General features: G+C 49.8%; 58 protein-coding genes, 1 tRNA gene, 2 pseudogenes and 1 riboswitch. Of the genes and pseudogenes, 10 read left to right on the top strand and 51 right to left on the bottom strand.

What is annotated here, in order from left to right; genetic code table 11:
* From AC5M9B_RS08115 to tpiA, 4 genes and pseudogenes are all read right to left on the bottom strand, one after another.
* Positions 1-95, bottom strand: a pseudogene (locus AC5M9B_RS08115) (integrase); the annotation flags it as partial.
* A 220-nt stretch (positions 96-315) separates the two neighbouring features.
* A tRNA-Leu gene (locus AC5M9B_RS08110) sits at positions 316-401 on the bottom strand.
* Between the two features lie 13 nt (positions 402-414).
* Positions 415-777, bottom strand: coding sequence for a preprotein translocase subunit SecG (secG, locus tag AC5M9B_RS08105; RefSeq protein ID WP_003759305.1), 363 nt, complete (start codon positions 775-777; stop codon positions 415-417).
* Positions 778-784: 7 nt separating this feature from the next.
* Positions 785-1,558, bottom strand: a complete 774-nt coding sequence (gene tpiA, locus AC5M9B_RS08100) for a triose-phosphate isomerase (protein WP_049231428.1) — start codon at positions 1,556-1,558, stop codon at positions 785-787.
* A gap of 183 nt (positions 1,559-1,741) precedes the next feature.
* On the opposite strand from tpiA, the gene AC5M9B_RS08095 reads away from it, so the two are divergent.
* From AC5M9B_RS08095 to AC5M9B_RS08085, 3 genes are all read left to right on the top strand, one after another.
* Positions 1,742-2,245, top strand: a complete 504-nt coding sequence (locus AC5M9B_RS08095; RefSeq protein ID WP_146736708.1) for a free L-methionine (R)-S-oxide reductase MsrC — start codon at positions 1,742-1,744, stop codon at positions 2,243-2,245.
* 103 nt (positions 2,246-2,348) lie between these two features.
* Positions 2,349-3,005, top strand: a complete 657-nt coding sequence (locus AC5M9B_RS08090) for a protein-L-isoaspartate O-methyltransferase family protein (RefSeq protein WP_070656410.1) — start codon at positions 2,349-2,351, stop codon at positions 3,003-3,005.
* A gap of 101 nt (positions 3,006-3,106) precedes the next feature.
* Positions 3,107-3,433: a rhodanese-like domain-containing protein gene (locus AC5M9B_RS08085; RefSeq protein WP_146736709.1), complete on the top strand. Its 327-nt coding sequence runs from the start codon at positions 3,107-3,109 to the stop codon at positions 3,431-3,433.
* Between the two features lie 67 nt (positions 3,434-3,500).
* Here AC5M9B_RS08085 and AC5M9B_RS08080 read toward each other — a convergent pair whose 3' ends face one another.
* The 7 genes from AC5M9B_RS08080 to AC5M9B_RS08050 all read right to left on the bottom strand — a co-directional run bounded on the left by AC5M9B_RS08080 (position 3,501) and on the right by AC5M9B_RS08050 (position 12,422).
* Positions 3,501-3,728, bottom strand: a complete 228-nt coding sequence (locus AC5M9B_RS08080; RefSeq protein ID WP_003742919.1) for a SlyX family protein — start codon at positions 3,726-3,728, stop codon at positions 3,501-3,503.
* On the bottom strand, positions 3,729-5,102 hold the full coding sequence (locus AC5M9B_RS08075; RefSeq protein WP_487648482.1) for a Na+/H+ antiporter family protein: 1,374 nt from the start codon (positions 5,100-5,102) through the stop codon (positions 3,729-3,731). It lies immediately after the preceding gene.
* Positions 5,103-5,416: 314 nt separating this feature from the next.
* Positions 5,417-7,705, bottom strand: a complete 2,289-nt coding sequence (locus AC5M9B_RS08070) for a tetratricopeptide repeat protein (protein ID WP_487648481.1) — start codon at positions 7,703-7,705, stop codon at positions 5,417-5,419.
* Between the two features lie 44 nt (positions 7,706-7,749).
* Positions 7,750-10,539: a DNA polymerase I gene (polA, locus tag AC5M9B_RS08065; protein WP_487648480.1), complete on the bottom strand. Its 2,790-nt coding sequence runs from the start codon at positions 10,537-10,539 to the stop codon at positions 7,750-7,752.
* 207 nt (positions 10,540-10,746) lie between these two features.
* Positions 10,747-11,535: a thiazole synthase gene (locus AC5M9B_RS08060; RefSeq protein WP_070857358.1), complete on the bottom strand. Its 789-nt coding sequence runs from the start codon at positions 11,533-11,535 to the stop codon at positions 10,747-10,749.
* Positions 11,536-11,689: 154 nt separating this feature from the next.
* Positions 11,690-11,884: a sulfur carrier protein ThiS gene (thiS, locus tag AC5M9B_RS08055; protein ID WP_070539595.1), complete on the bottom strand. Its 195-nt coding sequence runs from the start codon at positions 11,882-11,884 to the stop codon at positions 11,690-11,692.
* A gap of 184 nt (positions 11,885-12,068) precedes the next feature.
* Positions 12,069-12,422 (bottom strand): winged helix-turn-helix transcriptional regulator, encoded by a 354-nt coding sequence (locus AC5M9B_RS08050; protein WP_014575618.1) that lies wholly within the window; start codon positions 12,420-12,422, stop codon positions 12,069-12,071.
* A gap of 104 nt (positions 12,423-12,526) precedes the next feature.
* Here AC5M9B_RS08050 and AC5M9B_RS08045 point away from each other — a divergent pair, with 104 nt between their 5' ends.
* On the top strand, positions 12,527-13,546 hold the full coding sequence (locus AC5M9B_RS08045; protein WP_014575617.1) for a zinc-binding alcohol dehydrogenase family protein: 1,020 nt from the start codon (positions 12,527-12,529) through the stop codon (positions 13,544-13,546).
* A gap of 116 nt (positions 13,547-13,662) precedes the next feature.
* Here the strand turns inward: AC5M9B_RS08045 and thiE are convergent, their stop codons facing one another.
* The 34 genes and pseudogenes from thiE to AC5M9B_RS07875 all read right to left on the bottom strand — a co-directional run bounded on the left by thiE (position 13,663) and on the right by AC5M9B_RS07875 (position 33,585).
* The gene (gene thiE / locus AC5M9B_RS08040; protein ID WP_014575616.1) at positions 13,663-14,280 is read right to left on the bottom strand and encodes a thiamine phosphate synthase; all 618 of its coding nucleotides are present in this window, start codon (positions 14,278-14,280) and stop codon (positions 13,663-13,665) included.
* A 16-nt stretch (positions 14,281-14,296) separates the two neighbouring features.
* Positions 14,297-14,944, bottom strand: a pseudogene (locus tag AC5M9B_RS08035) (nuclease-related domain-containing protein).
* Positions 14,945-15,087: 143 nt separating this feature from the next.
* Positions 15,088-15,546: a methyltransferase family protein gene (locus AC5M9B_RS08030; protein ID WP_070857359.1), complete on the bottom strand. Its 459-nt coding sequence runs from the start codon at positions 15,544-15,546 to the stop codon at positions 15,088-15,090.
* A 51-nt stretch (positions 15,547-15,597) separates the two neighbouring features.
* Positions 15,598-16,692 carry an FAD-dependent oxidoreductase gene (locus AC5M9B_RS08025; protein WP_070857360.1) on the bottom strand — a complete coding sequence of 365 codons (1,095 nt, stop codon included), beginning with the start codon at positions 16,690-16,692 and terminating at the stop codon, positions 15,598-15,600.
* Positions 16,693-16,799: 107 nt separating this feature from the next.
* Positions 16,800-16,909: riboswitch (TPP riboswitch) on the bottom strand.
* Between the two features lie 299 nt (positions 16,910-17,208).
* Complete coding sequence (gene rplQ, locus AC5M9B_RS08020) at positions 17,209-17,586, bottom strand: 50S ribosomal protein L17 (protein WP_019271041.1); 378 nt, start codon at positions 17,584-17,586, stop codon at positions 17,209-17,211.
* A gap of 24 nt (positions 17,587-17,610) precedes the next feature.
* Positions 17,611-18,597, bottom strand: coding sequence for a DNA-directed RNA polymerase subunit alpha (locus AC5M9B_RS08015; RefSeq protein ID WP_019271040.1), 987 nt, complete (start codon positions 18,595-18,597; stop codon positions 17,611-17,613).
* A gap of 25 nt (positions 18,598-18,622) precedes the next feature.
* Positions 18,623-19,243, bottom strand: coding sequence for a 30S ribosomal protein S4 (gene rpsD / locus AC5M9B_RS08010; RefSeq protein WP_070656381.1), 621 nt, complete (start codon positions 19,241-19,243; stop codon positions 18,623-18,625).
* A gap of 15 nt (positions 19,244-19,258) precedes the next feature.
* Positions 19,259-19,654, bottom strand: coding sequence for a 30S ribosomal protein S11 (gene rpsK / locus AC5M9B_RS08005; RefSeq protein ID WP_002216249.1), 396 nt, complete (start codon positions 19,652-19,654; stop codon positions 19,259-19,261).
* A gap of 19 nt (positions 19,655-19,673) precedes the next feature.
* The gene (gene rpsM, locus AC5M9B_RS08000) at positions 19,674-20,036 is read right to left on the bottom strand and encodes a 30S ribosomal protein S13 (RefSeq protein WP_003749295.1); all 363 of its coding nucleotides are present in this window, start codon (positions 20,034-20,036) and stop codon (positions 19,674-19,676) included.
* Between the two features lie 65 nt (positions 20,037-20,101).
* Positions 20,102-20,215: a 50S ribosomal protein L36 gene (gene rpmJ / locus AC5M9B_RS07995; protein ID WP_003697674.1), complete on the bottom strand. Its 114-nt coding sequence runs from the start codon at positions 20,213-20,215 to the stop codon at positions 20,102-20,104.
* Positions 20,216-20,234: 19 nt separating this feature from the next.
* Positions 20,235-20,453: a translation initiation factor IF-1 gene (gene infA / locus AC5M9B_RS07990; protein WP_003684714.1), complete on the bottom strand. Its 219-nt coding sequence runs from the start codon at positions 20,451-20,453 to the stop codon at positions 20,235-20,237.
* Between the two features lie 4 nt (positions 20,454-20,457).
* Positions 20,458-21,771: a preprotein translocase subunit SecY gene (gene secY / locus AC5M9B_RS07985; RefSeq protein WP_070774672.1), complete on the bottom strand. Its 1,314-nt coding sequence runs from the start codon at positions 21,769-21,771 to the stop codon at positions 20,458-20,460.
* A 13-nt stretch (positions 21,772-21,784) separates the two neighbouring features.
* Positions 21,785-22,219 (bottom strand): 50S ribosomal protein L15, encoded by a 435-nt coding sequence (rplO, locus tag AC5M9B_RS07980; protein ID WP_019271036.1) that lies wholly within the window; start codon positions 22,217-22,219, stop codon positions 21,785-21,787.
* 1 nt (position 22,220) lies between these two features.
* On the bottom strand, positions 22,221-22,406 hold the full coding sequence (gene rpmD / locus AC5M9B_RS07975) for a 50S ribosomal protein L30 (protein WP_003759717.1): 186 nt from the start codon (positions 22,404-22,406) through the stop codon (positions 22,221-22,223).
* Positions 22,399-22,917 carry a 30S ribosomal protein S5 gene (gene rpsE / locus AC5M9B_RS07970; protein WP_003742903.1) on the bottom strand — a complete coding sequence of 173 codons (519 nt, stop codon included), beginning with the start codon at positions 22,915-22,917 and terminating at the stop codon, positions 22,399-22,401. Before rpsE ends, rpmD begins: the two co-directional genes overlap by 8 nt.
* A 17-nt stretch (positions 22,918-22,934) precedes the next feature.
* On the bottom strand, positions 22,935-23,288 hold the full coding sequence (gene rplR / locus AC5M9B_RS07965) for a 50S ribosomal protein L18 (protein WP_009175230.1): 354 nt from the start codon (positions 23,286-23,288) through the stop codon (positions 22,935-22,937).
* Between the two features lie 13 nt (positions 23,289-23,301).
* Positions 23,302-23,835, bottom strand: a complete 534-nt coding sequence (gene rplF, locus AC5M9B_RS07960; protein WP_039408163.1) for a 50S ribosomal protein L6 — start codon at positions 23,833-23,835, stop codon at positions 23,302-23,304.
* 13 nt (positions 23,836-23,848) lie between these two features.
* On the bottom strand, positions 23,849-24,241 hold the full coding sequence (rpsH, locus tag AC5M9B_RS07955) for a 30S ribosomal protein S8 (RefSeq protein WP_003742898.1): 393 nt from the start codon (positions 24,239-24,241) through the stop codon (positions 23,849-23,851).
* A gap of 14 nt (positions 24,242-24,255) precedes the next feature.
* Complete coding sequence (gene rpsN, locus AC5M9B_RS07950) at positions 24,256-24,561, bottom strand: 30S ribosomal protein S14 (protein ID WP_003684736.1); 306 nt, start codon at positions 24,559-24,561, stop codon at positions 24,256-24,258.
* 2 nt (positions 24,562-24,563) lie between these two features.
* Positions 24,564-25,103, bottom strand: a complete 540-nt coding sequence (gene rplE, locus AC5M9B_RS07945) for a 50S ribosomal protein L5 (protein WP_003684750.1) — start codon at positions 25,101-25,103, stop codon at positions 24,564-24,566.
* A 9-nt stretch (positions 25,104-25,112) separates the two neighbouring features.
* Positions 25,113-25,436, bottom strand: coding sequence for a 50S ribosomal protein L24 (rplX, locus tag AC5M9B_RS07940; RefSeq protein ID WP_101809910.1), 324 nt, complete (start codon positions 25,434-25,436; stop codon positions 25,113-25,115).
* 11 nt (positions 25,437-25,447) lie between these two features.
* A complete protein-coding gene (gene rplN / locus AC5M9B_RS07935) occupies positions 25,448-25,816 on the bottom strand; it encodes a 50S ribosomal protein L14 (protein WP_002215434.1) in 369 nt (122 codons plus the stop codon).
* Between the two features lie 225 nt (positions 25,817-26,041).
* A complete protein-coding gene (rpsQ, locus tag AC5M9B_RS07930; protein WP_070656372.1) occupies positions 26,042-26,305 on the bottom strand; it encodes a 30S ribosomal protein S17 in 264 nt (87 codons plus the stop codon).
* Positions 26,305-26,496 (bottom strand): 50S ribosomal protein L29, encoded by a 192-nt coding sequence (gene rpmC, locus AC5M9B_RS07925; protein WP_003675882.1) that lies wholly within the window; start codon positions 26,494-26,496, stop codon positions 26,305-26,307. Before rpmC ends, rpsQ begins: the two co-directional genes overlap by 1 nt.
* Positions 26,496-26,912, bottom strand: a complete 417-nt coding sequence (rplP, locus tag AC5M9B_RS07920) for a 50S ribosomal protein L16 (protein WP_003675880.1) — start codon at positions 26,910-26,912, stop codon at positions 26,496-26,498. The genes rpmC and rplP overlap by 1 nt, the downstream gene beginning before the upstream one ends.
* Positions 26,896-27,591: a 30S ribosomal protein S3 gene (gene rpsC, locus AC5M9B_RS07915; RefSeq protein ID WP_003675878.1), complete on the bottom strand. Its 696-nt coding sequence runs from the start codon at positions 27,589-27,591 to the stop codon at positions 26,896-26,898. The genes rplP and rpsC overlap by 17 nt, the downstream gene beginning before the upstream one ends.
* A gap of 9 nt (positions 27,592-27,600) precedes the next feature.
* Positions 27,601-27,930, bottom strand: a complete 330-nt coding sequence (rplV, locus tag AC5M9B_RS07910) for a 50S ribosomal protein L22 (protein WP_003675877.1) — start codon at positions 27,928-27,930, stop codon at positions 27,601-27,603.
* A gap of 8 nt (positions 27,931-27,938) precedes the next feature.
* Positions 27,939-28,217, bottom strand: coding sequence for a 30S ribosomal protein S19 (gene rpsS, locus AC5M9B_RS07905; RefSeq protein ID WP_002215422.1), 279 nt, complete (start codon positions 28,215-28,217; stop codon positions 27,939-27,941).
* Positions 28,218-28,222: 5 nt separating this feature from the next.
* Complete coding sequence (rplB, locus tag AC5M9B_RS07900) at positions 28,223-29,056, bottom strand: 50S ribosomal protein L2 (RefSeq protein ID WP_003742892.1); 834 nt, start codon at positions 29,054-29,056, stop codon at positions 28,223-28,225.
* A gap of 5 nt (positions 29,057-29,061) precedes the next feature.
* The gene (gene rplW / locus AC5M9B_RS07895; protein ID WP_002231529.1) at positions 29,062-29,376 is read right to left on the bottom strand and encodes a 50S ribosomal protein L23; all 315 of its coding nucleotides are present in this window, start codon (positions 29,374-29,376) and stop codon (positions 29,062-29,064) included.
* Complete coding sequence (gene rplD / locus AC5M9B_RS07890) at positions 29,373-29,993, bottom strand: 50S ribosomal protein L4 (protein WP_002218573.1); 621 nt, start codon at positions 29,991-29,993, stop codon at positions 29,373-29,375. Before rplD ends, rplW begins: the two co-directional genes overlap by 4 nt.
* Complete coding sequence (gene rplC / locus AC5M9B_RS07885) at positions 29,993-30,637, bottom strand: 50S ribosomal protein L3 (protein ID WP_002215400.1); 645 nt, start codon at positions 30,635-30,637, stop codon at positions 29,993-29,995. Before rplC ends, rplD begins: the two co-directional genes overlap by 1 nt.
* Positions 30,638-30,938: 301 nt before the next feature.
* Positions 30,939-32,222, bottom strand: a complete 1,284-nt coding sequence (locus AC5M9B_RS07880) for an AmpG family muropeptide MFS transporter (RefSeq protein ID WP_425326068.1) — start codon at positions 32,220-32,222, stop codon at positions 30,939-30,941.
* A gap of 148 nt (positions 32,223-32,370) precedes the next feature.
* Positions 32,371-33,585 (bottom strand): MFS transporter, encoded by a 1,215-nt coding sequence (locus AC5M9B_RS07875; protein WP_146736715.1) that lies wholly within the window; start codon positions 33,583-33,585, stop codon positions 32,371-32,373.
* Positions 33,586-33,907: 322 nt separating this feature from the next.
* On the opposite strand from AC5M9B_RS07875, the gene AC5M9B_RS07870 reads away from it, so the two are divergent.
* Positions 33,908-34,114 carry a hypothetical protein gene (locus AC5M9B_RS07870; protein ID WP_016686300.1) on the top strand — a complete coding sequence of 69 codons (207 nt, stop codon included), beginning with the start codon at positions 33,908-33,910 and terminating at the stop codon, positions 34,112-34,114.
* Positions 34,115-34,216: 102 nt separating this feature from the next.
* Here AC5M9B_RS07870 and AC5M9B_RS07865 read toward each other — a convergent pair whose 3' ends face one another.
* Positions 34,217-37,195 carry an Rne/Rng family ribonuclease gene (locus tag AC5M9B_RS07865; protein ID WP_455007251.1) on the bottom strand — a complete coding sequence of 993 codons (2,979 nt, stop codon included), beginning with the start codon at positions 37,193-37,195 and terminating at the stop codon, positions 34,217-34,219.
* A gap of 568 nt (positions 37,196-37,763) precedes the next feature.
* Here AC5M9B_RS07865 and AC5M9B_RS07860 point away from each other — a divergent pair.
* Together AC5M9B_RS07860 and rsmG are read left to right on the top strand one after the other, a co-directional pair.
* Positions 37,764-38,762: an RluA family pseudouridine synthase gene (locus tag AC5M9B_RS07860; RefSeq protein WP_146736719.1), complete on the top strand. Its 999-nt coding sequence runs from the start codon at positions 37,764-37,766 to the stop codon at positions 38,760-38,762.
* 197 nt (positions 38,763-38,959) lie between these two features.
* Entirely contained in the window at positions 38,960-39,583 is a 624-nt protein-coding gene (gene rsmG / locus AC5M9B_RS07855) for a 16S rRNA (guanine(527)-N(7))-methyltransferase RsmG (protein ID WP_487648479.1), read from the top strand.
* A gap of 160 nt (positions 39,584-39,743) precedes the next feature.
* Here rsmG and AC5M9B_RS07850 read toward each other — a convergent pair whose 3' ends face one another.
* The 3 genes from AC5M9B_RS07850 to AC5M9B_RS07840 all read right to left on the bottom strand — a co-directional run bounded on the left by AC5M9B_RS07850 (position 39,744) and on the right by AC5M9B_RS07840 (position 42,395).
* Positions 39,744-41,168 (bottom strand): alanine/glycine:cation symporter family protein, encoded by a 1,425-nt coding sequence (locus AC5M9B_RS07850; RefSeq protein ID WP_487648478.1) that lies wholly within the window; start codon positions 41,166-41,168, stop codon positions 39,744-39,746.
* Between the two features lie 330 nt (positions 41,169-41,498).
* Positions 41,499-41,717, bottom strand: a complete 219-nt coding sequence (locus tag AC5M9B_RS07845; RefSeq protein ID WP_070859898.1) for a hypothetical protein — start codon at positions 41,715-41,717, stop codon at positions 41,499-41,501.
* An 18-nt stretch (positions 41,718-41,735) separates the two neighbouring features.
* Positions 41,736-42,395, bottom strand: a complete 660-nt coding sequence (locus AC5M9B_RS07840; RefSeq protein ID WP_060974856.1) for a C40 family peptidase — start codon at positions 42,393-42,395, stop codon at positions 41,736-41,738.
* 170 nt (positions 42,396-42,565) lie between these two features.
* On the opposite strand from AC5M9B_RS07840, the gene AC5M9B_RS07835 reads away from it, so the two are divergent.
* Both AC5M9B_RS07835 and hslO read left to right on the top strand, forming a co-directional pair.
* On the top strand, positions 42,566-44,209 hold the full coding sequence (locus AC5M9B_RS07835) for an ABC1 kinase family protein (RefSeq protein ID WP_455007248.1): 1,644 nt from the start codon (positions 42,566-42,568) through the stop codon (positions 44,207-44,209).
* A 159-nt stretch (positions 44,210-44,368) separates the two neighbouring features.
* The gene (hslO, locus tag AC5M9B_RS07830; protein ID WP_146736724.1) at positions 44,369-45,274 is read left to right on the top strand and encodes an Hsp33 family molecular chaperone HslO; all 906 of its coding nucleotides are present in this window, start codon (positions 44,369-44,371) and stop codon (positions 45,272-45,274) included.
* Between the two features lie 88 nt (positions 45,275-45,362).
* On the opposite strand, the gene mscL is transcribed toward hslO, so the two are convergent.
* Together mscL and fabI are read right to left on the bottom strand one after the other, a co-directional pair.
* On the bottom strand, positions 45,363-45,812 hold the full coding sequence (mscL, locus tag AC5M9B_RS07825; RefSeq protein WP_487648477.1) for a large conductance mechanosensitive channel protein MscL: 450 nt from the start codon (positions 45,810-45,812) through the stop codon (positions 45,363-45,365).
* A 282-nt stretch (positions 45,813-46,094) separates the two neighbouring features.
* Entirely contained in the window at positions 46,095-46,883 is a 789-nt protein-coding gene (fabI, locus tag AC5M9B_RS07820; RefSeq protein WP_487648476.1) for an enoyl-ACP reductase FabI, read from the bottom strand.
* Positions 46,884-47,084: 201 nt separating this feature from the next.
* Between fabI and orn the strand changes: the two genes are divergently transcribed.
* The gene (gene orn, locus AC5M9B_RS07815; RefSeq protein ID WP_101809900.1) at positions 47,085-47,633 is read left to right on the top strand and encodes an oligoribonuclease; all 549 of its coding nucleotides are present in this window, start codon (positions 47,085-47,087) and stop codon (positions 47,631-47,633) included.
* Positions 47,634-47,776: the final 143 nt, after the last annotated feature.

Raw genomic sequence — 47,776 nt, 5'->3', positions numbered from 1 at the left:
GTATTGATATACAGATACAAGCCCTTGCCGTCATTCAGCTTAAACGGTTTTTCGGCGGGCTTGGCGTTTTTGATTTGTCGGTCATTCAGCGGCATAGTGGGGGTATGTTTTAGGGGGTATTTCAGATACCCCGAATCATACCCCCTGATTTTGGTTGATTCAATTAAGCTGAATTAGACGGAATTATACAATCGGGAAGAAGATAATAGGATAGCAATCAGTCTGAAAGCCTTGTATTTATTGAGATTGGTTGATGGCATTAGACGGGATTAAACGAAAAAAAAACGCCTAGAATTTCTAAGCGTTTTTGTGTGTTGGTGCCGACAGCGAGATTTGAACTCGCACAGCCTACGGCCACTACCCCCTCAAGATAGCGTGTCTACCAATTTCACCATGTCGGCATTTGAAAAACTGTTATTTCTGCTGCTGAGGAGCGGGTGCAGCAGGTGCGGATTGGTTTTCAGCGGGAGCGGCAGGTTTCGGAGCCTGCTGGGTTTGTTTCACATTGCTGAAGTCCAAACCGTGTTTGTTTGTATGGGTATGGATATAAACCATTGCCATGCAGGTTGCGAAGAAGAAAGTCGCTGCGATGGCGGTTGCGCGGCTCAGGAAGTTTGCGTTGCCTGCGGAACCGAATACGCCCTGCGCGCTGCCGCTGCCTGACCCGAAGGTTGCGCCTGCGTCCGCGCCTTTGCCGTGTTGCAGCAATACTAACACAACCACCGACAAAGCGGAAATAATATTAATAATCCAGATAAGAGTTTTAAAGGCTTCCATATGTTTTCTACGAGGCTTGTGCTGCGTTGATGATGGCGGTAAATGAGTCATACGATAATGACGCGCCGCCAACCAATGCGCCGTCTACATGAGGTACTGCGAAGATGTCGGCTGCATTGTCTGCTTTCACACTTCCGCCGTAAAGAACGCGGATTTTAACATCGCTTCCGCACAAAGACAAGATTTCTTTGTAGATGAATGCGTGCATGTCGGCAATTTGTTCTACGGTGGCGACTTTGCCGGTGCCGATTGCCCATACCGGTTCGTAGGCGACGGCGATGTTTTTGGTGTTCAGTCCATGCAACACGGAGAGTTGGTGGGCGATGACTTCGTGTTCTTTGCCGGCTTCGCGCTCTTCGAGGCTTTCGCCGACGCACAATAGGGGAATGAGGCCTACGTTGAGGACGTTTTCCATTTTGCGGCGTTGTATTTCGTTTTTCTCGCCGAAATAGAGGCTTCGTTCGGAGTGTCCTATGAGGACGATGTCTGTGCCGATATCGGCGAGCATTTCTGCGGAAACTTCGCCTGTGTAGGCGCCGTTGTTGGGGAAGCGGCTGACGTCTTGGGCGCAGGTGAGGATGCGGTTGTTGAGGACAATCTGCATGGCGTTGTGCAGTTGCAACAGGTAAACGGTCGGGGCGGCGAGGCCGATTAGGACGCGTTCGGCGGTGGGCATGATGCGGAAGCGGTGCATGAGTGCGTTGTTGTTTTGGAGTCGGCCGTTCATTTTCCAGTTGCCGATGACCCATTTTTGATCCCACATTCCGATTTGGTGATGCATCTTTTTTGCTCCGTGTTGTGTTTCTTTGGCTGTACGCTGCGTGTAGCGTGATGTAACGTGAAGTTTAGTGGATATGCGACGGGTTCGCAACTTGAAACGGGATGTCCGGGGTCGTCTGAAATGCTGTTTCAGACGACCTGTTCTATAATAACTGCTTGATATACACATATATAGGACATGGCTATGCACGCGCTTCATTTTTCGGCTTCGGACAAGGCCGCGCTTTATCGGGAGATGTTGCCGCAGATTGAGTCTGTGGTGGCGGACGAGACAGATTGGGTGGCGAATTTGGCGAACACCGCGGCGGTTTTGAAGGAGGCGTTCGGCTGGTTTTGGGTGGGTTTTTATTTGGTTGATACGCGCACGGACGAATTGGTTTTGGCGCCGTTTCAGGGACCTTTGGCGTGTACGCGGATTCCGTTCGGGCGCGGGGTGTGCGGTCAGGCTTGGGCGAAGGGCGAGACGATGGTCGTTAAGGATGTCAATGCGCATCCCGACCATATTGCCTGCTCGTCTTTGTCGCGCTCGGAAATTGTGGTTCCGCTGTTTTCAGACGACCGCTGTATCGGCGTGTTGGATGTGGACAGCGAGCATTTGGCGCAGTTTGATGAGACGGATGCTTTGTATTTGGGCGAACTGGCGAAGATTTTAGAGAGGCGGTTTAAGGCTTCGCGTCAGGCGGCTTGAGACTGAAAAAAACAGGCAGGCTGTGCGCGCTGAAGTTGGCGCGGCGGGAGTGTGGTTTTATAATGTCTGCCATTGCTAAAACAATTATTTAACGGAGCACAAAATGGATTTTGAAAAAGCGCGGTTCAACATGGTCGAGCAGCAAATCCGTCCGTGGGATGTATTGGATTTTGACGTTTTGGACGCTTTGGAGGAGATTCCGCGCGAGCGTTTCGTGAACGAGTCTTTGCAGGGCTTGGCGTATGCCGATATGGAGCTGCCGCTTGCCAACGGTCATAAGATGCTCGAGCCGAAAGTTGTGGCGCGGTTGGCGCAGGGCTTGAAGCTAACCAAAACCGATACGGTTTTGGAAATCGGCACGGGTTCGGGCTATGCGACCGCACTCTTGGCGAAACTGGCGGGCAAAGTGGTTTCAGACGACCTCGATGCCGAACAGCAAGACCGCGCCAAAGCAGTGTTGGATAACTTGGCTTTGAATAATATCGATTATGTGCAAAACAACGGGCTGACCGAGCCTTCCGCGGGTGCGCCGTTTGATGCGGTTTACGTCGGCGGCGCGGTGGACCGCGTGCCTGACGTATTGAAAGAACAGTTGAAAGACGGCGGCCGCATGGCGGTCATCGTCGGCCGCCGGCCGGTACAGCGCGCGCTGCTGATTACGCGCAAGGGCGACGAATTTGAAGAAAAAGTCTTGTTCGATACACTGGTTGCGCATTTGGATGATAAAGAAAACCGTCCTTTCGGCGATTTCGATTTTTAATCTTTTTTGAACTCAAAGGTCGTCTGAAAACCAGCCGGACATGGCGAAACGTTTTCAGACGACCTTTCATCGTTTCCATCATTTCACACACACACAACATCATGACGATTCAACAAATCACCCCGCTGCAACTGCAACAATGGCGGCAAGAAGGTCGCGCGTTCCATCTGCTGGACGTGCGCACCGACGAAGAAACCGCCGTCTGCGCTCTGCCTGACGCCATCCATATCCCGATGAACCTGATTCCGCTGCGCCAAAACGAGCTGCCCGACGACGATTTGCCGATTGTGGTTTACTGCCACCACGGCATCCGCAGCCTGCATACGGCGATGTATCTGGCGGACGCGGGTTTTGAAAATCTGTTTAACCTGCAAGGCGGGATTGATGCTTGGGCTTTGCAGGTGGATGGAGCGATGGCGAGATATTGATAACGCCAAAAGGTCGTCTGAAAACCTTGATTCGGTTTTTCAGACGACCTTCTTTCATATTCCCGCTTCAATAATGCGGCGGAATTTCATCACGCAGGCTGTAAGGTTCGCGCTCTCCGTTTGCGCCTTTGTCTTGCATTTTCTGATAAAGCAGCCTCAACTGCGCCTGCTGCAAATCCAGCGTCTGCTGCATTTTCGCCACCGTATCGTTCAGGCTGCCGATTAAGTCTTCCTGAAGCGCGGTTTGGATTTCCAGCTCGGTGATGCGGTGTTCCAATTCGTCCATTTCGCTCATTTACAGCACCATCGCGGCAACCCAGCCGGCAATCATCAGCGGGATGTTGTAGTGGATAAAGGTTGGGATGACGGAGTCGCGGATGTGGTCGTGTTGTCCGTCGGCGTTCAAACCCATGGTCGGGCCGAGCGTCGAGTCGGACGCGGGCGAACCGGCATCGCCCAACGCGCCCGCCGTGCCGACGATGGCGACGGTTGCCAGCGGCGAGAAGCCGAGGCTGATACACAGCGGCACATAAATCGCGGTAATAATCGGCAAAGTGGAGAAAGAAGAGCCGATGCCCATGGTGACCAACAATCCGACCAACAACATGGTAAATGCCGCCATGCCTTTATTGCCGCCGAAAAGCTGCATACTGTGTTCAACCAGCGGTTTGATCTCGCCTGTCGCGGTCATGACTGCCGCAAAACCTTGCGCTGCAATCATGATGAAACCGACCATCGCCATCATTTTGATGCCTTCACCGAACACGTCGCTGGCGGCATTGCGGTTCATCACGCCAAGCATCATAAAGACGGCAAAACCCAACATCGCGCCCAACACCAACGAATCTTCATACATCAACTGAATCGCAAAACACACGCCGATTGCAATTGCCGCCACCAGACTGCGGTAAGCCGAAGGTTGCGGTTGTTCGGATGCTTCACGGTTGTCCTCGGCATCAATGGTATTGGTTTGGTAAGAACGCGGTTTGCGGTAATGGATAAACGCCAAAATCAGCCCCGAAACCATACCCAAAGCAGGAATCGCCATCGCGTGCATGACGCTGATGCCTTTGACGTCCATGCCCGCAGATTTGATATTGCCCAAGAGAATGTCGTTTAAGAAAATCGCGCCGAAGCCGAAGGGTAGGAACATATAAGTCGTAACCAATCCGAACGTAATCACGCAAGTAATCAATCGACGATCAACTTTCAAGCGGTTAAACACCAGCAAAAGCGGCGGAATAATCATCGGAATGAAGGCAATATGGATAGGCACGACGTTTTGACTCATGATGCCCATCGCCAGAATAATCAGCAGCAGCGTCCATTTCACCGAACTCTCGCCTTTTACTGCATCCTGACTGTTGTTGAGTTTGCGGATAATGCCACCCGCAAGCTGTTGCGGCAGCCCGGAATAGGTAATCGCCATCGCAAACGCACCGAGCATCGCGTAAGACAAAGAGATCCGCGCACCGCCCTTCAAGCCTTCGTTAAATACGGGAATAATCCCCGACTGCGTAACATTACCCGCCGTATCTACGACGTTTTCCAGCGGCATTCCCGCCACCAATCCGCCGACGAACGCACCGACAGTCAGGCTCAATACGACGTGTACTCGCGACAGCGACAACACGAGCATCACGATTACTGCAATCACTACGGCATTCATGCCCTTTCTCCATTTCAGACGACCTGTCAGCCATCTATTTATATGTTAAAAGAAACATCATAACCTAACATGATTTAACACGCTAGGGCAAACCGCCTTTCAGACGATCCACCCTACCCCGCTGCTCCAAATAAAGGTCGTCTGAAAACAAGTGAAACAAGTTTTCAGACGACCTTGGATGGGTTTTGGGTTTCAACTACCGCGTGCGTGCGGTACGCACGCGGTTTCGGTTTGGGGAGGTCAGGTTCTTGAATCCGACGGCTTCTGAGATGGTTGCGGCTTTTGTCGGATACAAGTATCCGACCTACAACTAACTAATCCTTCTTAATCGGCGGATTGGCATTAATCGGCAGCGATGAGCGGGAAACTTTGACATTTCTATAATGATTCCGCATCAAATGCTGAAACACTTCCGCCTTACGCTCTTTTCCGCTCTTTTCGTAATTCGTCCCCAAAATCACTTCATCCACAATATCGCGTATATCGGCATAAGGCAGATAGACGGATTTTGTGGCTTCGCAATATTCGATTTTGTCCGAACCGATTTGTTCGATTTTCAGCAGTCGGAACTCTTCTTCGTCACGGAAAGCAAAATCTTTAAACAGATAGCGGATATATTCTAAAGCCTTTCCGTCTTCATTTTTGATTTTATTAGAGTTTTTAATTAACTTCTTTAACGCTGCTCTAAGCTCCTTAATACGGAACTTATGCCATTTTAGATTTTTCCCAACAGGCTTTAATCGAATACCGAATTTTGGTCTTCTTGCATCGGGTAGCCATATTGTGCATTTTTCCTTAGCAATATATTCATCGGAATAAGCGATATAAGCTACCTGATAAAGCGGCAGGTTTTCATCTTCTAAACCCGCTACATCTGCCTCTATTGGCTCTTTGAAACCTTCATTCTGTTCATTTGTAAAACTTCTGAACGAAGAAGAAACATCGGGCTCTTTCAACCAATCCCCGTTTTGATTAAATACCAAGCAGCACCCCGATGCTTCCACGCCGTTTTCTTTGCCATACAAACGGAACTGGTTCAAATCGTTTACACGACTGGAGAAACAGGTAAAGAAAGCATTATGGACAGGGCAGTCAGCCTTGTTTTCCAATTCCAAATCCTGCAGATTCAGCAGCTCCAACAGCCCTTCTCCTTCAGTCGGGTCATTCATGTAGGTGGAGCTGCCGATTCTCATCGGACTAACCTTGTTACTGTCAACAGGATTGTTATCATCGGCTTTATCATTAGTTTTATCGCTGACAATACCGAATAATCTTTCGCATACTGAAGGCGAAGTGTAATGAGAAAGTGGAATCGCCCCCAATTCGATAGGTGGAATATTTAAAACTGCCAGAATGGTGGAGATAGCATCAGTTAATTTACCTTCTTCATTTATAAATAGTTTTTCCTTCATTTCCTGCTTTTTCTGATTAAAATAACTTTGCCATTCTTCTTGAAGAAAATGAATTTCTCTTAAATGTTGGTGAATAATCCTATCAGCTCTATTCCTTTCTAACTCATCCTTTAATTGCGGCAAGTTATTGAGGGAAAATAAAAAATATTTATCAGCTTTTTCAGTTAACTCTTTGACCTTAGAAGAATCTTCATCTTTAATCTTAACTGCCTGTTTGAGATAGATATAGCCGAGCCAAAATTGGGCATAGAATTGTTCTTGAAGGCTGTTTTGTTTATCTTCCAACTGTCCGGCAAGACTCAATTGCTGTTGGTGGTGTTCAACTGCCCGTCCAAATAACTGTTCCGCCTCCTTGTCTTTGGCTTTTAGCGCCTGCTCAAAATAGCAACGGCCAAGCCAAGATTGGGCATCGATTTGTTGTTGAAGGCTGTTCTGCTTATCTTCCAGCTGTTCGACAAGACTCAATTGTTGTTGGTGGTGTTCAACTGCCCGTCCAAATAACTGTTCCGACTCTTTGCCTTTGGCTTTCTTCGCCTGCTCTAAATAGCAACGACCAAGCCAATATTGGGCATTGTTTTGTTCTTGAAGGCTGTTTTGCTTGTCTTCCAGCTGTTTGGCAAATTCCAATGATTGTTGGAAATGCTCAACTGCCCGCTCAAACAACTTAGCCGCTTCCTTGCCTTCCGCTTTCATCGCCTGCTCCAAATAGCAATGACCAAGCCAAGATTGGGCATTGATTTGTTGTTGAAGGCTGTTTTGCTTGTCTTCCAGCTGTTCGGCAAGCCTCAATTGCTGTTGGTGGTGTTCAACTGCCCGCTCAAACAACTTAGCCGCTTCCTTACCTTCAGCTTTCATCGCCTGCTCGAAATAGCAGCGGCCAAGCCAAGATTGAGCATAGATTTGTTGTTGAAGGCTGTTTTGTTTATCTTCCAGCTGCTCGGCAAGCCTCAATTGTTGCTGTTGGTGTTCAACTGCATTTCCAAACAACTGTTCCGACTCCTTGCCTTTGGCTTTCATCGCCTGTTCAAAATAACAACGGCCTAGCCAAAACTGAATCTTGTTTTGCTCCTGAATTTGGCTATTTTTATCTTCAATTCCATCTAAAGCCTGATTCAGCTTCGCAATCGCTTCGTCAAATTTTTTGTTCTCAAATAACGCTACACCTTCGTTAATTAAACTCCAAACACTCATTACTTTATTCCTTTCTCAAAATAATCTGATAAACGCATACCATCTCAATGCGCCTCTTCCCAATTCATCCCCACACCCACCTCTGCCACCAGCGGCACGTTCAACATCCCTTCGTCCACTTTCGCCATAATCTGCGGCAGTTTTTCTTTAACCAAATCCAGTTCGGCTTCGGGTACTTCCAGCACCAGTTCGTCATGCACCTGCATAATCAGTTTGCTTTGCAAGAGGTCGTCTGAAAGCCAGCGGGACACGTCTATCATGGTGCGTTTGATGAGGTCGGAGGCGGTGCCTTGCATGGGGGCGTTGATGGCGGCGCGTTCAGCTCCGGCGCGGGCGTTGGCGTTTTTGTTGTGGATGTCGGGCAGGTAGAGGCGGCGGCCGAACAGGGTTTCGACAAAGCCTTGCGCGGCGGCTTGTTCTTTGGTGCGCTGCATGTATTCGGCGACGCCGGGGTAGCGGGCGAAGTAACGGTCGATGAAGGTTTTGGCGGACAGGTTGTCTATGCCCAGCGATTTGGCGAGGCCGTATTGGCCCATGCCGTAAATGAGGCCGAAGTTGATGGTTTTGGCGTAGCGGCGTTGTTCGGGCGAGACGTTTTCGGGGGCGATGCCGAATACTTCGGCGGCGGTGCGGCGGTGTACGTCTTCGCCGTTTTGGAACGCGGTAATCAGGGTTTTGTCGCCGGAGAGGTGCGCCATGATGCGCAGCTCGATTTGGGAATAGTCGGCGGAAACGATGACGCTGCCTTGCGGTGCGGTGAAGGCGCGGCGCACGCGGCGGCCTTCGGCGGTGCGGATGGGGATGTTTTGCAGGTTGGGGTTGTTGCTGGCGAGGCGGCCGGTAATGGCGACGGCTTGGGCGTAGGTGGTATGCACGCGGCCGTCTTTGGGGGAAATCATTTCGGGCAGTTTGTCGGTGTAGGTGGATTTGAGTTTCGCCAGGCTGCGGTTTTGCAGGATGATTTTGGGCAGGGGATAGTCGGGCGCGAGCTGTTCGAGCACGGCTTCGTTGGTGGAAATGCCGCCTTTGGCGGTTTTTTTCAGGCCTTTGGTGGGGATGCCCATTTTGTCGAACAGGATTTCTTGCAGCTGTTTGGGCGAGTTGAGGTTGAACGGCTGGCCTGCGGCGGCATAGGCTTCCTGTTCGAGCTTCATCAGCTCAGCGCCGAGTTCTGCGCTTTGGCGGGCGAGTTCGGCACGGTCGATTTGTACGCCGTTGCGTTCCATTTCAAACAATACCTGCGCGACGGGCAGCTCCATTTTTTCATACATTTCAAGCTGTTTTGCATCCATTTGCGCACGCAGGTGCGCTTCGAGGCGCAGGGCGAAATCTGCGTCTTGGGCGGCGTATTCGGTCGCCTGCTCAATGGCGACGTCGGCAAAACCGATTTGCTTCGCGCCTTTGCCACACAGCGATTCGTAGGTAATGGTTTCCAAGCCGAGCCAGCGTTCGGACAATTCGTCCAAGCCGTGTCCGAGATGGCTCTCGATGATGTAGGAAGCGAGCATAGCGTCGCCGGCAATGCCGTTCAGGGCGATGCCGTAGTTGGCGAAAACGTGTTGGTCGTATTTGAGGTTTTGCCCGATTTTTTTCAGGGCGGGGTTTTCCAAATGCGGTTTCAGACGACCTAATACATCCTGCAAATCAAGCTGTTCTGGCGCGGCGGTCAGGCTGTGTCCTACGGGGATGTAAACTGCTTCACCCGCTTGGAACGCGATGCTGATGCCGACCAGCGAGGCGTTCATCGCGTCTAGGGACGTGGTTTCCGTATCGATGCCGATTTTTTCCGCTTGCGACAGTTTGTCCAACAAGGCGGCAAACTGCGCTTCGGTAGTAACGGCTTGATAATCCAGCTTTTCGGGGGTCGGGGCATGTTCTATGATTTTTTCAGACGACGTTTCCATGTCCAACGCCGCCTGTTCGCCTATCGTATCGCTGCCAAACAAATCGCCGTCCGCCGCTTCGTGCATACGGCTTTCCGCTTCTTTTAGCCAAGTGCGGAAGCCCCAGCGTTTGAAATCGACCGCAAGCTGCGACCATTTCGGCGAAGTGCGGCGCAGGCTTTCGAGGCCGTCTGAAAGCTCCGAGTGCAAGTCCACATCGGTTTTAATCGTCACCAAATCATACGACAACGGCAGTTGGGGCAGCGCGGCTTGCAGGTTTTCGCCGACCTTACCCTTGATTTCCGCAGCGTGCTCCATCACACCGGCCAGTGAGCCGTAGGCTTCCAACCACTTCACCGCCGTTTTCGGGCCGCACTTCTCCACGCCCGGCACATTGTCCACCTTGTCGCCCATCAGCGCGAGATAATCGCGGATTTGGTCGGGGCGCACGCCGAATTTTTCCTTCACACCTTCAATGTCCAGCTTTTCGCCGCTCATCGTGTTCACCAGCGTTACGCGCTCGTTCACCAGCTGCGCCATGTCCTTATCGCCGGTGGACACCACCACATTCCAACCTGCTTCGCTACCCATCTTAGCCAGCGTGCCGATAACGTCGTCCGCTTCGACTTGCGGAATCACCAGCACCGGCCAGCCCATCAGCCGCACCAAATCCGGCAAGGCTTCCGCCTGCGGGCGCAAATCATCCGGCATCGGCGGGCGCGTCGCCTTATAGTCGGGGAACATCTCGTGGCGGAAATTCTTACCTTTCGCATCAAACACCACCGCGCAATAATCGTGCACATAATCCGCCCGCAGCCGGCGTAACATGTTCAATACGCCGTAAAGCGCACCTGTCGGCGCACCGTCAGGTGCGGTCAACTGCGCCATCGCGTGATACGCGCGGTAGAGATAAGAAGAGCCGTCAACGAGGAGGAGAGTGGGTTTGGACATGGTGAACCTGCTTGAAATAAGTGAAAAATAGATGGATGGATTATAAAGGAAAAGGCAAGAGGTCGTCTGAAAGCAAGTTTTCATGGCATAACACGTTCCACTCAAAACGCCCTTCCCTTTCCGCGACCAGGCCGTTAGACCTTGCCGTAAAAAGGTCGTCTGAACATTTTCAGACGACCCTTTCACATACCAGCAACACGCTATCCGTCAATATTCCGCCGAATGCCAAAACGGTTGTCCCACGGTCGGCGTACTGGCTTGAGCTTTGGTGCGCGCTTCGACCGGTTCGGCCTCAAATGCCAGCCGTCCGGATTCGACGGCGAGCGCGAAGGCGAGCGCCATGTTGACGGGGTCGCCGCTGCGGGAAACGGCGGTGTTCAGCAATACGCCGTCAAAACCCCATTCCATCACTTGCGCCGCCTGCGAGGGCAAACCCAAGCCCGCGTCGATAATCAGCGGCGTGTCGGGCAGGCGTTCGCGCAGGACTTTCAGCGCATAGGCGTGAACCGCGCCCAAGCCTGTGCCAATCGGCGCCGCCCACGGCATCAACGCCTGACAGCCTGCGTCAAGCAGGCGGCGGCCGGCAATCAGGTCTTCGGTGCAATAAGGCAGCACTTTGAAGCCGTCTTTAATCAGGATTTCCGCCGCTTCGACGAGCTGGAAGACGTCGGGCTGCAACGTGTCGTCGTCGCCGATGAGTTCGAGTTTGATCCAATCGGTTTCAAACACTTCCCGCGCCATCTGCGCCGTCGTTACCGCTTCCTGCACGCTTTGGCAGCCTGCGGTGTTGGGCAGCACTGGGACGCCGCTTTCTTGCAATAGCGACCAAAACCCCTGCCCGTGTGCCTCGCCGCCACTTCCCGCGCGCCGCAATGAGACGGTAATCATTGCGGGCTGGGCGATACGGACGGATTGTTTGAGGATTTCAGGGGTCGGGTAGGCAGCCGTACCGAGCAGCAGCCGAGAAGGGAAAGTTTCTCCGTATAGGGTGAGCATGATGGGTTCCTTTGTATAGTGGATTAACTTTAAACCAGTACGGCGTTATCTGTACTGTCTGCGGCTTCGTCGCCTTGTCCTGATTTAAAGTTAATCCACTATAACGTTGTTTTTGGGACAGAGGTCGTCTGAAAAGGCAAAACTGCTTAGCCGCCTAGCCGCCGACCACCGGCCGCACGATATCGACTTTGTCGTTTTCGTTCAAAACCGTTTCCGCATATGCGCCTTTGGCGACAAATCCGGTGTTCACCGCTACGGCAAAGGGCTTTTGCGGCGCGGTTTGGGCGATGAGGTCGGCAACGGTTTTGCCGCAAAGTTCGGCGGGTTCGCCGTTTAAGATGATGTTCATAGGTTCTCGATATTTCGTATGTATAGTGGATTAACAAAAATCAGGACAAGGCGACGAAGCCGCAGACAGTACAAATAGTACGGAACCGATTCACTTGGTGCTTCAGCACCTTAGAGAATCGTTCTCTTTGAACTAAGGCGAGGCAACGCCGTACTGGTTTAAAGTTAATCCACTATAAGTTGCTTTATTCATGATGCGCCTGTGCTTGCTTGAACCCGTCGCCCCATTCTTTCAATGCTGTCAGCACGGGGGCAAGCGTTTTGCCGTAGTCGGTCAGGCGGTATTCCACGCGCGGCGGGACTTCGGGATACACGGTACGCAAAATGATGCCGACAGCCTCCAATGCACGCAGTTGCGCGGTCAGCGTGCGCTGAGACACATCGGGCAGGATGCGGCGGATTTGGTTGAAGCGCAGCGTGCCGTCCGTGTGCAGGCGGTAGAGTATCGTGCCTTTCCATTTGCCGCCGATGACGGAAAGCGCGGCTTCCACCGAGCAGCCTTCGGTGCAGTCATAGCTTGGGTGCGGTGTGCGGGACATGGTGGTATCCTTTAAGTAACTATCTGAAAAATATGTGCGTTCTTGTTAATGATATGTTTCGGGCGCATGATACACGCTTTCAGACGACCTATTAGGAAAACATTATGAAAGCCATCGGTTTCACCCGCCCTTTACCCGTTTCCAACCCTGAAGCCCTGCTCGACATCAATTTGCCCGAACCCGAACTGCGGCCGCACGATATTTTGGTTGCCGTGCAGGCGGTTTCTGTCAATCCTGTCGATGTGAAAGTCCGGGCGGCGCATACGTCTGAGGGAGGAGCGTACCGCGTATTAGGTTACGACGCGGCAGGCATCGTTCAGGCAGTCGGCAGCGAAGTGCGGAATTTCCAAGTCGGCGACGAAGTGTATTACGCGGGCGCCCTCAACCGTCAAGGTTCAAACGCACAATTACAAGCCGTGGACGCGCGCATTGCCGCCAAAAAACCGCGTTCGCTGGATTTTGCCCAAGCCGCCGCGCTGCCATTGACGGCGATTACCGCATGGGAAACGCTGTTTGACCGCTTGGACGTGAACAAACCCGTGGCAGGCGACGCAAATGCGCTGCTCTTAATCGGCGGTGCAGGCGGGGTCGGCTCGCTTGCCATCCAGTTTCTGAAAAAGCTGACCGACATCCAAGTCATCGCCACCGCCTCCCGCCCTGAAAGCCGCTCGTGGGTGGAGAAGTTGGGTGCGGATTTCGTCATCAATCATCATGAAAACATGGCGGAACAGATTGCTGCGTTAAATATCGGCGCGCCATCGTTCGTTTTTTCCACCAACCATACCGACCGCCATCTGCCGCAAATCGTGGAGCTTATCGCCCCGCAAGGCAGAATCGCGCTGATTGACGACCCAGAAACGTTGGACGTGAACCCGCTCAAAGGCAAAAGCCTGTCGCTGCATTGGGAATTTATGTTTACCCGCCCGCTGAGCGAAACGGCAGACATCGAACGTCAGGGCGAAATCCTTGCCGAAACCGCTCGGCTGGTGGACGAAGGCATCATCCGTCCGACCGCTACCCAAATCCTGCACGGCATCAATGCTGCCAACTTGCGCCGCGCACATGAGATGCTGGAAAGCGGAGATATGATCGGCAAACTGGTGCTGGAAGGCTGGGATAACTAAATCCGCCGATTATTCTTTACGCCGTTATGTCCGCTTCTGCCTGTATGGCATCCGAAATAACGGCAATCGAATATCCTAATTGAGCAGGTCGTCTGAAATTTGGTTTTCAGACGACCTTATTCATTCCACAAAGCCTGAAACGCTTTAACCACGGCTTCGGGATTTTCCGCTTCGGTCACGGCGCGGACGACGGCGAGTGAGGAAACGCCGGTGGCGAGTACGGCTTGGGCGTTGTTCAAATCGATGCCGCCGATGGCGACGACAGGTGTGCCGCGTGCCTGTTTCACATATTCGCGCAGTTTGTCCAAGCCTTGCGGCGCGGTCGGCATTTGCTTGGTCGTGGTCGGGAAAATCGCGCCGCTAGCAACGTAGCTGGGGTGTACGGACAGGGCGCGGTCGAGTTCGGCGACGGAGTGCGTACTCAAACCCAAGCGCAAACCAGCGGCGGCGATGGCGGCGAGGTCGGCGGTGTCCATGTCTTCCTGCCCGAGATGCACGCCGTATGCGCCTGCTTCTATCGCCACGCGCCAGTGGTCGTTGATGAAAAGCTGTGTACGGCTGCCCTGACAGGCGGCGACGCAGCAGGCGATTTCGCGTTTCAATTCATCGCCGTGCAGGGTTTTGCAGCGCAGTTGCACCGTGTCGGCACCTGCTTTGACCATGCGCTCCACCCAATCGGCGGTGGGAACGACGGCGTAGAATTTGAGCGGGGATTTTAGGGGCGGGAAGGTCATGGGGTGTCCTTTTAAGTTATCGCTGATGGCGTTCTTGCAGGCGCTCGGTATGCGCCCGCAGTTTTTCGCCATCGGCTTGGTATTCGTTTGAAGACAGCACGGCGGTTGCCGCTTCTATTTCCTGTGGCAGCAATAAGGTCGTCTGAAAACGTCTGATATAGGATGCTGCCTGTCTGATACGGCAGACATTCGGCGGCATTTGCGTTTTCAATTCACAATCACCGAGAAAAACCACCATCGAATGAAATTTTTCTTCCGGCAGTTGCAGCAGTTCGGATAATGCTTTGATGTGTGCGTAATTTTGGCGCAACGGATTTTGAAAGTAGTGTTTCTGCTTATAGACGACTTGAGTCCATTTCGATTGCTTCTCGCTGCCGAAAATCCAACCTGTGTAATTTTTGGTTTCTATGACAAATATCCCGAAAACCGAAACATAAATATGGTCGATTTGCGTCGTGCCGCTGCGGGACGGAATAATCAAATCGTGAAATTCGATATAGGTTTCTTCATCCAAATCTTTTCCGATTACTGAACGGACTGCCCCTTCGCCTATGCGTCCTTTTACTTTGGGATTTTAGAGCAGCGCTTTCAAAAAAAGTAGAGGAATGACGAGCAGGAAAATCCAAAAGATACCTGACAGGTTTCCTATTGCTTGTTCAATCATGACGTTTCCTTTTTTGTTTTATTGTTTAAGTTAAAGCGAGCAGCTTGGTATAGCTATCTAATGAGATCGTCTGAAAACATCGAGTATTCACATTCATGCCGTAAAGTAGAAGACGGATGACACTTGATGGGAAGCTCCCGCTTTTATAACCAACGGCGAACGCGCCGACAGTAAGACTCGTATTCTGCGCCGAATTTCTGCGCCAAAACGCGTTCTTCGGGCATGATTTGAAAGCGTGTCATATAGGCAATAAATGCGGCCAAAAACAACCACGGCAGCGGGTGCGCCAAATAGCCCGCCCATGCAACCAGCCAGCAGCCCATACCCGCATACATCGGGTTACGGCTGAAACGGTAAACGCCGTCTGAAACGAAGTGTTCGGTTTGTTCGGGGTTGAACGGGCTGACGGTCGTGCGCACACGGCGAAACGCCCACACACCTAATACGCCCAACAAAGTCCCAAACACCATCAAAACAACCGACAGCAATATAGGAAAGCGCGGCATTATGTCAGCTAGTGCAGAAACTTGGGCAGAAATGTACATCAACAACGCACAAATAAAACATATCGCCGGCGGCGGAATTTTGGTTTCTAAATTCATATTGTTACCTTTATAAAACTGATGCCGCGACGTTTTCAGACGGCCTCAAACTTATTTTCCAATATACGCCAAACCGCTTTCTTCATCACGTTCGTACGTGTCTTTTCCGTCAAACAGTGCCACTGCCAATCTGACGGCGGCGGCGGTTACGGCGGGGGAAATCATGAAGCCGTGGCGGAAAAGGCCGTTGATTTCAATCAGGCGTCGGGCGCGGCTGTAACGGATTTCGGGGTTGTGGTGGTTGAGCGTTGGGCGCAGGCCGGTGGCGATTTCGAGGATGTCGGCTTCGCCGAAGGCGGGGTGGACTGCATAGAGCGCGGACAAGAGTTCCAGCCCGGAACGCACGCTGGCGGGGGCTTGGCTTTCGCTTTCGATTTGGGTCGCGCCGATAACGAAAACGTGGTTTTCTTTCGGGGCGATGTAGAGCGGATAGCGCGGGTGCAGCAGGCGCACGGGGCGGTTGAGCGTGATTTCGGGTGTGTAAACCCGCGCCACTTCGCCGCGTATGCCGCGCAAGGTGCTGGTGTGTTCGGGGGCTTGGTTCCACACGGTTTTTGCGCCGTAGCCGCGGCAGTCGATCAGCCAGTCGTATTGGGCTTGCAGGTCGTCGGGGGCGCATTCGTGTTCCCAATGGCAAGGGACATTCAGCCTGTCCAAAGCGTCGGCAAGTGCAGACAGCATCTGTCGCCCGTCGAGCTGACCTTCGGTCGGCAGGTAAAGGCCGTCTGAAAAACGTCCGCCGAGTTGCGGTTCGCGTTCGGCGATGTCGTCGGCGCGCCAACGGACGATTTCGTGATCCGCCACGCCACCGCGTTTGAGATGGCGCACGAACTCGCCGGATAATGGCTTGTCCTGCCCGTGCCACACAATCAGGCTGCCGTTTTCTTGCATCATGGTCGGTGTTTTCAGACGATCTCTGATGTTGCGCCAAAGCGGAATACTCTGTCTGCCCAGTTTGATAACTTCAGGCGTAGCTTCGACCGCTTCTGCCGCAGGCGCGAGCATGGCGGCGGCAACATAAGCGGCGGCGTTTTCGCCTTTGCGCCCGCCTTTGTCAAAGAGGGCAACCGATAAACCTTGTTCTGCAAGTTGTAAGGCAGTCAGACGGCCGCAGAGGCCGCCGCCGAGAATGGCGATACGGGGCATGGTGGATTCCTTTGCAGTATTTGGGCAGTCGGGAGGACGAAAGATAAGACGGAAGCGGAATCCACCGAATGGCGGGAAATGCGGGAAAGGGAACGGAAGCCTGAAAAGGCGTTTGACAGCTTGTTTCCTACGCAGGCATTACCCCGACAGGTTCTACGGATTCCGCTGGCGCGGTCTCAGCTGTTTGCGGGAACAAGCAGCACTCCGACAAGAAAAATATGAAGTTTATACAGATTTGTTTATTTTGGCAAAAGATCGTCTGAAAATACAAGTTTTCATAAAGTAAATACTTTAAAAAGTAATTTTCCAAATCAATCTTGGCACTTTGTCCAAATGAAACGCTCTATTAAAGAAATTTGTTTCAAAACACGAAAATGAAAAACTTCAAACACAAACAAATAACGATAACTAAATAATTACCTAACTAAAAAATAATTTATAGCATGCAATTCAAAATCTTGAATTACCAATAAAAAATGTCATCCGCAATGCGGATGCCACTTAATTTCAAAGAAATTATTCGCTAACTGTATTATCAGCTTTATCAACTAGTTCAACGAGTGCTAACGGGGCATTATCGCCTTTTCGGAAACCATACTTCAGCACACGAACATAGCCACCATTTCGGGCAGCAAAGCGTGGACCCAATTCATCAAACAATTTAACCACAACATCACGATCACGAGTGCGGTCGAATGCCAAACGACGGTTTGCCAAGGAAGGTTTTTTACCCAATGTAATCAAGGGTTCTACTACGCGGCGCAATTCTTTAGCTTTAGGCAAAGTTGTCACGATAGTCTCGTGAGTCAACAATGAGTTCGCCATATTACGCAGCATTGCAGCGCGATGGCTGCTTGTACGGTTTAATTTGCGGTTACCATTACGATGACGCATGTCATTATCCTTTAATCTTCAAACTTACGGCTTTTCTAAGCCTACAGGCGGCCAAGCTTCCAATTTGGAACCCAGTGTCAAGCCTTTAGATGCCAACACCTCTTTGATTTCATTCAAAGACTTACGACCCAAATTCGGAGTTTTAAGAAGCTCTGTTTCAGTACGTTGAATCAAATCGCCAATATAATAAATATCTTCAGCTTTCAGACAATTAGCTGAACGTACAGTTAATTCCAAATCATCTACCGGGCGCAGCAGGATAGGATCAATAGGAGGAGCTTTTTCTTCAACTTCTTCTACTGGAGTACCTTGCAAATCAGCAAAGATAGACATTTGATCAATTAAAATACGAGCGGCACTACGTACAGCTTCTTCAGGATCAATAGAACCATCAGTTTCAATATCCAAAACCAACTTATCTAAATCCGTACGCTGCTCTACGCGTGCAGGTTCAACTTCAAAGCTAACACGACTGATGGGCGAAAAGCTCGCATCCAACTGAATCGCACCAATCTGACGGTTCTCATCGCGCACAACACGACGACCGGAAACAGATTGATAGCCACGCCCCTGCTCAACTTTGATTTCCATCTCAATTTGACCGTTCTCAGCCAAATGACAAATAATATGCTCAGGATTTAAAATTTCCACATCATGTGGTAATTCGATATCACCGGCAACAACAGCACCGGCACCTGACTTTTTCAAAGTTAACTGAACTTGGCCACGTCCATGCAGCTTAAATACAATACCTTTGACATTCAATAAAATATCGACAACATCTTCTTGAACACCATCAACAGTAGAGTATTCGTGCAACACACCGGAAATGGCCACTTCAGTAGGAGCAAAACCATTCATGGATGACAGTAAGATACGACGCAAAGCATTACCTAAAGTATGACCAAAACCGCGCTCAAACGGCTGCATAGATACTTTTGCACGAGTTGTAGATAAAGTATCGACATCAATTTGACGAGGTTTCAAAAATTCGGTTGTGCTATTTTGCATTTAACTGTCCCTCACTGAGCTAGCATTATTTAGAGTAGAATTCTACCACCAGCTGTTCATTAATATCGCCAGTTAATTCTGAACGATCCGGCATATTTTTAAATACACCTTCCAATTTGTCTGCATCAACAGAAACCCAGCTTGGCAAACCGATTTGAGTTGCTAAACTTAAAGCTTCTTGAATACGAACTTGTTTTTTAGCTTTCTCACGAACAGCTACAACATCACCTGCTTTAACTTGGAAAGAAGGAATATTTACAACCTGACCGTTAACGGTAATTGCTTTATGAGAAACCAGCTGACGTGCTTCAGCACGAGTCGAGCCAAATCCCATGCGATATACTACATTATCCAAACGAGACTCTAACAATTGCAACAGTAATTCACCGGTAGAGCCTTTACGTCGATCTGCTTCTGCAAAATAGCGACGGAATTGACGTTCCAAAACGCCATAAATACGACGAATCTTTTGCTTTTCACGCAGTTGCAAGCCATAGTCAGACAAACGTGGTTTCTTTACACCATGCTGACCAGGAGCTGAATCAAGTTTACATTTAGAATCCAAAGAACGACGAGCGCTCTTCAAAAATAAATCGGTGCCTTCTCGACGAGCCAATTTACATTTAGGGCCAATATAACGTGCCATGTTTCAATCACTCCTTTAAATACGACGTTTTTTAGGCGGACGGCAACCGTTATGAGGCAACGGAGTAACGTCAGTAATACTGGTAATTTTAAAACCAAGAGCGTTGAGTGCACGTACAGAAGACTCTCGACCAGGGCCAGGACCTTTTATACGAACTTCTAAATTTTTAACGCCATATTCTTGGGCAACTTTACCAGCTGCTTCTGCAGCTACCTGAGCTGCAAATGGTGTACTTTTACGAGAACCTTTAAAACCAGCACCGCCAGAGGTAGCCCAAGACAATGCATTGCCTTGACGGTCAGTGATTGTAATGATGGTATTGTTGAAAGAAGCATGTACATGCACAATACCTTCGCTTACGGTTTTACGTACTTTTTTACGTACACGCGAAGCTGTGTTTGCTTTAGCCATTAATAAAATTCCTTAAAAATTATTTTTTACCAGCAATCGCTTTACGCGGACCTTTACGGGTACGAGCATTTGTGCGAGTGCGTTGACCACGACAAGGCAAACCGCGACGATGACGGAAACCACGATAACAACCCATGTCCATCAATCGCTTGATGCTCATCGTTACTTCACGACGCAAGTCACCTTCTACTTCATATTTAGCAACTTGTTCACGCAAAGCGTCTAATTGAGCCTCGTCCAAATCTTTTGCTTTAGTAGTGGGAGCAATATTTGCTGCCTCGCAAATCAATTTAGCACGAGTAGCACCAATACCATAAATAGCCTGCAAGCCAATTACGATATGTGCATTATTAGGGATATTCACCCCTGCAATACGAGCCATATTTTTTCCTTTAAACGGCAAAGTTCGTCACTATACCACAAAGTCTTACTAAAAGAAAAGTTCCCTTAGCCTTGACGTTGTTTGTGACGAGGATCAGTACAAATTACACGAACTACTCGATTACGACGGATAATCTTACAGTTGCGGCAAATTTTCTTTACAGACGGTTGTACACGCATTATATTTCCTTATATCGTTTTATCTAGCTCGGAAGACAATCCGAGCTCGAGTTAAATCATAAGGTGTCAGTTCTACCGTCACCTTATCCCCAGGAGAGATCCGGATATAGTGCATACGCATTTTCCCGGAAATATGACCTAATACAACATGGTCATTCTCAAGCTTTACTTTAAAAGTTGCGTTAGGTAGAGTTTCAAGAATCTCCCCCTGCATTTGTATGGTATCTTCTTTAGCCATAATTCTACTTACGTGATAAAGATTTCATATCAAGACCGCTCATTAAACTCTCATATTGCTGAGTCATGCGGTAAGAGTTAATTTGGGTACTAAAGTCCATTGTCACTACAACTAAAATTAGTAAAGATGTACCACCCAAATAAAAAGGAACATTCAAAGCCGTTGTCAAGAACTCTGGAATTAAACAAATAGTTGTAATATATAACGCACCAAATAAAGTGAGACGCAACACAACCTGTTCCAGATATTGCGAAGTTTGCTTACCTGGTCGAATTCCCGGCACGAAAGCGCCACTTTTCTTTAAATTCTCTGCCATTTCTTTTGGGCTAAAAACTAAGGCTGTATAAAAATAGCAAAAGAAAATAATTGTCACTGTAAATAACAAAATATATAAAGCTTGCCCATGCTGAAGCAAACCAGCAATTTTATGCAACAAACTACCGGTATCATTAGAACCAAACCAGCTTAACAAAGTGGATGGAAACAAAATAATACTTGACGCAAAAATAGGAGGAATCACGCCTGCCATATTCAACTTAAAGGGCATATGTGTATTAGAACCTTGCATTGCACCACTACCAACTTGGCGTTTCGCATAATGCACGGGAACTTTACGCTGTGCACTTTCAAAATATACAACAATATAAATTAATAGCAATGCACCAATAACAATTGACACAGCCGTAGGCATACCAATTGATCCTTGACTCGTTAAAGCTAATAATCTTGCTATACCGGAAGGAATACCGGCAGCGATACCAGCAGTAATAATCAAGGAAATGCCATTCCCAATCCCACGCTCCGTAATCTGCTCACCTAACCACATCAGGAACATTGTACCTGTGACTAAGCTCACTACCGTAGAAATATGGAACTCCAAAGAATTAGTGACAACCACACCTTGCTGGAATACAAAGGTAGCTACACCAAAACTCTGTAAGATAGCTAATAGTACTGTACCGTATCTTGTATATTTTGTAATAACTTTTCGACCTGCCTCCCCTTCCTTTTTTAATGCCTTTAAAGAAGGAATAATTTCAGAGGCCAACTGAACAATTATTGATGCTGAAATATATGGCATTATGCCAATTGCGAATATACTAAAGCGCTCTAACGAACCACCAGAAAACATGTTCAACATGCCTAGTATGCCGTTCCCAGCGCTTTCGTATAATTTAGCTAAAGCAACAGCATCTACGCCAGGTACAGGGATATGGGCACCAATACGAAAAACAACTAACGCCCCTAAAAGAAACGTTAGACGTTTTTTCAGATCTCCAAATTTGGACAAGCCTGATAAAGATTGTTGATTAGCCACTATAATGCAAGCCTTATTCTTCCACTTTACCACCAGCAGCTTCAATTGCTGCTTTAGCCCCTTTAGTGGCTTTAATGCCCTTCAGGACAACAGCTTTTGAAAGCTCACCAGAGGCAATAACTTTCACATTAGAAACAGTTGCAGGAACCAACCCAGCTTGCTTGAGAACCAATACATCAATCTCATTTACAGCAAGTAAGTTCAATTCACTCAAACGAATCTCAGCATTTGCAGCAGCAGTCAATGATTTAAAACCACGTTTTGGTAGGCGACGTTGTAAAGGCATTTGACCGCCTTCAAAACCTACTTTATGAAAACCACCAGAACGGCTTTTTTGACCTTTATGGCCACGACCACCGGTTTTACCTAAACCACTACCAATACCACGACCCACACGACGACGGGCGTGGGTAGCACCCTCAGCAGGTTGAATAGAATTTAGAAACATATCAAGACTCCACTTTCAACAAGTAGCTGATTTTGTTAATCATGCCACGGTTTTCAGGGGTATCTAAAACCTCTACTGTATGCTCACGATGACGCAAACCTAAACCACGAGCACATGCACGATGAGATTCAATTGTACCAATCAGGCTCTTCACCAATGTAACTTTAATCTTTTTTTGCTCAGTCATGGCTTGCTCCTAAAATGTCTTCTACTGTTAAGCCACGTTTAGCAGCAATATCTGCAGGTGTATACAACTTAGACAAGCCGTCTAATGTAGCTCGTACAATGTTATAAGGATTTGTAGAACCATGCACTTTAGCAGAAATGTTATGAATACCCATAGCATCAAAGACTAAGCGCATAGGACCACCTGCCTTTACACCACTACCTTCTTTAGCAGGTTGCATAAAGACTTTGGTAGCGCCATGACGTCCAATAACCTCATGATGAATCGTACCATTTTTTAGAGGTACTTTAATCATAGAGCGACGAGCCTGATCCATTGCTTTTTGAACAGCTACCGGCACTTCTTTTGACTTACCTTTGCCCATACCAATACGACCATCGCCATCACCAACAACTGTTAGCGCAGAGAAAGCCATGATACGGCCACCTTTAACTACTTTAGTTACGCGATTAACTGCGACCATTTTTTCAATCAGGCCGTCACCACGTTCTTCAATTTCATGTTTTGCCATCTGAAAGTCTCCAATTATTAGAAGCTTAAACCATTTTCACGTGCAGCTTCAGCCAAAGCTTTCACACGACCGTGATATTGGAAACCTGAACGATCAAAAGCAACTTTTTCTACACCTACTGCTTTAGCTTTCTCAGCAATGCGCTTTCCTACTACTGCAGCTGCCTCGACGTTGCTACCAGATTTCAGACTACCACGCACTTCAGCTTCCAATGTAGAGGCTTGAGCCAATACTTTATCACCTTCAGCACTAATTACTTGAGCATAAATATGATTATTGCTACGGAACACACATAATCTTACCATTTTCAAGTCCGCAATACGTGCACGGGTTTTGCGTGCACGACGGAGTCGGGTTGTATGTTTATCCATTAGTGAACCTCAATTATTTTTTCTTGGCTTCTTTCATCACTACTACTTCACCTACATAACGAACACCCTTACCTTTATAAGGTTCAGGAGAACGGAATGCACGAATTTCAGCAGCGACTTGACCAACTACTTGTTTATCTGCACCAGTCAAAACGATCTCTGTTTGGCTAGGAGTTTGAACAGAAACGCCTTCTGGCATTTCATATACGATTGGATGAGAAAAACCCAGAGACAAATTCAAAACTTTGCCTTGAGCTTGAGCGCGATAACCCACACCAATCAATTGTAGTTTTTTCTCAAAACCTTCTGAAACACCTTTGACCATATTATTAACTAATGCACGAGCAGTCCCTGACATAGCATTTGCCTGCTTACTGTCATTTTTTGCAGCAAAAGTCAATTTGCCATCGTTCAGTTCAATGGCTACATCAGAATGCAAAGGAAAGGACAACTCGCCATTCTTACCCTTGATAACCAATGCTTCTGTTCCAAATTTTACTTCTACACCAGCAGGAACAGTCACTGGGTTTTTTGCGACACGTGACATTTACTTTTCTCCACTAGGCTACGATGCACAACAACTCACCACCAACACCCTCAGAACGAGCCTTGCGGTCAGTCATCACACCTTTAGAAGTACTAACAATAGCGATACCCAAGCCATTCATAACATTAGGAATTTCGCTAGAAGCTTTGTAAATACGCAAACCTGGACGTGAAACACGTTTAATTTGCTCAATCACAGGGCGACCTGCATAGTATTTCAATTGAATTTCCAATACCGGCTTCGCATCAGCAGAAACCGAAAAATCCTCGATATAACCTTCTTCTTTCAAGACTTTTGCAATTGCACACTTTAATTTGGAAGAAGGCATGGCAACTACTACCTTATTGGCACGTTGCGCATTACGAATACGAGTCAACATATCGGAAATAGGATCATGCATACTCATTATTAATACTCCTATTACCAGCTAGCTTTAACAACACCCGGAATCTCGCCACGCATAGCGATTTCACGGATTTTAATACGACCCAAACCGAATTTACGGAAAGTACCACGAGGACGACCTGTCAAAGCACAACGACGACGTTGACGTACAGGAGCTGCATTACGTGGAATGGATTGGAATTTCAGACGAGCTTCAAAACGCTCTTCTTCAGTTGCATTCGCATCATTAATAACAGCAAAAATTGCCTCACGTTTGGCTGCAAACTTTTTCGCCAAAGCTTGACGTTTTAGCTCACGATTAATAAGTGCTTTCTTAGCCATGATTATCCTTTAAACGGAAACTTGAACAGTGACAATAAAGCTTTAGCTTCTTCATCAGTTTTTGCAGTAGTTGTAATAGTAATATTCAAACCACGCAAAGCATCAATTTTATCGTATTCAATTTCCGGGAAAATGATTTGCTCGCGAACACCCATATTGTAATTACCACGGCCATCAAAAGATTTGCCACTTACACCACGGAAGTCACGCACTCGAGGTAATGCAATAGTAATCAAACGATCCAAAAATTCGAACATTTGATCACGACGCAGTGTTACTTTGCAACCCACAGGATAATTATCACGAATTTTAAAGCCAGCGATAGATTTACGAGCAACAGTAACTACTGGTTTTTGACCAGCAATTTTTTCCAAATCAGATACAGCATGCTCCATAACTTTTTTATCAGCAACAGCCTCTCCAACCCCCATATTTAAAGTGATTTTTTCAATACGAGGAACTTCCATTACTGACTTGTAACCAAACTGTTTAACCAATTCAGGAACAACTGTATCTTTATAAAACTCTCTCAAACGAGCCATGTTATCTCCTTATGCTCCAATAACAGAGCCATTTGATTTGAAGAAACGAACGCGCTTCACTTTGCCTTCATTTTCAATCAGTTTAATACCAACACGGTCTGCTTTATTAGTTTCAGGATTCAGGATTGCAACATTAGAAATATCCAACGGCATTTCTTTCGAAACAATACCACCCTCAATACCACGCATCGGATTAGGTTTTTGGTGACGTTTAACAACGTTAACACCTTCAACAACAACTTTATCATCCAATACGCGAACTACTTGACCTTGCTTACCTTTATCCTTACCAGTGATCACAACAACTTGGTCACCTTTAATGATTTTATTCATCGCGCTATTCCTTATAACACTTCAGGCGCCAATGAAACGATTTTCATAAATCGCTCAGTACGCAACTCACGGGTTACCGGACCAAAAATACGGGTACCCAGAGGTTCAAGTTTATTGTTTAACAACACGGCGGCGTTGTTATCGAATTTAATCAACGCACCATCAGGACGACGCACACCTTTAGCAGTACGAACAACAACTGCATTGTACACATCACCTTTTTTGACACGACCACGTGGGGCCGCATCTTTAACTGCGACTTTAATAATATCGCCAACAGAAGCGTAGCGACGCTTAGATCCGCCCAACACCTTGATACACATAACGCGACGCGCACCAGAGTTATCAGCCACATCTAAGATGGTCTGCATTTGAATCATATTAGTACCTTTAAATTAACCAACTTAATTTACCATTTTCATATAGCTCGCTCACTTATTTAAATTAAGCTAACCAAATGAAACCATCACGGTTCTAGTAAACCAGTCTTGGATCCCGAAGGGAAGAAACTTCCAGAAGAAACTGAAAGATAAGAAACGAAGTTTACACGCAAATTCACTTTGGCGCAACACTTCGTTTCTTATTAAAGCCAACTGTCTTAATTCTTAAACAGTACGTGCTTTCTCAACCAGCTCTTTAACAACCCAAGATTTGGTTTTTGACAGTGGACGAGATTCCGCAATTACTACTACATCACCAATTCCATATTGATTATTTTCATCATGGGCATGGATTTTAGTTGATAAACGGATGATTTTACCGTACAGAGGGTGTTTCACTTTACGCTCAACCAGCACTGTAACAGTTTTGTCCATTTTGTCGCTTACCACTTTGCCTTGCAAAGTACGAACATTTTTATTTCCGCTCATTACTTAGCACCTTTTTCAGTTAAAATGGTTTTAATACGAGCAATATCGCGACGTACACGTTTTAATTCGCTTGGCTTACCCAATTGACCAGTTGCGTTTTGCATACGTAAGCCAAATTGAGCTTTCAACAAGTCCAACAAATCTGCATTTAATTGCTCAATAGATTTGTCTTTCAATTCATTTGCTTTCATTATTGACCTACCTGTCTTACTACAAAGGTCGTAGGAATAGGCAATTTGGCAGCAGCCAATTCAAATGCTTCACGAGCCAAAGCCTCTGGAACACCGTCCATTTCATACAACACTTTGCCTGGTTTGATTTCGGCAATGTAATATTCCACGTTACCTTTACCGCCACCCATACGAACTTGAATAGGTTTTTCAGTAATTGGTTTATCAGGGAATACACGAATCCAAATACGACCACCACGTTTAATGTGACGAGTCATTGTACGACGAGCAGCTTCGATTTGGCGGGCAGTCAAACGACCACGACCAACGGCTTTCAAACCGAACTCACCGAAACTTACTTTGTTACCGCGAGTAGCAATACCAGTATTGCGACCTTTTTGTTGCTTGCGGTATTTCAGTCTAGTTGGCTGCAGCATTACGTCCACCTGCCTTTCTTTGTTTCTTTTCATGCTCAGGTTTAGCTGAAGTCTTTACATTACCTTCAGTATAGACCCAAACTTTCAGACCCAGCACGCCATAAGTGGTATGGGCTTCGCTAGTCGCATAATCTACGTTGGCACGCAAAGTATGCAGAGGTACACGACCTTCACGATACCATTCGCTACGAGCAATATCTGCACCATTCAGACGACCTGAGGTCATAATCTTGATACCTTTTGCTCCTGAACGCATAGCATTTTGCATAGCGCGCTTCATAGCACGGCGGAATTGAACGCGTTTTTCCAATTGCTGAGCAATACCATCAGCAATAATTTGTGCATCCAATTCAGGTTTACGGATTTCTTCGATATTCACATGAACAGGCACGCCCATCAAGGCTTGCAAATCACGTTTCAGAACTTCGATATCCTCACCTTTTTTACCAATTACTACTCCTGGACGGGCAGAGTGGATGGTAATGCGTGCAGATTTTGCAGGACGTTCAATAACTACGCGACCAACAGAAGCATTCGCCAATTTTTTACGCAGGTAGTTACGAACATCAATGTCTTGTTTCAAAACAGCAGAAAAGTCGGTGCTTTTAGCAAACCATTTTGAAGCCCAGTCTTTAGTTACCGCCAGGCGAAAGCCTGTAGGGTTAATCTTTTGTCCCATAGCTTTTCCTTAGTTGCCCACTGTCACATTGATATGACAAGTTTGTTTTTCAATGCGGTTACCGCGACCTTTGGCACGAGCTTGGAAACGTTTCAAGCTTGGACCTTTGTCAACAAAGATAGTGACCACTTTCAACTCATCAATGTCGGCACCGTTATTGTGCTCGGCATTAGCAATAGCTGATTCCAATACTTTTTTAATCAGTTCAGCACCTTTTTTAGGGCTGAAAGTCAAAATATTCAAAGCTTGGGCAACGTCTTTACCACGAATCAAATCAGCTACCAAACGAGCTTTTTGGGCTGAAATACGGGCATTTTTATGTTGTGCATTTACTCTCATGATTCACCTTATTTCTTTTTAGCCTTTTTATCAGCCAAATGGCCTTTAAAGGTACGGGTCAATGAGAATTCACCTAATTTATGACCAACCATGTTATCACTGATAAACACCGGCACATGAGTGCGGCCGTTGTGTACAGCAATGGTCAGACCGATAAAGTCAGGCAGAATGGTAGAACGACGAGACCAAGTTTTAATCGGGCGCTTGTCGTTGCTTGCACGAGCAGCATCTACTTTTTTCAGCAAATGCAGGTCTACATATGGGCCTTTTTTCAATGAACGAGCCATACTAATTAACCTTTATTTGAGTAACGACGACGAACAATCATGTTATCCGTGCGTTTGTTATTACGAGTGCGGTAGCCTTTAGCAGGAGTACCCCATGGGCTAACCGGTTCGCGAGCTTCACCGGTACGACCTTCACCACCACCATGCGGGTGATCGACAGGGTTCATGACAACACCACGAACGGTCGGACGAATACCGCGCCAACGATTGGCACCGGCTTTACCGATTTTTTTCAGGCTTTGCTCTTCGTTACCGACTTCACCGATGGTTGCACGGCAATCTACGTTGATTTTACGAACTTCGCCAGAGCGCAGACGGACTTGAGCGTATGCACCTTCTTTAGCCAGCAATACTGCAGAAGCACCGGCAGAACGTGCAATTTGTGCACCTTTACCAGGTTTCATTTCGATACAGTGGATAGTCGTACCAACGGGAATGTTGCGGATCGGCAGAGTGTTACCTACCTTGATGGCAGCTTCAGCACCGGAAACCAATACAGCACCGGCTTGAATACCGCGAGGAGCGATGATGTAGCGACGCTCACCGTCTGCATAGCACAACAGTGCAATGAAGGCAGTACGGTTAGGATCGTATTCAATACGCTCTACTTTTGCAGGGATACCGTCTTTGTTACGTTTAAAGTCTACAACACGGTAATGGTGTTTATGACCGCCGCCCTTGTGACGGGTGGTGATATGACCATTATTGTTACGACCGGCAGTAGAATTTTTCTTTTCGAGCAAAGGTGCATAAGGCGCACCTTTGTGCAAACCTTCTGTTACCACGCGAACCATGCCGCGACGGCCTGCAGAAGTTGGCTTCATTTTAACAATTGCCATTTTGTTTATTCCTTATCTGCAGCTGCAGCAGCGGCTTCCAAATCCAACTCTTGACCGGCAGCCAAGCTTACATAAGCTTTTTTAACATCGCTGCGGCGGCCCAAAGTACGACCAAAACGCTTAGTTTTACCTTTAGTAGTAACGGTAGTTACAGAAGCAACTTGAACACCGAACAGCAGCTCAACAGCCGCTTTGATTTCAGGTTTGGTTGCATTTGCCAAAACTTTAAACGTCATTTGGTTGCGTTTTTCAGCCAATACGTTGCTTTTTTCAGAAACGATAGGTGCCAAAATCACTTGAGTCAAACGTTGTTGATTCATACCCATTGCTCCTCTAATTGTGCAACTGCATCTTTAGTGATGATTACTTTTTTGTAACGCAGCAAGCTGTAAGGATCAACTTGTTGAGCTTCCAAAACCAACACGTTTGGCAAGTTGCGTGAAGCCAAGTAAACATTCTCATCGAGCTGTTTGGTTACAAACAGCACTTGCTCCAGACCCAGATTTTTCACTTGTTCAGCAAAAACTTTGGTTTTAGGAGTTTCAGCAGTCAACGCTTCGATCGCAAACAAACGCTCGTCACGGGCCAATTGGGACAGGATAGTCGCCATACCGGCACGGTACATTTTACGGTTTACTTTTTGAGTGAAGTTTTCGTCGGGTTTGTTCGGGAACGCACGACCACCTTTACGCCACAGCGGAGAAGAAGTCATACCGGAACGGGCACGGCCGGTACCTTTTTGGCGCCATGGTTTTTTGGTTGAGTGTTTTACTTCGGCACGGGTTTTTTGAGCGCGGTTGCCAGAGCGGGCGTTTGCCAAGTAGGCATTTACCAGCTGATGAACCAACGCTTCATTGTATTCGCGAGCGAACAAAGCATCAGAAACAGACAGACTGCCTGAAACTTGTCCTTTAGCGTCAATTACTTTCAATTCCATTACGCACCTACTTTCACGCTAGGACGAACTACAACATCGCTGTTGACCGCACCCGGAACAGCACCCTTAACCAACAGCAGTTGGCGTTCTGCATCAACACGGACAACTTCCAGTTTTTGGACAGTTGCTTTGGTGTTGCCGTATTGACCGGCCATGCGTTTACCGGGGAACACGCGACCTGGGTCTTGCGCCATACCGATAGAACCTGGAACACGGTGAGAACGGGAGTTACCGTGGGAAGTACGTTGGGCACCGAAGTTATGACGTTTGATCGTACCGGAGAAACCTTTACCTTTAGAGGTACCGGTTACATCGACCAGTTGACCGACTTCAAACATAGAAACGGTGATTTCGTCACCGGCTTTCAATTCAGCCAGTTTTTCTTCAGTCAAAGCAAACTCGATCAAACCACGACCGGCTTCAACACCTGCTTTTGCAAAGTGTCCGGCTTCGGCTTTGTTGACACGGTTAGCTTTTTTCTGACCAAAGGTAACTTGAACGGCAGTATAGCCGTCAGTATCTTTGGATTTTACTTGTGTAACGCGGTTGGCAGACATATCCAAAACGGTTACCGGAACAGAAACACCCTGTTCGTCGAACACGCGGGTCATACCAACTTTGCGTCCAACCAGACCTAAAGTCATGATTATTTTCCTTTTAAAGTAAAGGGGCGGGCTACGATTGGCCTACCTTCGGACAATGATAAAACTTGGCACAAATGCACCAAGTCCGCCATTATAATCGACAAATCAAGCAAATACCAATCTTTTTTTAACACAGGGGCTTACTCGTGCTTTTTATCCCTATAAATTGATATTTCGCCGTCTATATACCCGAGGGAAGCGGCGTGTTGTTTACACACAAATCACCCTCCATATTTAACAAAAGGTCGTCTGAAACCCACAATCATAGGTTTTCAGACGACCTTTTATCCTACCGATACATTCAAACGGCGGACTGCTTCGCTTTGTCACCGTTCCAAGGTGCAACTTTAAACAGCAGCAACATACCCGGAATCCCTAACATGAAACACAGCCAAAAGAAATTAACGTAGCCCATCGCTTCAATCAGAAACCCTGCTGTCGCATTCATAAACGTACGCGGTACAGCGGATAGGCTGGACAGCAGCGCAAACTGTGTGGCGGTAAATGCGGTATTGGTTTGTTGCGCCATATACGACACAAATGCCACCGTACCCAAGCCGACACCTACTGCCTCGGCAGCAATGACGACTGCCAACATGGTTCGTTCTGATGCACCCACATGCTCGAAATGTCCGAAACTTGCCAGCCACGCAAAACCTAAAATCGTAACCCATTGCACCAAACCAAAAAGCCACAATGCACGGTTCACGCCTAATTTGTTTACCCAAATGCCGCCGATAATCCCGAAAATCACCGCCGGCCACAGTCCCGCGTTTTTCGCAATCAGGCCCATGTCAGTTGGTGAGAAGCCCATATCGATATAAAACGGGTTTGCCAGCGCAGTTGCCATACTGTCACCCAGTTTATACAGCACGATAAAAGCCAAAATAATCAACGCCTGTTTAATGCTTTGACGGGTAAAGAAATCGCGGAACGGCTCAACAACGGTATTTTTAAACCCTTTTGCACCTACGGGTTGTTGTGCCGGTTCTCGCGCCACGAATAAAGTGGCAAGCAACCCCGGAATCATGAATAGCGCGGTAATGATGAAGACGGACGACCAAGGCATCCTATCGGCTAAAATCAGACTTAATGAAGCGGGAATCAACGAGGAAATACGATAGGCATTCACATACAGCGAGTTACCCAAAACCAACTCTTCATCGGATAACACTTCTCGGCGGAAAGCATCGATCACAATATCCTGACTGGCGGAAAAAAACGCCACTACCAAAGACAGCCCCAAAATAATGGACAAGTGTTCTTGCGGGCGGACAAACGCATAGGCAGCCAAAAGCAGCAAAAGCGCTATCTGCATCACCAGCATCCAGCCGCGCCGCAAACCTAAAAACGGCAAGCGTACAGAGTCCATGAGCGGAGACCAGATAAATTTCCAAGTGTAAGGAAAACCAATCAGGGCAAACAGCCCGATGGTTTTCAAATTAACCTCGTTGAGGCGCAGCCACGCAGGAATCAGGCTGTATAGGAAATAAAGCGGCAGCCCCGATGTGAAGCCCGTAAAAATACAAATCAGCATATTGCGCGAAAAAATCCGCTGCATCGTGCTTGGTTGTGAAGCAGTCATAATAGGTCAGCAACATCAAAAAGAAAGGCGCATTGTAACAAATCCTGTTCAAACAAACTTTAAACTATGCATAATAATCAAAAAGGTCGTCTGAAAACCGGTTTTTCCGTTTTCAGACGACCTTTGTTCTTTGCTTTGTTTAAGCGGTTTACGCCGTTTTCTTTTCGCGTATCGGCAGGTTCAGCAAAGCCGCTGTCCCCGCCAGCACCGCGTCGGCATACCACATCCAGCCGTAATCGTTGAATTGATAAATCACGATGCCGCCGATATACGAGCCTAAAAAGCCGCCGATTTGGTGGCTCAACATCGTCAGTCCGAACAGCGTCGCCAGATAGCGCGTGCCGAACAGCTTGCCCGTAATCGCGGCAGTCGGGGCGACGGTGGCGAGCCAAGTGAAGCCCAGCGCGGCGGCGAAAATGTAGAAATTGACGTCGGTTCTCGGGGCGGCCAGGTATATCAGCACCATCGCCACACGCGAGGCGTAGAGTCCGAACAAAACGTATTTGCCCAAAAACCGCCCCGTACACCAGCCCGAAAAAATGCAGCCCGCGATGTTCGCCAAACCGATAATCGCAATCGAAGTCGAAGCGACCGAAGCGGGCAGGCCGCAGAGCGCGATCTCGTTGGGCAGGTGGGTTACCAAAAACGCAATGTGGAAACCGCAGGTAAAAAAGCCTAAGTGCAGCAGGATGTAGCTTCGGTCTTTAAACGCCGCTTTGACCGCCTGCCCCAGCGTTTGCCCGTTTTCAGACGACGTGTGGTGCGTGGCGACAGCGTTTTTGCCGCCCGCCAGCCACCACGAAATCGGCAGGATTAAAAGTGCAATCCCACCCCAAACGTAAAACGTTCCCGTCCAGCCGACGGCGGGCAACACCAGCAAACCCTGCACCAGCGGCGCAAACAGAAACTGCCCCGCCGAACCGCCCGCGTTGACCAGACCCGAAGCCAAACCGCGTTTGTGCGGCGGCACTTTCGCCGCGACCTGCCCCATGATGATGGAGAAACCGCCCGCACCCGTTCCGAATGCAAAAAGCAGCCCGATTGCCAGCATCAGCCCCCAATAAGTCGGCATCTGCGGCACCATCAGACAGGCAGATGTCAACAGCAGCGCGCCGCCACCCAACACCTTAAATGCGCCGAAGCGGTCGGCAAGCGCGCCGGAAAGCGGCTGGGACAAGCCCCACATCAATTGGAAAACGGCAATAATCAGGCTGAACTCTTGGATACTCAGCTCGGTAGAGTCGACAACGGGACGGACAAACAGCCCCAAAGTCATGCGCATACCGATGGTAATCAGCAGGATGGCGGCGGCAGCGGCGGTTACCGGCCAAAGGTTAGGGGATTTTTGCTGTGTGCGTGTCATGGTTATTGTTTGTTTCTATTGAAAAATGCCGTTCAATCAAACGGCAGAATGACGGATTCTAACAAATTAGGTTGATATAGGCTAAATAACTCCTGATACTTTGGATATAGCCAAAACCTCTATCCGCGCCACGTTGTCCTTTTTCTTTTGCCTGCAAGGCAGGACGTGGAATGCGGACGGAAATTCAGCGCGTAAAGAACGGCAAAGGTCGTCAGAAAACCCGAAACCTTATTTTCAGACAACCTTCGACCGCAAACACCCAACCAATCCGTGCCTTCGGCTCGAAATGACGCTCTCGGACAGTTGATTAAGGAGAAGCAGCATGAAAACAATCAGGGATATTACACTATGGATAGCGATAACGGTTTGGATTAATTTTTATCCCGACCGTTACCGCTACGACACCGTTCCGCAAGGACGGCACGGATACTGGCACATCGATCATCCTTGGTATCCTTATGCCCGTTTTTTGTTGCCGCTGCTTCTTGCTGTCTGGATTGCCTATAAACATTTCAAAAAAAGAAAATAGGTTGGACTGCATACAAAAAGGTCGTCTGAAACCGGATTTACGGTTTCAGACGACCTTTTTGTCGATTCGGGCATCTTAAACGATGTCCTCTTCTTTCAGCCTTCAGTCTTTGCGCGTTTCCACCAAGACCATTTCGGCAGCGGCGACAGGTTCGGCTTCGACTTTCGGCACGTCCGCGCGGCGCAGGCCGGATTCGGGTTCGGGCTGAACCTGCTCGGCAAAGGCGGCGACGGCTTCGGGATTGGTTTCGACAAACACCAAACCGCCTAAGTCGGGCATCGCGGCAACGGCGGGAGCAGTTTGCGGTTCGGATTCCGTTGCTTGGGCGGCGGCGGCTGCTGCGGCAAGGGCTTCGATGGCGGCGGCGGCTTCGCGTTCGGCTTTCCAAACGACCAGCTCTTCCTCCATTTCGGCGACGGCTTCGACCTCGCCTTCGGCAGGGACGGCGGTCATCGGTTGGTAGCCGTCTTCGGTTTCGATGGCGAACACGGAGGTCGGGGTATCTTCAACGCTGCCGATGGCGGAGTCGATGATGCTGCATTCGTCGTCGGTGCTGTCTTCGATCAGGATACCGCTGTCCGCTTCTTCGCCTTCGATGGAGAACACGAAGGCTTCTTCAGTGGCCGCAACGGGTTCGGAAACGACGACAACCAAAGGCTCGGCACTATCCTCAGGAGCGGGGATGGTTACGGCAAACGGTGCTTCTTCGACAGGCTCGCCCATGACGTGCGCGGCGGCGAAGCGGACTTTGTCGGCGGTATCGTGAATATTCAGGTACTGCTCGATTTTGGCGGCAGACGGAATATTGCGTTTTTTACCGTTTTGACGGCGGTCGCGCTGATTGTTGCGTTCGCGGCGGTCGCGTTGGTTGTTGCGCTCGCGTTGGCGGCGTTCGTTGCCTTTCGGCGCATCGGTATCAGCGGTTTGTACGCCCTCTTCCGCCACATTGTCCACTGTTTCGGACAGGGTTTCTTCCGCACGGATGTCCGCTTGTTCGCGGTTACGTTCGTTGCGGTTGTTGTTGCGGCGGCGTTTGTTGCCTTGCGCCTGTTCGTTTGAACGGGATTCGTTTTCAGACGACGTTGCGGCAGCAAGTGCTTGGACTTCGAGGTTTTCGGCTTCCGCTGCGGCGTTGCGCTCGTTTTGGCGGTTGCGGCTGCGGCGGTTGTCTTTGGCGTTGCGGTTTTCGTTTTCCGCCGCCTGATTGTCCGCTGCTTTGTCTTTGAAGTCCGCCACTTCGCGCACTTCTACCTTGCTGCCGTCGTGCCTATTGTTGCGGCGCGGGTTTTGACGGCGGTTGTTTGCGCGGCGGTTGCCGGAATTGCCGTTGCGGTTGTTGCCGTTTGAAGTGCGTTTTTCTGCCACTTCGGCAACAGGCGCGGTTTCGGCTGCGGTATTGCCTCCGAAAATGCGTTTGAGCCATGCTTTGAAGCTATCCCACCATGAACCGCTCTTCTGCTCGGCTACGGTCGGGGCAGGCTGGGTATGGCGCACGCCTTTGACGGCGGGTTCGGGACGGGCGGCTTTGGCTCTTTCGTTGCCGAAAGGTTTGGCGGATTCGTCTTCTTCCGGCTCGGCAACGCGTTTGTAGCTCGGTTCGCCGTCTTCTTCTACGTCATCGATGCGGATACGGTTGATTTCGTAGTGCGGGTTTTCCAGATGGATATTCGGAATCAGGACGACGTTGACGTCCAAACGCTCTTCCATCGCAAACAGCTCGGCGCGTTTTTCGTTCAGCAGGAAGGTGGCGACATCGACGGGCACTTGTGCGTGCACTTCGCCGGTGTTGTCTTTCATCGCTTCTTCTTGAATGATGCGCAAAACGTGCAGGGCGGTCGATTCGATGCCGCGGATGACGCCGGTACCAGCGCAGCGCGGGCAGGCGACGTGGCTACTTTCGCCTAAAGCGGGTTTCAGGCGTTGGCGGCTTAATTCCAAGAGGCCGAAGCGGGAGAGTTTGCCCATTTGCACGCGGGCGCGGTCTTTTTTGAGCGCGTCGCGCAGGACGTTTTCAACATCGCGCTGGTGCTTGGGGTTTTCCATGTCGATGAAGTCGATGACGACCAAACCGCCCAAGTCGCGCAGGCGCATTTGGCGCGCGACTTCTTCAGCGGCTTCCATATTGGTTTTGAACGCGGTGTCTTCGATATCCGAGCCGCGGGTGGCGCGGGCGGAGTTGACGTCGATGGAAACCAGGGCTTCGGTGTGGTCGATCACAATCGCGCCGCCTGAAGGCAGGCTGACGCTGCGGGCGAACGCGCTTTCGATTTGGTGTTCGATTTGGAAGCGGGAGAACAGCGGCGTGTGGTCTTGATAGAGTTTCAGACGACCTACGTTGCTCGGCATGACGTAGCTCATAAACTCGGCAACTTGATCGTAAACCTCTTGATTGTCCACCAGAATTTCACCGATGTCGGGACGGAAATAGTCGCGGATGGCACGGATGAGCAGCGAGCTTTCCATGAAAAGCAGGTAAGGGTCGTGGTGTGCTTTTCCTGCTTCTTCGATCGCCTGCCAAAGCTGTTTGAGGTAGTTCAAATCCCATTCCAACTCTTCCGCGCTGCGGCCGATACCGGCGGTACGCGCGATGATGCTCATGCCGTTCGGAATGTCGAGTTCTGCCATAGCGGCTTTGAGTTCTTGACGCTCTTCGCCTTCGATACGGCGGGATACGCCGCCGCCGCGCGGGTTGTTCGGCATCAATACCAGATAGCGTCCGGCAAGGCTGATGAAGGTGGTCAGCGCCGCACCTTTGTTGCCGCGTTCGTCTTTTTCGACTTGAACGATGACTTCCATGCCTTCTTTGAGCACGTCTTGAATACGCGCCCTGCCGCCTTCGTAATCGCGGAAATACGAACGCGATACTTCCTTAAACGGCAAAAAGCCGTGGCGGTCGGTTCCGTAATCCACGAAACATGCTTCCAGCGACGGCTCGATACGGGTGATGATACCCTTGTAAATATTACCTTTGCGCTGCTCTTTACCCAGCGTTTCGATGTCCAAATCCAAAAGGTTTTGCCCATCGACAATAGCAACGCGCAGCTCTTCGGCCTGCGTTGCATTGAACAACATTCTTTTCATAATGATTACCTCGCACAGGCGGGCAGCCTTTTTCAGACGACCTGCCTGCTCTTTGTCAGACACTCTGCGAGGCAGATGGGATTGGGCATAGCCCACGCCCCTTTTCGGCGCGGGATGCAGAAACCCGGATGAGCAATCAGTTTTTGAATTGAAGTCCGCAAGGTTGCACGCCGCCCAAAACAATGCGGCCGTGTGCGGAAGGGTACGGATAAAGAAGGCAATAAAGAACAATGCGACGGAACGCTCCGTCCGCCGCCGAAGTCCGGACGGTACAGGTCCGGCTTAGAAAACAGGTAGCCGACATCTTCTTATTATCGTTATGCCGGAAGTTTCGAACGGTGCGGCGCGGCAGGTTTGTCAAACACCCGCCCCTCGTCTTATGCCCGGTCAAATCGGCAAAATCAAATCAAACTTAATTACGCTCCTGCGTTTACGGGCTTTGGCATAAACGCAGGGAAAATGCTTTGCAGAGTGCGTTTTTAATATAAAATCTCGTTTTAACAATACCATCCGTCCCATACGGCCTGTTTGTACAGGTTTCTGCCGAAACGGATGTTCGGGATTATAGATGAAAACGCACGCAATAAGCAAAGATTCAGTCAGCCTGATTACCGTCGCCGAACACGAAGCTGGCCAACGCCTTGACAACTATCTGATAAAAATTCTCAAAGGTGTACCCAAAAGCCATATCCACCGCATTATCCGTGCCGGCGAAGTGCGCCTGAACAAAAAACGCTGCAAGCCCGACAGCCGCATCCAAACAGGCGACCTGCTCCGCATCCCGCCCGTGCACACCGCCGAAAAGCAAAGGTCGTCTGAAAACCGCGCCCAAGCCGTACCCGCGCGCGAATTTACCATCATCTACGAAGACGACGCGTTACTCGTCATCGACAAACCAGCAGGCACCGCCGTCCACGGCGGCAGCGGCGTGAGCTTCGGCGTCATCGAACAAATCCGCCGCGCCCGCCCCGAAGCCCGCTATCTCGAACTCGTCCACCGCCTCGACAAAGACACCAGCGGCCTCTTGATGATCGCCAAAAAACGCAGCGCACTCGTCAAACTGCACGAAGCCATCCGCAACGACCACCCCAAGAAAATCTACCTCGCGCTGGGCGTAGGCAAACTGCCGAACGACAGCTTCCACGTCAAACTGCCCCTGTTCAAATACACCGGCGCACAAGGCGAAAAAATGGTGCGCGTCAACGAAGACGGCCAATCCGCGCACACCATCTTCCGCGTGCTCAACCGCTTTTCAGACGACCTCCTGCACCAAGTCGGTCTCTCGCACCTCACCCTCGTGCAAGCCACCCTGAAAACCGGCCGCACCCACCAAATCCGTGTCCACCTCCAATCCCAGCAATGCCCCATCGCCGGCGACGAACGCTACGGCGACTACCAAGCCAACAAACGCCTCCAGAAACTCGGTTTGAAACGGATGTTCCTCCACGCCGCCGAGCTGCACCTCGACCACCCGCTGACAGGCGAAAAACTCATCTTAAAAGCTCCGCTGCCGCAAGACTTGGCACAATTTGTCTTAATGCTGGAAAACGCAGGAAAGGTCGTCTGAAACCCGTAGCGTGGGCTTTGCCCACGAAATAAATGTGAAAATAAAGACAGTTTCAAATTGTCAGACAACAAGTTTCGCGGGCAAAGCCCACGCTACAACTCCACTGCTCTGAGAATCTAATCCCTTAATAACCCCACGCCTTTCAGACGACCTTTTTTTCCGCTACCATAACGCCCGACACAACACGGACAAACACCATGACCCCGACACAGCAACTCCAATCAGGCATACAGGCATTAGGTTTGGACCTATCCGCAGAACAGCAAACCCAGCTGCTCGCCTATACTGGCCTGCTCAAAAAGTGGAACAATACCTACAACCTCACCGCCCTGCGCGACGAAGCGCAAATGGTCAGCCACCACCTGCTCGACAGCCTGACCCTGCTCCCCTACCTCCAAGGCGCGCACACTATGCTGGATGTCGGCTCCGGCGGCGGACAGCCCGGCATTCCCGCCGCCATCTGCCGCCCCGACCTCAACATCACCCTTCTGGACGCCAACACCAAAAAAACCGCCTTCCTGCAACAAGCCGTCATCGAACTCGGACTAAGTAACGTCCGCGTCGTCAGCGGCCGCGTCGAAGCCGTTCAAGACTTACAAGCCGACATCATCACCAGCCGCGCCTTCGCCGAACTCGCCGACTTCGTCAACTGGACGGCACACCTGCTGAAAGACGGCGGCCGCTGGGTCGCCATGAAAGGCGTGTACCCCGAAGAAGAAATCGCCAAACTCCCCGACACCGTCGCCGTCGAACGCGTCGAAGCCCTCCACGTCCCCGGCTTGGATGCAGAACGGCATATGGTGGTTTTGAAGAAGGTTTGAGCCTTCCGAACGTTGAGTCTGAATATTGCAAAGGTCGTCTGAAAACCCGAAACAGGGCTTTTCAGACGACCTTTTTATGTGTTCGAAAGCATAAGCACAGGCGTTTTGCCATTTCAGTCCGCTATAAAAAACCGCCCCATTACAGGGCGGTTTTTTTGATTTACCAAATATCGGATTTGATTTTGCGTTTCAAGCCCGGATGTTCGGAAAGTTTGAAGACGGGGTCTTTGCCCATTTTCAGTTTCGACGTGTAGTCCCTCAACAGCAGGAAGGCAAGCGGAGAGAGGAGAAGGATGGCGACAAGGTTGATCCATGCCATCGTACCCATCGCCATATCCGCCATATCCCAAACCAGCGGCACGTTGGCGACAGCGCCGAAATACACCCAGCCCAATACCATCATGCGGAACAAGGCGGTCAGCAGCCAATGGTTTTTGATGAACTGCACGTTTGATTCGGCATAGGCATAGTTGCCGATGACGGTAGAGAAGGCAAACATAAACAGAATGATTGCCAAGAAATCTGCGCCCCATGCGCCGACTTGGCTGACAATCGCAGCTTGGGTCAACTCTGCGCCGCTCAAATCGCCGTAAGGTTGTTGGTACACCAACACGATAAACGCCGTGCAAGAACACACAATAATCGTATCGACGAATACACCCAACATCTGAATCATACCTTGGGAAACAGGGTGTTTGACTTCGGCAGCCGCAGCGGCGTTGGGCGCGGAACCTTGACCTGCTTCGTTAGAATACAGACCGCGTTTGATACCGATCATCATGGTTTGGGAAATCAAACCGCCGAGCAGGCCGCCACCGGCAGCCTCAAATTTGAACGCGCTGCTAAAAATCTGACCGAAAACATGCGGAATCAGGCTAATGTTGGTGATGATGATGTAGAGCGCCATCAGCAGATATAAAGTTGCCATCAGCGGGACAAGCATTTCGGCGAAGCGGGAAACGCGACGGATGCCGCCGAAAATAATCGGCGCAGTCATAATGACCAGTGCGACGCCGACCGCATGTTCGTCCCAGCCCCACGCGGCTTTGGCGGTTACGGCGATGGTGTTGGTTTGAACAGCTTCATAAACGAATCCGAAGCAGAAAATCAGGCTCAATGCAAATACGATACCCAACCATTTCTGACCCAAACCTTGAGTAATATAGTAAGCAGGACCGCCGCGGAAATGATGGTTGTCGTAATCGCGGATTTTGAACAACTGCGCCAGCGAAGATTCGACAAACGCCGAACTCATGCCGATTAATGCGGTAATCCACATCCAGAATACCGCACCCGGACCGCCGACGCTGATGGCAATCGCCACGCCCGCGATGTTGCCCACGCCTACGCGGCTGGCAAGTCCGGTAACGAAAGCCTGAAACGGCGTAATACCGTGCGGATCATCGCCTTGTTTGCGGCCGCCGAGCATTTCTTTGATACTGCGTCCGAGCAGGCGGAATTGTACGAAACCGGTGGCAAGTGTGAAGAACAGACCTGCTCCCAACAATACATACACCAGCCCTGTCCACATCGGATCGTTGATTTTCTGAACCCATTGGTGCAGCAATTCGGTAAAGTTATCCATAAAAAGCCTTTCTAGATACGGCTCTCCGAAAGGATTATCCTGTCAAAGTGCCGCAAAGCTGTTTTCAGACGACATCGGGACAACACCCAACGCCAAAACGCGCTATTCTAGCAGACTGTTGACAAACTGAAAAAACTTTACAGTTTCAGCATTGGCATAATCTTGATAAATATCATAGAGTTTCTTTGCATTACATGACACAGGCTCCGATTTGGGCAAGCAAAAAAGGTCGTCTGAAGCATATTGCAGCTTTCAGACGACCTTGCTGTTTTACAGTCCATAAAAAACGGCATGGCAAAAGCCATACCGTTGTAGGGAATATATTGTCGACTAAGCTTTCCGATATGGGTTTTCCACACCTTCAATCAAGGCTTGCAGGTATTCGCGCAACTGTTTTTCACTGCAGCCCATCAGAAGCGCGTCTTCAAATGCGTCTTGTGCTGTTTGATAAAGCTCGGTCATGTTTTCCGTCATGACTTTCACTTTTTCAGTGCAGGATACGATTTGCCCGTCGTCGTCGTACCATTTTGGCATTTCAGGCATACTCACGTTGTTGCTTTCCTAAACTTAATTGAGAAAACGGGACGGATCGTTTTTCTTCACGCGGCGTGCAAAGGCGTATTTGGCGTTCCAGTATTTGTTGCTGAGGCTGGTGATTTCAATGCGTTTACCGGTACGCGGAGCGTGGATGAAACGATCGTTGCCGATGTAGAGTCCGACATGGGAAATCCTGCCGCGTCCCATCGTGCGGAAAAATACCATATCGCCCGGCTGTAATTCGCCGCGGGATATGCCGACACCCATTTTTGCCTGTTCGGCGGAGGTACGGGGGAGGTTCAGCCCCATTGAGCGTCTGAAGATATGCTGCATAAAGCCGCTGCAATCGAAACCTGTGGATGCTGATGTGCCGCCGTAACGGTAGGCAACACCCAAAAGCCCCATCGCGCTGCCGATGAGTTCGTCGGCACTGTCTGAACTTCTCGATGCACGGTCGGGTGCTGCCGAAGCTGAAGGAATGGAATGTACAACGGGAGTTGCCGCGCGCGCGGGTTGGAAATTTATCTGCGGAGCCTGTGCGGGGACAGGCTGTTTTGCATCTTCAAATTGGTTTAAAACCTGCTGCCTGTTTTTGACGAACGAATCGAGATCGTCGGCGCTTGCAAAATGAATGCCGGACAGCATACAGGCCGAAACCAATAGTGCCGCCAGCCTGGATAAGGCTTTCATGTTTGACTGATTCCATTTTCAGACGACCTGTCTGCCGCCTGCTATTATGTTATTCTGTATCTAGGATATGCAGGCGATTGTATATAAAAAACAGGATGTTTGGCAAAAAAGCGTCTGTTATATTGCGTTAAAGCGTTGTTTATAAAAAAATTTGCAAAGATACTCAACCGATGATGATACCCACTCTGCTCGCTATGCGCGACTTTTCCAGAATGCGCGAAATTATTACCGTACTGACGAAATACGGCTTGGGCGGCTTTGTTCAGCGTATCCGTTTGGGCGCGGCGGGCGGAGACGAAGTGCATCCCGACAGCCGTTATATGAGTACGCCGCGACGCTTTCGCAAAGCGTTTGAAGAGTTGGGGCCGACCTTCGTCAAACTCGGTCAGGTATTGTCCACGCGGGTCGATATTTTCGGGGCGGAGTGGATTGAAGAGTTTGAACAACTGCAAAGCAACGTCACACCGATACCGTCGTCTGAAATCTATACTTTGGTCGAAGCCTATCTGGGCAAACCCGTTTCCGAAGTATTCCGCAGCATAGACCCGAAACCCGCAGGCAGCGCGTCGGTAGCGCAGGTACACCGCGCCGAACTTTTAGACGGAACCGCCGTCGCCGTCAAAGTCAAACGCCCCGACATCGAGCCGGTCATTCAGGCGGATTTGCGGATTTTGAACCACCTCGCTCGACTGATGGAATCCGAAATTCCCGAAGTGCGCCGCTATCAGCCCGTATTGATGGTCGCGTATTTTGCCAAAAGTCTGGCAAAAGAAACCGATTTATCGGTGGAGCTGCGCTATATGCAGCGCTTCGGTCAGACCTTTTCAGACGACCCCTTGGTCCGCATCCCCGCCGTCTATCCCGAAATTTCCAACCGTCACATCCTCGTACAAGACTACATCGGCGGCACGCTCCTGAAAGACGCCGACCTTGAAACCATGCCCCACACCTTGCGCAGCGGACTTGCCGGACGGATTACCGACACCCTCTTCACCATGATGCTGCGGCAAGGCTTTTTCCATGCCGACCCCCATCCGGGCAACATCTTCATCAACGACAACGGCGGCATCACCTTCATCGACTTCGGGCTAGTCGGACACCTCGGCAACACCCGCCGCCGCGAAATCCTCAACCTCATCAACGCCCTGACCAACAACGACGCGCTGCTCATCCAATACGTTCTCAGCGACTGGGCGCAGGGCGATTTGCCCGACGAAAACCTGCTCGGTGCAGACGTTTTGGAAATGCTGCTCAACTACGAACACACGCCCATCCGCGACCTGCGTGTCAGCCAAGTCATCAACGACATTACCTCCATCATGCGCCGCCACGGGCTGACCCTGCCCGGCGACCTCGTGATGCTCTTCAAAACCCTCATCACCCTCGAAGGCGTCGTCAAACGGCTCGACGGCAGTATCGAACTGCTCGAACGCGCCAAACCCATCACCGAAGCCGCCGTCAAAGAACAAGCCTCCGCCGCCCACATCGCCCGCAACGCCAAAACGCAACTGCGCACCCTGTTGCAAATGGCAGAGTCGCTGCCGCAAGACTTCTTCAGGCTGACTAGAATGCTGCAAAAAGGCAAATTCGGCATCACCCTAGACCTCAAGCAGTCAGACCGCATCAGCCATCAAATCGACAGCGCCGCCAACCGCCTGACCATGGGCATCGTCACCGCCGCCCTGATTATCGGCTCGTCCATCGTCATGAGTATAGAGACCGGCCCCAAGTTTATCGGCTTCGTCGGCTACCTGATCGCCTTCGCCAACAGCCTGTGGATTATCTGGTCGGTGTGGCGGTCGGGGAAACACTAGCCGCACGTTTGCTCAAATCATCAATCAGTTCAAAAACAAAAAGGTCGTCTGAAAACCAAGGGCGCAGGTTTCTCCAAAACGTTTTCAGACGACCTTGATTTCCCTGCGGACGCAACCATATAGCCGTCAAGCCGTCATCCAGATATAACAGAGGAATTTATGCCGCAAACCCAAATCAACCACGCCGACATCCGCACCCGCTTCATCTTCGACGATATGCCCGTTCGCGGCCTGCACGTCCGCCTTGAAAACGTATGGAAACACATCGTCGGACAAAAACACTATCCCCCCGCCATCCGCCGTGCCTTAGGCGAACTCCTTGCCGCAGGCGCGCTTCTGTCCGGCAACCTCAAAACCGACGGCACGCTCATCGTCCAAGTTCAAGGACAAGGTCGTCTGAAAATGCTCGTCGTCGAAGCCACTTCCGACCAAACCGTCCGCGCCACCGCACGTTGGGACGAAACCGCCGACATCAACGACGATGAAAGCCTGACCGACCTTCTCGGCGGCAACAGCGTCTTCGTTCTCACCCTTCAGCCCAAAGACGCAGAACCTTGGCAGGGTGTCGTCCCGCTCGAAGGCGGCAGCATCGCCCAAATGCTTATCAACTACACCAAACGCTCCGAACAGCTCGATACCCAAATCGTCCTTGCCTCATCAGACGATGCCTGCGGCGGACTTTTGGTGCAACGCCTGCCTGAGACAGAACCTGACGCGGCATCATGGGAACACGTCGGCACGCTGGCTCAAACCCTGACTCCCGAAGAACTGACCGGGCTGGACGCACAACACGTCCTCTACCGTCTCTTCCACGAAACCCCTCCGCGCGTCTTCGACCCCGAAAATATCGAATTCGCCTGCACCTGTTCGCGCGGAAAAGTCAGCGATATGCTGCTTATGCTGGGCGGCGAAGAAGTCGGCGGCGTGGTCGCAGAACAAGGCAGCATCCAAATCGACTGCGATTTCTGCCATGCCAAATACGTCTTCGACGAAACCGATGTCAACGCCCTCTTCGGTGCCGATGTCGTCAACGCCGTCCTAGACGAAGCCAAGCGTCTGCAATAAACATCAACGCTTAATATTAATTAAGCAAAGGTCGTCTGAAACGGCATATTAGGCTTCAGACGACCTTTTATTTCAAATCTTCAAAAGATTAGATTATTTTTTTGTTCAAAGAGTCGCGGATTTCGCGCAACAGCAATACTTCTTCGCTAGGCTCTGCAGGTGCTTCTTCGGCAGGTGCTTCGGCTTTTTTCATGGAGTTCAACGCTTTGATAACGGCAAAAATCGCAGCAGCAATGATCAGGAAGCTGATAACGGAGTTAATGAACAGGCCGAGGTTCAGGGTAACGGCACCAGCTGCCTGGGCTGCTGCCAAGCTGGCATAGCCGCCTTCCGGAGCAGCTTGAGCGCCGTCTTTCAGGGTAATGAACAGGTTGGAGAAGTCAACGCCGCCGATCAACAGACCGATAGGGGGCATGATTACGTCGTCAACCAAAGATTTAACGATGCCGCTGAACGCAGTACCGACGACCATACCGACTGCCAAGTCTATAACGTTGCCGCGCATAATAAACTGTTTGAATTCTGAAGCAATAGACATAAACGTCCTCCTGTATGTTTGTGGATAATAGAGTGAAATTTTTAAAAAAGCGCATCCGAAGCGACGGACGGACTTTTCCAAACCGGCAGGCATAGTATCGTGTTATTCGTTAAACAAATTTTATAAAAGTTAAAATTTGTTTTTATGACAAAATTCCCGAAATATGCCGCCTTTTATATGAAAAAAGAACCGTCTGAAATCGGAGTGTAACTTTTTTACACCACTTATTCAGACGGATTTTTGAGTAATAAGTTGTCTTTTTCTACGAAATATTACAAATCATTACGCCTCTTCGTCGTTCAGGGCGTTGATGCTGTAACCGCCGTCAACGTAAGTGATTTCGCCGGTAATGCCTGAAGAGAGTTCGGAGAGCAGGAAGGCGGCGGTGTTGCCTACTTCATCAATGGTTACGTTGCGGCCGAGCGGATTGTGGGAAGCGACGTGTCCTAAGAGTTTGCTGAAATCGGCAATGCCGGAAGCAGCGAGGGTTTTAATCGGGCCGGCGGAAATGCCGTTGCAGCGGATGCCTTCCTTGCCCAAGCAGGCGGCGGTAAAGCGGATGCCTGCTTCGAGGCTGGCTTTTGCCATGCCCATGACGTTGTAGTTCGGAATCGCACGAACCGCGCCCAAGTAGCTCAGGGCGACGATGGCGGAGTTTCTGCCGCGCATCATCGGACGGGCGGCTTTTGCCAATGCGGGCAGGCTGTATGCGGAAATTTCGTGTGCGGTGTTAAACGCTTCGCGGCTGATGCTGTCGAGGAAGTCGCCGCTCAAGGCTTCTTTCGGTGCGAAACCGATGGAGTGGACGAGGCCGTCCAAGCCGTCCCAATATTTGCCCAAATCGGCGAAAACTTGGTTGATTTCTTCGTCGCTGGCGACATCGCAGCGGAATACGAGTTCGGAACCCAATTCGGCGGCCATTTTGCGGACGCGCTCTTCCAGTTTGTCAACAACGTAGGTAAACGCCAAATCCGCGCCTTGTTCGCGGCAGGCTTTGGCAATGCCGTAAGCGATGGAGCGCTCGGAAATCATGCCGGTGATCAGGATTTTTTTACCTTGCAGAAAACCCATTTTTTGTCCTTTAAAGTGTGGTATTGCGGTTTGATGAAACTGGGCATTATAGCAAACTGGGGCGGTTTCGGTATAGAAAACAAGAGATAACCTGTCGTCCTGACGGAAAACGAAGGTCGTCTGAAACTTTTTCAGACGACCTTTGCACATCAAATCCCTTATAATGCCGCCCATTGTTTTCAACGGAAAAGGTCGTCTGAAATGACTCAAAACGCAAGCAACCTATGCTGGCTCGATATGGAAATGACCGGGCTTAACCCCGAACGCGAACGCATTATCGAAGTCGCCATGATTATTACTGACTCTGATTTGAACGTCTTGGCGCAATCCGAAGTTTATGCCGTCCACCAAAGCGACGAACTGCTCGACGGCATGGACGAATGGAACACCGCCACCCACGGTCGCACGGGGCTGACCCAGCGCGTGCGCGAATCGCGGCTGACCGAAGCGGAAGTGGAACAAAAACTGCTGGACTTTATCGTGCAATGGATTCCCGAAAAAGCCACGCCGATGTGCGGCAATTCCATCCATCAAGACCGCCGCTTCATGGTCAAATACATGCCGCGCCTCGAAGCATATTTCCACTACCGTAATCTGGACGTGTCCACCCTGAAAGAACTCGCCAAACGTTGGAATCCACCCGTTGCCAAAGGCGTGGTGAAACGCGGTTCGCATCAGGCTTTGGACGACATTCTCGAAAGCATCGAGGAAATGCGCTACTACCGCGAAAACTTCTTGAAACTGCCTTAAATCCTTGCCAATACAAGCAGCAATACAAAAAGGTCGTCTGAAAGCCTCAAATCCATTTGAACTGGTCCCCAAATCTTGGACACTCATAAAAGCCTATTCAGGCGCTCTGTGCAAGCTGGGTTCTGTATGCGACAGGACTCAGC

The sequence above is a fragment of the Neisseria flava genome (assembly GCF_982712965.1).
This window is presented reverse-complemented; position numbering and strand designations above follow the sequence as displayed.

Excerpts from the sequence above, each read along its gene's own strand:
- AC5M9B_RS07880 (WP_425326068.1), bottom strand. The coding sequence starts at position 32,222 with ATGACTGCTTCACAACCAAGCACGATGCAGCGGATTTTTTCGCGCAAT.
- mscL (WP_487648477.1), bottom strand. The coding sequence starts at position 45,812 with ATGTCTATTGCTTCAGAATTCAAACAGTTTATTATGCGCGGCAACGTT.
- orn (WP_101809900.1), top strand. The coding sequence starts at position 47,085 with ATGACTCAAAACGCAAGCAACCTATGCTGGCTCGATATGGAAATGACC.
- rpsD (WP_070656381.1), bottom strand. The coding sequence starts at position 19,243 with ATGGCACGTTATATTGGCCCTAAATGTAAATTGGCTCGTCGAGAAGGC.
- AC5M9B_RS07850 (WP_487648478.1), bottom strand. The coding sequence starts at position 41,168 with ATGGATAACTTTACCGAATTGCTGCACCAATGGGTTCAGAAAATCAAC.
- rplB (WP_003742892.1), bottom strand. The coding sequence starts at position 29,056 with ATGGCAATTGTTAAAATGAAGCCAACTTCTGCAGGCCGTCGCGGCATG.
- AC5M9B_RS08060 (WP_070857358.1), bottom strand. The coding sequence starts at position 11,535 with ATGCTCACCCTATACGGAGAAACTTTCCCTTCTCGGCTGCTGCTCGGT.
- thiS (WP_070539595.1), bottom strand. The coding sequence starts at position 11,884 with ATGAACATCATCTTAAACGGCGAACCCGCCGAACTTTGCGGCAAAACC.
- AC5M9B_RS07865 (WP_455007251.1), bottom strand. The coding sequence starts at position 37,195 with ATGAAAAGAATGTTGTTCAATGCAACGCAGGCCGAAGAGCTGCGCGTT.
- rpsM (WP_003749295.1), bottom strand. The coding sequence starts at position 20,036 with ATGGCTCGTATTGCAGGGGTGAATATCCCTAATAATGCACATATCGTA.
- AC5M9B_RS07860 (WP_146736719.1), top strand. The coding sequence starts at position 37,764 with ATGAAAACGCACGCAATAAGCAAAGATTCAGTCAGCCTGATTACCGTC.
- rplF (WP_039408163.1), bottom strand. The coding sequence starts at position 23,835 with ATGTCACGTGTCGCAAAAAACCCAGTGACTGTTCCTGCTGGTGTAGAA.
- AC5M9B_RS08050 (WP_014575618.1), bottom strand. The coding sequence starts at position 12,422 with ATGTCCCGCACACCGCACCCAAGCTATGACTGCACCGAAGGCTGCTCG.
- rplX (WP_101809910.1), bottom strand. The coding sequence starts at position 25,436 with ATGAATAAAATCATTAAAGGTGACCAAGTTGTTGTGATCACTGGTAAG.
- thiE (WP_014575616.1), bottom strand. The coding sequence starts at position 14,280 with ATGACCTTCCCGCCCCTAAAATCCCCGCTCAAATTCTACGCCGTCGTT.
- AC5M9B_RS07870 (WP_016686300.1), top strand. The coding sequence starts at position 33,908 with ATGAAAACAATCAGGGATATTACACTATGGATAGCGATAACGGTTTGG.
- rplN (WP_002215434.1), bottom strand. The coding sequence starts at position 25,816 with ATGATTCAAATGCAGACCATCTTAGATGTGGCTGATAACTCTGGTGCG.
- rpsH (WP_003742898.1), bottom strand. The coding sequence starts at position 24,241 with ATGAGTATGCATGATCCTATTTCCGATATGTTGACTCGTATTCGTAAT.
- rpsQ (WP_070656372.1), bottom strand. The coding sequence starts at position 26,305 with ATGAGCGGAAATAAAAATGTTCGTACTTTGCAAGGCAAAGTGGTAAGC.
- secG (WP_003759305.1), bottom strand. The coding sequence starts at position 777 with ATGGAAGCCTTTAAAACTCTTATCTGGATTATTAATATTATTTCCGCT.
- rpsK (WP_002216249.1), bottom strand. The coding sequence starts at position 19,654 with ATGGCTAAAGCAAACACAGCTTCGCGTGTACGTAAAAAAGTACGTAAA.
- rplW (WP_002231529.1), bottom strand. The coding sequence starts at position 29,376 with ATGAATCAACAACGTTTGACTCAAGTGATTTTGGCACCTATCGTTTCT.
- rsmG (WP_487648479.1), top strand. The coding sequence starts at position 38,960 with ATGACCCCGACACAGCAACTCCAATCAGGCATACAGGCATTAGGTTTG.
- AC5M9B_RS08025 (WP_070857360.1), bottom strand. The coding sequence starts at position 16,692 with ATGCCCCGTATCGCCATTCTCGGCGGCGGCCTCTGCGGCCGTCTGACT.
- tpiA (WP_049231428.1), bottom strand. The coding sequence starts at position 1,558 with ATGCATCACCAAATCGGAATGTGGGATCAAAAATGGGTCATCGGCAAC.
- infA (WP_003684714.1), bottom strand. The coding sequence starts at position 20,453 with ATGGCTAAAGAAGATACCATACAAATGCAGGGGGAGATTCTTGAAACT.
- rplD (WP_002218573.1), bottom strand. The coding sequence starts at position 29,993 with ATGGAATTGAAAGTAATTGACGCTAAAGGACAAGTTTCAGGCAGTCTG.
- AC5M9B_RS08085 (WP_146736709.1), top strand. The coding sequence starts at position 3,107 with ATGACGATTCAACAAATCACCCCGCTGCAACTGCAACAATGGCGGCAA.
- hslO (WP_146736724.1), top strand. The coding sequence starts at position 44,369 with ATGCCGCAAACCCAAATCAACCACGCCGACATCCGCACCCGCTTCATC.
- rpsE (WP_003742903.1), bottom strand. The coding sequence starts at position 22,917 with ATGGCAAAACATGAAATTGAAGAACGTGGTGACGGCCTGATTGAAAAA.
- AC5M9B_RS08015 (WP_019271040.1), bottom strand. The coding sequence starts at position 18,597 with ATGCAAAATAGCACAACCGAATTTTTGAAACCTCGTCAAATTGATGTC.
- AC5M9B_RS08080 (WP_003742919.1), bottom strand. The coding sequence starts at position 3,728 with ATGAGCGAAATGGACGAATTGGAACACCGCATCACCGAGCTGGAAATC.
- AC5M9B_RS08075 (WP_487648482.1), bottom strand. The coding sequence starts at position 5,102 with ATGAATGCCGTAGTGATTGCAGTAATCGTGATGCTCGTGTTGTCGCTG.
- AC5M9B_RS08030 (WP_070857359.1), bottom strand. The coding sequence starts at position 15,546 with ATGAATTTAGAAACCAAAATTCCGCCGCCGGCGATATGTTTTATTTGT.
- rpmD (WP_003759717.1), bottom strand. The coding sequence starts at position 22,406 with ATGACTGAGCAAAAAAAGATTAAAGTTACATTGGTGAAGAGCCTGATT.
- polA (WP_487648480.1), bottom strand. The coding sequence starts at position 10,539 with ATGTCCAAACCCACTCTCCTCCTCGTTGACGGCTCTTCTTATCTCTAC.
- rplV (WP_003675877.1), bottom strand. The coding sequence starts at position 27,930 with ATGAGAGTAAATGCACAACATAAAAATGCCCGTATTTCAGCCCAAAAA.
- rplP (WP_003675880.1), bottom strand. The coding sequence starts at position 26,912 with ATGCTGCAGCCAACTAGACTGAAATACCGCAAGCAACAAAAAGGTCGC.
- rpsS (WP_002215422.1), bottom strand. The coding sequence starts at position 28,217 with ATGGCTCGTTCATTGAAAAAAGGCCCATATGTAGACCTGCATTTGCTG.
- rplC (WP_002215400.1), bottom strand. The coding sequence starts at position 30,637 with ATGACTTTAGGTCTGGTTGGACGCAAAGTTGGTATGACCCGCGTGTTC.
- rpmC (WP_003675882.1), bottom strand. The coding sequence starts at position 26,496 with ATGAAAGCAAATGAATTGAAAGACAAATCTATTGAGCAATTAAATGCA.
- AC5M9B_RS07875 (WP_146736715.1), bottom strand. The coding sequence starts at position 33,585 with ATGACACGCACACAGCAAAAATCCCCTAACCTTTGGCCGGTAACCGCC.
- rpsN (WP_003684736.1), bottom strand. The coding sequence starts at position 24,561 with ATGGCTAAGAAAGCACTTATTAATCGTGAGCTAAAACGTCAAGCTTTG.
- AC5M9B_RS07840 (WP_060974856.1), bottom strand. The coding sequence starts at position 42,395 with ATGAAAGCCTTATCCAGGCTGGCGGCACTATTGGTTTCGGCCTGTATG.
- rpmJ (WP_003697674.1), bottom strand. The coding sequence starts at position 20,215 with ATGCGTGTACAACCGTCTGTAAAGAAAATTTGCCGCAACTGTAAGATT.
- AC5M9B_RS08045 (WP_014575617.1), top strand. The coding sequence starts at position 12,527 with ATGAAAGCCATCGGTTTCACCCGCCCTTTACCCGTTTCCAACCCTGAA.
- rplE (WP_003684750.1), bottom strand. The coding sequence starts at position 25,103 with ATGGCTCGTTTGAGAGAGTTTTATAAAGATACAGTTGTTCCTGAATTG.
- fabI (WP_487648476.1), bottom strand. The coding sequence starts at position 46,883 with ATGGGTTTTCTGCAAGGTAAAAAAATCCTGATCACCGGCATGATTTCC.
- AC5M9B_RS08090 (WP_070656410.1), top strand. The coding sequence starts at position 2,349 with ATGGATTTTGAAAAAGCGCGGTTCAACATGGTCGAGCAGCAAATCCGT.
- AC5M9B_RS08095 (WP_146736708.1), top strand. The coding sequence starts at position 1,742 with ATGCACGCGCTTCATTTTTCGGCTTCGGACAAGGCCGCGCTTTATCGG.
- AC5M9B_RS08070 (WP_487648481.1), bottom strand. The coding sequence starts at position 7,705 with ATGAGTGTTTGGAGTTTAATTAACGAAGGTGTAGCGTTATTTGAGAAC.
- rpsC (WP_003675878.1), bottom strand. The coding sequence starts at position 27,591 with ATGGGACAAAAGATTAACCCTACAGGCTTTCGCCTGGCGGTAACTAAA.
- AC5M9B_RS07835 (WP_455007248.1), top strand. The coding sequence starts at position 42,566 with ATGATGATACCCACTCTGCTCGCTATGCGCGACTTTTCCAGAATGCGC.
- rplQ (WP_019271041.1), bottom strand. The coding sequence starts at position 17,586 with ATGCGTCATCGTAATGGTAACCGCAAATTAAACCGTACAAGCAGCCAT.
- rplO (WP_019271036.1), bottom strand. The coding sequence starts at position 22,219 with ATGTTTCTAAATTCTATTCAACCTGCTGAGGGTGCTACCCACGCCCGT.
- rplR (WP_009175230.1), bottom strand. The coding sequence starts at position 23,288 with ATGGATAAACATACAACCCGACTCCGTCGTGCACGCAAAACCCGTGCA.